Origin of the sequence: Bacillus sp. ISL-47, assembly GCF_018613175.1 — a bacterium.
In the GTDB taxonomy this organism is placed as follows: domain Bacteria; phylum Bacillota; class Bacilli; order Bacillales; family Cytobacillaceae; genus Cytobacillus.
On record NZ_JAGGQS010000047.1, the window covers coordinates 20,015 to 75,348 of the forward strand.

The following is a 55,334-nucleotide window of genomic DNA, read 5'->3' on the forward strand; positions in this document are numbered from 1 at the left end:
ATAATCAAAGCCCAAGCATAATTATGGTCGTTATAAAGCCGGCATGAAGACGATAATTAAAGCCCAAGCATAAATATGGTCGTTATAAAGCCGGCATGAAGACGATAACCGAAGTCCCAGCATAAATATCGTCTTCATAAAGCTGTCATGAAGACGATAAATAATGGGCAACAAAGAAATCAGTCGACATAGCACTCTCATGGCGACCATAAATGATGAACAGCTCATAAGACGATCGTCATAGATATTTCCCCATCCGGGTTTGGCTTATGCAAGTCCATCACTCAGTCCCGGTCCAACTAACCAACATTATCTTCATAAACAAACCTTCCAATTTCCCTCCTGTAGATGTACATCGACCTATATCTTCCTTCGTAAAAAGCGAAACCAGTGTTTATATTAATAACGATGGGGTAGAGATTAATACCCTAATGGGTTAACTGACTAAATCTAATAATAAAGGTGGCTGCTATGAACTTTGCTTATACGGTAGAAACGAACAAATCGATTGAGGAAGCAATTTCGGATCTGGAAAAACAGCTGAAGGAAGAAAAGTTTGGCGTTTTATGGACGTTTGATATTAAAGAAAAGCTTGAAGAAAAAGGCTTCCAGCTGGATGAAGAGTATAAGGTTCTTGAGGTCTGTAATCCTAAGGAAGCTGAGCGCGTTCTGAAAGAAGAAAAGATGGTTGGGTATTTCCTTCCTTGTAAAATTGTTGTTTATAAAGAAGCGGGCCAGACGAAAATTGGCTTGCCAAAGCCGACTGCGCTTATCAGCATGATTGATAATCAAAATTTAAAAGAGATGGCAGCAGACATTGAGAATCGCCTGATTGGCTGTTTGGATAAATCAATCTAAGCACAGGTCCATCTGGAGTTATTCTCCTGTATTCTTTATTGTGTTTTTAAAAATACTAAAAAATAGGAAGGAGGGTTTTTTATGTCAATAACTGCTAATAAAGTGCTGGACGCGAAAGGTCTTGCGTGTCCTATGCCTATTGTAAAAACGAAGAAGATGATGAACGAGATTGAACCTGGACAAGTAATGGAAATTCAAGCGACTGATAAAGGATCCACTGCTGACTTAAAGGCATGGAGCGAGAGTACAGGAAACCAATACTTAGGAACAATTGAAGATGGGGATGTATTAAAACATTATGTAAGAAAAGCAAGCGCCTCTGAAGAATCTAATGAAACGTCGCATCCTAATATTGCCTCTTTGGACGATCTGTTAAAAAAGATCGAGGGCGACGAACAGATAAAAATTCTGGATGTGCGGGAGTCTGCAGAATATGCTTTCGGCCATATTCCAAATGCTGTCTCTATTCCACTTGGTGAACTGGAGGAGCGTTTCAGTGAATTGAATCCGGAGGAAGAATTGCATGTAATCTGCCGATCCGGATCCCGCAGCGACCTTGCAGCTAAAAAGCTTACTGAAAAAGGATTTAAGAATGTTGTTAACGTTGTCCCTGGTATGAAGGATTGGACCGGGCCGACTCAAAAATTATAAAATTGGAGGTTTTTACTAATGAAAGTAGCTATCATTGCTGCCAATGGCGGTATGTTTGATGCCTATAAAGTATTCAACATTGCTTCGGCAGCCGCTGCTACAGATGCAGAGGTTGGAATCTTCTTTACATTTGAAGGATTAAACTTAATCCATAAAGAAGGCCATAAGCAGCTGCCTATGCCTGCAGGAACGGAGCATTTTCAGGAGGGCTTTAAGCGTGCGAATGTTCCTTCCATCGAAGAGCTTGTCAGCATGGCTTCTGAAATGGGTGTAAAAATGATCGCCTGTCAAATGACCATGGACGTCATGTCTCTTGAAAAAGAACATTTTGTTGAGGGTGTGGACGTTGGCGGGGCTGCATCATTCCTTCATTTTGCAAGCGATGCAAATATCACACTAACCTTTTAAAAAAGGAGGATGAAAATGGGCGCAAAAACAATTTCGGTTAAAGAGCTTGTCAGAAAGATTCTTGACCATGAAAACGTTTTTATCATAGATGCCAGGAACACCGATGACTTTGATGACTGGAAAATTGAAGGAAAAAACGTTGAAGTGATCAATGCTCCATATTTTGAGCTTCTCGAAGGCGTGGATCCAATTAAAGACCAGCTGCCAAAGGATCAGGATCTTTTTGTTGTCTGTGCAAAAGGCGGTTCTTCCGAATTTGTCGCAGATCAGCTTGTAGAAGCCGGTTTTCCAAATGCCTTTTCTGTTGAAGGCGGAATGAAAGCTTGGAGCGAGCATTTGGAGCCTGTAAGAATAGGCGACTTGAAAAGCGGCGGCACACTTTATCAATTTGTACGCATCGGAAAAGGCTGCCTGTCTTATCTTATTGAATCAAATGGAGAAGCAGCCATTGTTGATACAAATAGGATGCTCGAACCGTATGAAGAATTTATCCAAAAGCATAATCTAAAACTGAAAGCGCTTCTGGATACCCACCTTCATGCAGACCATATTTCAGGCGGCAGAAAAATGGCTGAAAAAGAGGGGGCTGAATATTACCTACCTCCTAAAGATGCTGAGGAGGTAACCTTCTCCTATAACCCTCTGAATGACGGCGATGAAATAAAGGTAGGTAACGCTGTTATTTCTGCGCTGTATTCACCAGGTCACACAATTGGAAGTACGTCCTTTATTGTCGATGACCAATATCTTTTAACAGGTGATATCTTATTTATCGATTCGATTGGCCGTCCTGACCTTGCCGGCAAAGCCGAAGATTGGGTAGGTGATTTACGGACAACTCTTTACAAGCGCTATAAGGAACTTGCGGACGAGCTTGTCGTGCTGCCTGCCCACTATATGACCATTAAAGAAATGAATGATGATGGCAGCATTTCAGAAAAGCTTGGTGTCCTTTACGCTCAGAACCATGGTCTTAATATCGACAGTGAAGAATCCTTCCGTAAAACAGTTACAGAGAATTTGCCTCCCCAGCCGAATGCCTATCAGGAAATCAGAGAAACCAATATGGGTAAAATTGACCCGGATCTTGAAAAACAGCGGGAAATGGAAATTGGTCCAAACCGCTGTGCAGTAAGATAATAACCAGACTATTAACCAGACAAACAGCCTATCATGGCTGTTTGTTTTTTTCATTATGTATTACAATATAGGGAGTATTTGGAACATTTCGAAGGTAATTTATTGGGATGAAAAATTAACTTTAAATGAAGGTTTCAATGAAAGAAGTATGACATCAATGACCTCTAACATTAAGCTGAATACCGAACAGCCATTTTATTTAGAAAGGAAATAGTTAGATGACCTATCATGAAAACTGCCCATTTTGCCACCCTCATAGGGATCCCCATCAGCATATCATTTTTGAAAACAACACATGCTACTATCTTCAGCATGACAAGGAGCAGGATGTATTGGAGGGAAGCGGAGTCATTGTCCCGAAAGCCCACCATAAAGATGCCTTTCACTTAACGGCTGAAGAGTGGAACCATACATATGAATTATTGCAAAAAGCAAAGGAATACGTTGATAAAAGGTTCTCACCGGATGGATACACTCTCGGCTGGAATGTTGGAGAGGCGTCAAACCAAACGATCCCTCACTGCCATCTGCACATAATCCCAAGATATAATGATGAGCCACATGCTGGTAAAGGAATAAGGCATTGGCTTAAGCAGCCTGATAATAAAAGAGAAACACTGAAATAAGAACAGTAAAAACACACAGCTGCTTGAACTGTGTGTTTTTACTAAATCATGCCGCTTTAGCAGGTGTTTCCGGGGAAGTATTTTTAACTCCAAGCACATCCAGCAGAAAGACGAACACTGGAATCCCGACAATCAACCCCCAAACGCCGAAGAAATGCTCCGAAAAAATCAGGACAATAAACGTATAAAATACAGGCAAATCCGTTTTGGACGACATAAGCTTTGGATTTAAAATATACGCTTCTATCGCGTGAATGACCATAATGACCAGGAGGATATAAAAAACCTGGATAAATCCACCCAGTGAATAGGCGATCGTACTAAGCGGAATAAGAGAAATGATCACACCCGCAACAGGAATAAGACCTAGCAGAAATATAAGAATCGACAGTCCCATAAGGTGAGGGAAACCCATAACCCATAGTGACAGGGTTGTTAACGCACAATTGACAAGCGCAATGACAAACTGCGCCTCTATAACCTTTCCAAACGTTTGCACGAATTTTTTGCCGAAGTATTCGATTTCATTATAAAAGTCTGCAATTTTACTGTGTTTAAATTTCATAGTAAAATCAACAAGCTTTGGTTTTTCAAGCAGAAAGAATAAACTTAGGATCAAGGAGAGCAAAATCTGGACGGCAATATGGCTAACATCTGAAAAGTATTGCAGCAAAAATGCAAACCCTTGCTCAAGATATTTCGAAATCTCATTTGTTTCAAGCATTTGAACAATATAGGTGATTATAATATTGTCATGCTTTTGTGTATAAAAGCTTTCAACCTGGGTGAAGAGCTGGGATATTTCTGATACTATAAGGGGCAGGTATTTAGTAATCCCTATCGATAACATGCCAATAATCGCTAGATACAGGCTTACTACCGTTAACTTCCTATTAAGTTTAAATCTTGATAAAACCAGCTTCACAAGCCTGTCCATCAAGAATGAAAAAATAAAGGTAATCAGGATCAAGTTAATCATGCTTTTCTGCAAATACAGAACCAGTACAATAACCCCGAAGATGATAAAACGTTTCAATCCATTATGGTTAAAAAATGATTTCAAGTTTTCCATTCTCATTCCTCCACATTTTCTTTTTTATATAGAATATCCCTTAAACGGTGTGGAGGCAGTTGCTCTGAAACTTATGAGGAGTCATATACTTATGGATCTTAGGAACAGGAACCATACCAGCAAATTCAAGTTTGCTGTGAGCCATATCATTAAAGGTAAAAACTTTTGCGGCAAGTTTCTTAAAAGCGGCCACGGAAGCACTTTTCGATGCTGCATTTTTTAAAACTGCTGCCTCAATTACGATGGAATCGCCATTGATTTGTTCCTCAAACTCAATCCAATCGCTCAAATCCATTGTTTGCTGCATCGTTGAAGACAAACCAGATATGAGTAAAACCATGCTGATAAATATGTGCGCCAACTTGTTCATCCTCTTAAAAATTCACTTTATTTATTATTTTATAATACTTTCAATTTTAATTATATAACTAATTGCACGGTTAAAATAAAAATTTTAGCACATTGATAAAGGATGATGATTTTGGGTAAAAAATATGCTGTTATTACTGGCTGTTCTGGTGGTTTTGGTACCTTAATGGCCATAGAATTGGCTAAAAATAATTTTCATGTCATAGCCACAATGAGGAATATGGAAAAAAGCCATTTATTAATGGAAAAAGCAACTGCAGAAAGAGTGCAGGAGTTAATCTCTGTTCAAGAAATGGATGTGACTTCAGCAGAATCAATAGAGGATTTAAAAACATTCCTAAACAATCTCTCTTCAGTTGATGTCCTGATTAATAACGCGGGCTATGCTGGGGCTGGCTTTGTAGAAGAGATTCCGCTTGATGAATACAGAAGCCAATTCGAAACGAATGTTTTTGGAACCATAGCTGTTACACAAGCGGTTCTCCCGTTTATGCGTAAGCAAAGAAAAGGAACGATCATTAATATAAGTTCAATTAGCGGAAGAGCAGGATTTCCGGGCTTATCTCCATATGCTGCTTCCAAGTTTGCAATCGAAGGCTGGAGCGAATCTTTAAGACTAGAAATGAAGCCTTTTGGCGTCAATATCGCATTAATAGAACCAGGGTCGTTTAGAACAGGCATTTGGACAACAGGAAAAAAAGTAACGGAGCAATCCATGAAAAAAGACTCTCCCTATTATGCTTATATGAGAAAAATTCAAGATTACCTGGATAATGGCGAGCCTTTCTTTGAAGATCCGATCATAGTAGCAAAAAAAGCGGCCAGCATCGCCTTGGAGAAAAACCCAGGGTTAAGATACCCAGTTGGAAAAGGTGTACGAGGAAGAATTAATTTAAAAAAAATGCTGAGCTGGAAGACCTGGGAAAAAGTAATTATGAAAACCTTATATAAAAATTAAATAATAAACAGATACGAAGTAATCAGCTTTAAATAATCCTATCGACGATTAGTAACTTATTTTGCTTGGCCTCCTGTACCTCCTTTCCAAGCTTTTCCTCTATCTAACGATTAAGCTCTAAAAAGTTTCAAAATTTTCCTTTTTTTATTCTTTTTTCTGAAGTTCCCAATCCCTGATTAATTTTCTAATATCAAGAGAAAATAAAAAAACTAGTCCATAATCATCTGGGGGGAGATGGAATGAAAAAGGGAATGAAAAAAACTTTAATCATCGTACTGTCATTCATGACCCTGCTGATTGTCTGGAATCAAACACAAGCACAAGTATCCGGGCCTCCAACCATTCACTTGCGCCTAATGGAAACGACTGACCTGCATGGGAACATGATTGGATATAATTACGAAAATAAAAAAAAGACGGTAGAGTTTGGACTTTCCAGAACGGCGAACCTGATCAAACAAGCCAGGAAGGAGGTACCAAATTCGCTTCTTTTTGATAATGGAGACATATTGGAGGGCAACGCACTTGATGAATATGCCTACAGGAGCCATCCGTTGGACCTGGCCAATGTCCATCCGGTTTTTAAAGCCATGAACACTTTGCTATATGATGCGGCTACAGTCGGGAACCATGAATTTAACTATGGAATTGACTTTATGGAAGAAAGTTTAAGGGGTGCAAATTTTCCGTATCTAAATGCCAATATATATGTAGAAGATCGTAACTATTTTGAAAATGATGATCTTAATTATTTCAATCCTTATACGATTCTTGAAAAAGAGGTGACAGATACAGCAGGGGAGAAGCATAAGCTTAACATTGGCGTAATTGGCTTTATCACTCCTATTGTCGCTGAATGGAATAAGGAATATTTTCGAGGAAACCTAAAAGTGAAAAATATTAAAGAAACGGCCGAACATTTTATCCCAATCATGAAGAACAAGGGTGCAGATATCATTGTGGCTCTTGCCCACACTGGACTGCAATCAGATAAAGGATTGGATGAGAAAAAAGGCAACTCTGTCTATGCTCTAAGCAAGGTAAAAGGCATTGATGCCATTCTATTTGGTCATAGCCATTCTGTCTTTCCTGTAAGGGATGAACTGCAGAAACTGCCGGGAATTGATTTGAAAATGGGGACCATAAATGGAACGGCTGCCGTCCAGGCAGGGTATTGGGGCAATCACCTGGGACTCATTGATTTGAAAATTGTCGAAAAAGAAGGCAGCTGGAAGGTTAAGAGCAGCTTATCCTCGATTAGGCCAGTCTATCGTACATTTAATAAAAAAAGCAGACCAGCTATCCCGGCAGATCCGCTAATTGAACAAATTATGAGTAAAGACCATAAAGAGACTTTGGATTTCTTGAAGGATAAAAAATAGAACCCCGCCCATTGGAGGGAGGGGTTCTTACCTTTAAAAATCCTTCTCGGTATCGCTGGTAGATGGATCTGTAATTCTGTTTGTCGATTCCTGTATAGCGTCATACACAGCGGGATCTACATCATGGATGGATCCATCTGCAAGTGCATTAAATAAATCGTAAAGCGGCGCCTTAACTGTTTCTTTCAGCATACCAGCTTGTTTTTGACCTAAAGTCTGGCTTTGCCCTTTAAGCTCCATTAGCATAATCGCTGCATCATTTAAAGCAAAGGCACCAAGTGCTGTACCAGGCAGGTTTACATCAGGATATTTCTGGATGGCACCAAAGTGGGAGTAGCCTCTCTGCAGTGTCTGAGCAGCAAGGGCATTGACCTGCTTTCCTAATGTAAGAACATCCTCATCCACCTCATATTCGTCACCTGTGAAAGGATCGGTATAGGGGTCTGCCACAACTGCTGCAAGCTGAATTATCTTCATCAGATACGGTATTAAAGCCGCGGTGATGAACATCTACATAGACATCAGAGCGCAGATCCTGGAACACACTCGTAACAGTTACTGTTATTGGTCGCTCTATCATTTAGGAAAGCTTCGACTTCACCTTTATCCTGGTCTACCACTCTGAAATTCAGGTTCGGGTTATAGTCACGATTCTGGTCGTATCTAGGAATTCCATATACGACCTTTCCATTATTATTCTGGGCTCTTTCGCTTCCGTCACTGTTAAAATACCATGGAGCTTCTATACCTTTAGGAAGGTCAATGTTCTCCGGAGAAAAAGGAACCAACTGGAATAGGATATTTTTACCATAAAAATAAGAAAAAGGCGCCCATGAATCAGGACGCCTTCTTCTTATAAAACTGCTAAATCTTCATTTTTCAAATCTGTGATAAACATATGTCCGGGTGCATGTGTAATCATGATTTCCGGTTTTACATGCATGGCAACTGCCTGGGGGGTGACACCGCAAGCCCAAAAGACCGGAACTTCGCCATCTTTAATCGTGACAGAGTCGCCAAAATCTGGCTGATTGATATTTTTTACGCCAATGGCTTCCGGATTCCCAATATGGACTGGAGCGCCATGTACAGAAGGGAAGCGGCTTGTTACTTGCACCGCTCTGATTGCATCTTTTTCCTTCATTGGCCGCATGCTGACAACCATTGGGCCTTCAAACCGGCCTGCTTTTACACAGGCAATATCCGTTTTATACATTGGCACATTTCGGTTTTCCTGGATGTGCCTAATAGGGATATTGTTTTTAATCAATGCCTCTTCAAACGTAAAGCTGCAGCCCAGCAGAAATCCTACCATCTCTTCATTCCAATAAGAGCTTATATCTGTCAGCTCTTCAGCCAGCTCGCCGTTCCGGTAAATCCTGTATTTAGGAATATCTGTTCGAATGTCAGCATCAGGAGCAGAGAGCTGCGGAACAGGAGAACCAGGTTCGGTGACGTCAATGATGGGACAAGATTTCGGGTTTCTTTGGCAAAAGAGCAAAAACTCGAATGCCATTTCCTTTGGCAGAATGGCCAAATTCGCCTGAATATACCCATTTGCCATTCCGGATGTCGGCTTGTCCCAGCCTTGGCCGCGGATTAACTTACGTGCTTCAGCAGGACTCCAAATAGAAGGGTCGCTCATGAAGAATTCTCCTTTCAACCTTATTTAAATAACTGAGGGATACCATTTATTAATGAATAAACACCCATATAAGACATGGCTGCAACAATGATCACGCCAAAAATCGTCATCCAAAGTGGATGCTTATAGTCACCGACAATTTTGGTTTTATAGGCAGCAACCAGCATGACACCTAATGCAATCGGCAAAATTAAACCATTTAATGAACCAACTAAAACTAAAATCTTAACAGGTTTTCCAATGATGACAAAAACAAGTGTGGATATGGCAATAAAACCTACAATCAGCCATTTATGATATTTTTCCAGGACCGGGCTGAAGGTACGAATAAAGGAAACAGACGTATAAGCTGCACCAACTACAGATGTTACAGCGGCAGCCCACATCACAACCCCGAAAATTTTATAGCCGATATTGCCTGCTGCCAATTGGAATACAGAAGCAGGAGGGTTGGATGGATCGAGCGCCAGTCCTTGGGACACAACCCCCAATGCAGCTAGGAAGAGGAATATACGCATGACAGACGCAATCCCAATCGCGCTGATGGAGCTTTTTGTAACTTCAGGAAGAGCTTCTTTTCCTTTAACCCCGGCATCAATCAAGCGATGCCCGCCAGCGAAGGTGATATATCCGCCAACTGTTCCCCCAACTAAAGTTATAATGGCAAGAATATCAATTTTATCCGGTGCGAATGTTTTAACAACAGCTTCTCCAACTGGAGGCTGTGCCGTGAACATGACATAAATGGTGAGGCCAATCATTACAAAACCCAAAATCTGAGTAAAGCGGTCCATCAGCCTTCCAGCTTCTTTTACAATAAAGATCCCTATTGCCAGGATGCCGCTTAGCAAAGCACCCATTTCAGGGGAGATGCCAAAAATAACATTGGTACCCAGGCCGGCTCCCGCGATGTTCCCAATATTAAAAGCAAGGCCGCCCATAACAATAAGGGCAGCGAGAAAATAACCAAGCCCGGGGAGGAGATCGTTCGCAATATCCTGGGCTCTTTTTTCGGAAACAGCAATAATTCTCCAAATATTCATTTGCGCACCGATATCAATAATGATGGATATTAAAATAACAAAGCCAAAACTGGCTAAAAGTGTTTCAGTAAATACAGTTGTTTGTGTCAGGAACCCCGGTCCAATGGCCGATGTAGCCATTAGGAACGCGGCACCCAGCAATAAGCTCGCATTTGATTGCTTTTTCATTCATTTTCCCCCTGTTTTTTTTGTTTCTGTTTACTTTTTCCCATTTTTCGTTTACGAAATCCCATTTTGCAGCGATAGCATTTATTTCAAAAAATCACCAATTTTAGCTACCTTAATCCCAGCATCCTTCAAAGCAGTCGGAATATATTTGGCAAATTCTAGTGCGCTTTCACCATCGCCGTGAATGCATATCGTGTTTGCTTCTATAGTAACTTCCGTGCCTTGAATAGAAGTGACTTTCCCTTCCTTTACCATCCGGATTACCTGATTAACTGCAGCTGTATGGTCTGTAATGAGGGCATTGCTTTCTCTTCTGGAGGTAAGCGAGCCATCTTCCTGGTAAGTACGGTCTGAGAACACTTCATGGGCAGAGCGGAGACCGATTTTTTTCCCGGCCTTCACAAGCTCACTGCCAGCAAGACCAAATAAAATTAATTCAGGATCCACTTTATAAACTGCCTCGGCAATTGCCTCGGAAAGAGGAGCACTTTTAGAAGCCATATTGAATAGGGCTCCATGTGGCTTAACATGCTGAAGCTTGCCGCCTTCGGATTTGACAAAACCATATAATGCCCCGATTTGGTAGACTGCCAGGTCATAGGCTTCCTGGGGTGTAATGCTGATGTCGCGCCGTCCGAATCCAGGAAGATCCTGCAAGCCAGGGTGTACGCCGATTCCGACGTTTCTATCCAATGCCATCCTTACCGTTTTGCGCATAGTGGCAGGGTCGCCTGCATGAAAGCCGCACGCAATATTGGCAGAAGTAATATAGTCCAGGATTTCCTCATCCCGTCCCATTTTATACGCTCCAAAACTTTCACCCATATCACAATTAATATCAACCATATGCATCTCATTTTCCTCCTATCTGGTTTTTAAATAGATTCCTTGCTTCAATTCTTTTAATTTCCTTTCCCTCTCGAGGTATAAGTGCTGAGCCTTTTCATGTGATATTTCCACAAATCTCAGCTTATCACCGGGCTTGGCCTGTGCAAGCAAAGGGAGGTCGGTAAAAGCGACTTGGCCGATTTTTGGATAGCCACCGGTTGTTTGTCTGTCCGCAAGTAATACAATCGGATTTCCATCAGGCGGAACTTGTATTGAACCGAAATTGACAGCCTCGGAAATCATTTCCGCTGGTTCAGATAATGAAAGGGCAGGGCCCTTCAGTCTGTAACCCATTCGATCTGACTGTGCTGTTACTTCAAATTCAGCACCGATCAGTTTTTTCTGGCTCTCCTTTGAAAAAAGCTCAAATTGGCGTCCCTTTGTGAAGCGGATGCACGGATTGGATTCAGAATTCGGAATGAGCTCCGCTGTGATGGACCAATCACTTTCTAAAAAGGGTTGGTTTTGTAAATGTCGTGCTAAATATTCCGTCATTTTATCTGATTGGTCTGATGGCGTCCCCCAAACAAGCTCGTCACCAGCTTTTAAAGATCTTCCTTCATAACCGCCAATGCCAGCACGCAAATAAGTGGCCTTGCTTTTCATTACTTCAGGTACAGAGAAGCCGCCGGCAACAGCCAAATAGGCACGGCAGCCGCTCTGTGTGTAGCCGAATTTAAGTTCGCTGCCTTTTTTCACAAAAATAGATCTCCAGGATCGAACAGGCACGTTATTTATAACTGGAGATAGATCCCCGCCGCAAATAGAGATAAGGGCATCTTCTCCAAAAATGATTGTGGGCCCCAGCATGGTTATCTCCAGAGTAGGTTCATTTTCAGCATTACCTGTCAGCAAATTAGCCATTCGGTGTGCAAATGGGTCCATCGCTCCGCTTGCAATTACGCCAAATTTTTGGAACCCGGTTCTCCCCAAATCCTGTATGCTTGAAAGGAGACCCGGTTTTTTTATTTTAAGCATTACTCTGTCTCCTTCCAATTCTCGTATTCTTTCAGGCTAATCGGGAAAAATTTGATTTTATCCCCTGCTTTTAACAAGGTAGGGGAATCATCATGCGGGCGGAACAATTTGACAGGAGTTCGCCCAATCAGCTGCCAGCCGCCAGGTGTTTCGATCGGGTAGATCCCAGTCTGCATGCCTGCAATCCCAACCGTCCTTTCCGGAATTTTTAAACGGGGAGATTCCCTGCGGGGAGCAGCGATTTTCTCGGACATGCCTCCAATAAAAGGAAAGCCTGGAGCAAACCCAATCATATAAACCAGATAGTCGCCAGAAGAATGAATAGTAATGACTTCCTCCGGTGTAATTCCATTATGGTCTGCAACATACTCCAGATCCGGACCGAATTCACCGCCATAGCAAACAGGAATTTCAACAACCCTTGCTTCTTCAGCTTTGCTTGCTTCTAAACCCTCCATCAGCGGTTGAATCAGTGAACAAACGTGGTCATATGGAAGCTTGTCATTTGAAAGCTGATAAATCTCTAGCGGATCATAAAAAATGCTAACAGTCGTAAAAGCAGGGATGTACTCAGTCATCCAATCCGGCGGCTGATTTTCAAGGACTGCTGTTAAGGCCTGAACCTTTTCGTGCGCTTCCTGGCTAATTTCGTTCGCAAGTTCAATGAGGACGGCATTCTCTCCAAGAGGGTGTATAGTGTATTCCATTTTTTCACCTACTTCCTTTAAAATACTATTCAGTAATAGTAATTAGCTTTCGATGTTTGGTTAAAATAGAAACTTATTGATTCTCTAATATAAATGTTTACCGGTACTAATACCGGGATTATAAAGGTAGTTTATAACCAATGGTTTCCATCTACTCAACAACTTACGCTAACTAAATATATTATTCAATAATAGACTGAAAATTCTTTTTGTGCAAATTGTTCGGTTATATGTCCTTCTAAACTAGGAAACTAGAAACTTTGTAGCGATGCTTAATGAAATCCTCTTAGAAGAGAAGCAGAATAACGAAAAATGAACCTCCATTTTCTTCATAGTTTACGAAACCTGCAAATATGGGAATACAGAAGAGACATTATGATTTAGGGAGAGATATTTGTGGGTGCAAAAACAGAAATTAAACTGTCGGAAAGATTTGAGGCAGCTTTTAACCGAATTCATAAAGCCTTAAAACAATCTGCCAAAAAAGCTAGGACAGATAAATTTTATAAATTGATTGAGATCCAAAAAAATCACTCGCTGATTCGTTTATATGAAGATGATTTATATCAATTTGCAAAACTTCGAAATGCGATCGTGCATGAAAAAATTGATCTCGATTATTATATTGCCGAGCCTCATTTGGAGACAGTTGAGAGGATCGAGAGGATTGCTGAAGATTTTGAGAAACCGAAGACAGCACTGTCGATCGCCGCGACACCTGTTTTTTACTTTTACGAAGATGGCAAGCTTTCAGATGTCTTGGCCATTATCAATAAGTTTTCACATTCCCAGTTTCCCATTTATAGTAGAAAGGAAGAATACTCGTGGCTGCTGACTTCAGCAGATATTGTAAAATGGATGGCCGAGCATTTTACAGAAGATTCGATTCAGTTGAAAAAAGTGCAAATAAAAGAGCTATTTAATAAAAAATCAAAGCATCAAATAACGTTTGTCAGCAAAGATACGTCCATTTTTGATTTAGAGGACTTATTTGAAGAGTATAGATGTAAAAATGAAAAACTGGAAGGCATTATTGTTACTGAAAAGGGTAAGCCGACAGAAAAGCCAAAAGGAATCATAACTGCCTGGGACCTTCTTGAAGCGGATAGCGAGAATTAATTATGAAAAAAGGTGCAAACCGATTGGTTGGCACCTTTTTTCAGTCCCCTTATGGACGTTTACAGGAATCCTATTGCATCAGGCCAAAGCGGATTAATGTGGGCCTATCCTGCACTTGCATCCCCGCTGACCTCCGAGCAAAGATTCCTTTCTTTGCAATGCCAAACGAATACCGTGAAGTCGCTGTAAACCTGATCATGGCTTCAGTCCCTCCTTTTGGTTATGGCCTTGCATTAATACTATTTCCACGATTTTGAAAAATAAAACATCTTTAAATACCTCTGTAAAAATGCCATAAATATGCTAAGATAAGGTGATAGCTAAATAGAAATCCGTATGATTACGGTAGAGGTTCTAGCTACCCTCTTTAAAAAACTAAGGAAAACAGGTCTGCTTTCTTTAGTAGTCCTGTTTTTCTATTAAAAGGAGAATTTTCTTATGAAAAATGATAAAGCGCTCGTAGTGTTCAGCGGCGGGCAGGATAGCACCACATGCTTATTTTGGGCAAAAGAATATTTCGCAGAAGTGGAAGCAGTCACTTTTAATTATAATCAGCGGCATAAGCTAGAAATTGAATGCGCACAGCAAATCGCAAAAGAATTGGGCGTTACCCATCATATACTAGATATGTCATTACTAAACCAATTGGCGCCAAACGCATTAACACGTAATGATATCGAAGTGAAGGATGGGGAAGAGGGGGAACTTCCATCCACGTTCGTACCAGGCAGGAACTTGTTATTCCTATCTTTTGCTGGCGTGCTTGCCAGTCAAATCAATGCCAAGCATATCATAACTGGTGTATGCGAAACAGATTTCAGCGGATACCCGGATTGCAGGGATGTTTTTATAAAATCACTGAATGTAACACTTAATCTTTCAATGGACCAGCAGTTTGTCATTCACACGCCATTAATGTGGCTGAATAAAGCGGAAACATGGAAGCTGGCAGATAAACTGAATGCGCTTGACTATGTACGTGAAAAAACGCTCACCTGCTACAACGGAATTCCTTCTGATGGCTGCGGGGAGTGTCCGGCATGTCATTTAAGGCAAAAAGGGCTTGAAGAATACCTCAAAGAGAAGGGGGAGCTATAAGCCATGTACGGATTCAGGATTGTTGATAAGCTTCAGAAGATTGACAAGGATATTAAGCGCGATCAGCTAAAATATCATCAAAAACGTGTTCTTGTCAGCAAGGAATTCACCTTTGATTCCGCCCATCATTTGCATTGCTATGAAGGCAAATGCAAAAATTTGCATGGCCACACATACAAAGTCATTTTTGGCATCAGCGGATTTGTTGATGACAGAGGGCTGATGATTGACTTTGGTGATATTAAAGAAATCTGGAAAAATGATATTGAAGTTTTCCTTGACCATAAGTATTTGAATGAAACACTACCGCCTATGAATACGACAGCAGAGAACATGGTTGTCTGGATTTATGAAAAAATGGCGGAATCCCTTCAAAACCGGAAGGATCAATATATTGGGGCACGCGTGGAATTTGTACGCCTTTACGAAACTCCTACCAGCTATGCAGAAGCGAGAAGGGAGTGGATGGAGGTTGAGTAAAATCCCTGTTCTTGAAATTTTTGGGCCGACCATCCAGGGTGAAGGAATGGTTATCGGCCAGAAAACAATGTTTGTCCGCACAGCAGGCTGTGATTATTCCTGCAGCTGGTGCGATTCTGCATTCACCTGGGATGGAAGCGCTAAAGACAGCATCCGTCAAATGGAACCCGATGAGATTTGGAAGGAACTGAAGGAACTTGGCGGCGACGGTTTTTCCTTCGTGACCATCTCTGGAGGAAATCCGGCTCTTTTGAAAAACCTCGATGAATTTATTTCATTACTGAAAGCAGAAAGGATCAAGATCTGCCTAGAAACCCAGGGAAGCCGCTGGCAGGACTGGTTTTACGAAATTGATGAACTGACCATTTCACCTAAGCCGCCAAGCTCAGGAATGAAAACAGATTTCGAAATGCTTGATTTGATCCTCGAAAAACTGCAAAGAAAAGGCGATAGAGATAAACATGTCTCCTTAAAGATTGTAATCTTTAATGATGCTGACTATGAGTATGCAAAAATGGTCTATCAGCGCTACCCGGGTATTCCGTTTTATTTGCAGGTGGGGAATGATGATACGGCTACTGCTGATGACCGGGATCTGATCCAAAGACTGCTTGGCAAATATAATTGGCTCATCGAGAAAACGATGGCTGACCATGATTTGAAAGATGTAAAAGTCCTGCCGCAGCTCCACACATATATTTGGGGCAATAAGCGGGGAGTATAGCCTTTTTCATATACCCGTTACATGCATTATGGGCGGGTTTCTTTTTTTTGAGAGCTTTTATGAAAAAAATACTTCCCATTTGTGCTTTTTCTTGAAGTTACAATGCATGATAATAATTAGCCTGCCAGGCCTTGTGTCCGGCAGTTTTTTTAGTTAGAAAGATTTTTTCAATCCCAGGGAATGCTAGCAAAAAGGAGTGTGGAAAATGAAAATATTCATTAGCTTTCTGTTACTGATTTTTTCATTAAGTAGTACGGAAGGTTACGCCGCTGCAGCTTCGCCAAAACCCGAGCTGGCCATTGTCATTGATGACCTGGGGAACAATATGAAGGGTACAGCTGAAATGATGGAACTTCCGGTCACTTTGACGGTTGCCATCATGCCTTTCATGCCAACGACAAAAGAGGATGCCGAATTGGCTAATAAAAACGGTCATGAGGTAATTGTTCATATGCCAATGGAGCCTAAAAAGGGAAAGAGGAGCTGGCTTGGACCGGGAGCCATTACAACTGACCTGAGCAATGAGGAAATCCGTAAAAGGGTTGAGGATGCCATCAAGGAAGTGCCACATGCAGTTGGGATGAATCATCATATGGGGTCAAAGGCGACTGAAAATGAGAGGGTCATGAGAATTGTTATGGAAGTTTGTAAGAAACATGGCCTTTTTTACTTGGACAGCAAAACAACCGGCAAAAGCGTGGCAGGCAAGCTGGCAAATGAAATTGGTGTTCCTTATGTAGAGAACCATATTTTTTTCGACGATATTTACACCACCGCACACATCACTAAACAAGCGGATCGGCTGGCAGAAAAACTTGTAAAAAGCGAACGAATTATCGCAATAGGGCATGTTGGCGTCACAGGACCTAAAATGGTATCCGTTTTGAAGGAATACATCCCTGTCTATAGGCAAAAAGCCAATATTGTCCCGCTGTCAGAGCTAATCCCCGGCTACGAACTAATTGACGATGGACCATAAAAATAAAGCTGCAAACCCGAAGAGGTTTGCAGCCTTTATGGTGTGTAATGAAACTGGTCTAGTGGTGGTATAGGTACCTGGTACTGAAAGGGGCCGCCCACATTCCGGTCTGGTTAGTCCCGCAACGAAGCGAAGTTAGAAGAGGTGGGCGGCCGTGAATATAGTATATGCAATCAGCGTAAAAGGATGCAAGAAACCTTCCAGCATTTTGGCAGGAAGGTTTCTGCATCTTACTGGTCTAGTGTGGTATAGGTACCTGGTACCTTTTTGAATGCCAGATACATCATCGGCACGATGATCAGGGTTAGGATTACCGAGAACAGGATGCCAGAGATGATCGTGATGGCGAGGGGCGTAAATAAGGCATCGCCGCTTACTGCTACTGGGATCAGCGCTACAATGGAAGTGAGTGCTGTTAGCAGGATGGGGCGGATTCTTGTACGGCCTGCTTCTACAACTGCTTCTTTTTTAGGCATTCCATTTCTTAGTCCCTGTTCCATAAATTCAATCAGCACGACAGAGTTTCTAACTACAATTCCGGTCAATGAAACCATACCCATAACGGCAAGGAAGCTGATTGGCGTTTGTGTGACAAACAGCCCAAGGATTGCACCTGCAATCGCCAGATAAACAGCAATCAGGACCAGGAATGGAAGTCCCAATGAGTTAAACTGAAAGGCAATCAACAAGTATACCAGAAAGATGACAATGATAAATAAAACGGTAATCTCAGCAAAGAAATCATTTTGCGCCTGATTTTCTCCGCCTACTGAAATACTATAATTATTATCATTCAGATTTTCTCGTTCATCTTCAACGACATTTTGCACATTTTCCTTGAAATTCTCCTCGTCCTTTGGGAAAGCTCTAATCGTAATAGCACGATCTCCATTTAGATGAGGAATTCGCTGAATTTCTTCCGTTTTTTCTTCATCTACAAGAGTGTCAATGGCCACGAGGGCTGGAGGACCACCCTGGGCACTGCCAGCCGCAATTTCAAGTTCGGAAAGATCAAGCGCTTCATCTTTTTCACCCAGAAGGATATTCATATCCATTTTGGTAATTCCATTGTCAAAAGGCTTAAGAGGAATCCCTTCCGTTGCAAGACGAATTTGCTCGCTTATCTGGTTAACCGTGATTCCATACTCCTCTAAAAGCTCCCGATTTGGAACATACTTTAAGGTAGGCTCAGGATTGCCAATATTATCGACTACAAAGTCGGCTCCTGCTTTATTCATATCTTCAGTCAGGCTATCCCTCAGTTCCAAAAGCTTCCCGATTTCCGGTCCTTTAATCGTTACCGTTACAGGAGCGCCAGCAGGAGGCCCCTGCTGGATGGTTTCCATAAAAATCTCAGCACCCGGATATTTATCCCGAAGCACTGAAGACCAGTCATCGATCAATCCCTGCGCTGTCTGGCTTTCCCGATCTACCCGGGCTACTATTTGACCGGTATTAGGACCCGTTACCTGAAGTGAGCTATTAAACAAATTTGGCAGCCCGGTTCCAGCAAATATGCTCGTTTCCGTTACACCCTTATCACTTAATAGCATGGCTTCAATATTTTCAAGCTCATTTGCTGTTTCCTCAAGAGTTGTTCCGATCGGCAGGGAAACATCAATCGTTACTTCTTCGCGGTCAGCTGCAGGGAAAAATTCAAACGGTGTTAATACAACCAATCCCAAAATAACTGTAGTAAAGATTAATCCAAGGATAGAAACCAGTTTTGGTTTTTTTGAAAAAGGCTTTAAAATTTTATCAGCATAGAAATCAGCTGTTTTATTCAATGGTTTGCCCAATAAACCTGGTGCATCTGAAACCTTTTTGCTCGTTTTTCGATAGAGCATAAAACGCAGCATCGGCACAAAAATCAGCGCCACAAGTGTCGATGCCAGAATTGTCGTAATCAGGACCGTTGGCAGTGCACGGATAAATGCTCCATTGCCCCCGGATAAAAAGACGAGCGGAAGAAATGTAAAAACGATCGCCAGTGAAGAGGTGACAATAGAGATCCATATTTCTTTTGTCCCATTTACAGCGCCAGCCAGGGCGTTATCACCCAGCTTGTAGCGCCGTTGTATATTATCATTGACTACAATCGAGTCATCAACCAGTATACCTAATGCGATGATGGCACCAATGACTGATATTTGGTTTAAATCCACCTCCGCAAACGGAAGGGGAATCAGCCCCATTAAGATAGAGATTGGAATGGCCAGCGCCACGACAAAAGCGCCAGATACCGTTAAACCAAGCGCAGTTGTTAAAATAACCGCAATGACTGAAATGGCGAGAGAAAGGAACAATCCATCAAATATATCTGTCACCAAATTAGCCTGAGAGTAATAATTCTCTAGTGTTACATTCTCAGGCAGCCCTGTGCTGAGCTCCTTCACTTTTTCACTTACTCTTTCATCAACAGACGGGATATCCTGGCCTTCTTCCACAAAAGCGGTAAACGAAATAGAAGGCTTTCCGTCTAGACTAACAATATCTTCTTTCTCCTGTTGAACAATTTCAGCCTTTCCCACATCTCCCAACAGGACTGTTTCGCCTTGAGGAGTCTTTCCGACAAATATATCCTCAATTTTCTCTACAGAAGTAAAGTGATCAACAGTCAATTGCACAACTTCTTGATTTATTTCCTGTTTCCCAATAGGAGTAGGGTAATATTCCTCATTAATTGCCTCGATCACATCCGGAAGGATAACACCCTTTCCTTTTAATAGCTCAGGATCGAGCCGGATCGCTATTTCTTCTTCAGGGAGACCCTTCATTGTTACTCCAGCTACACCTCTTAAGGATTCAACTTCCTCTTTCCAGCGAGTTAATTCTTTTTTTAATGGAAGAAGATTTTCCATATCATTACTTGTGAGATGATAAGAAACGATGGGCATTTTAATCGTTGACTCATTAATTTCAGGTTCAAATGCTTCCTCAGGAAATCCGGCAGCTGTATTTGATACTGCCTGACGGATATTGCTGAAAACTTCTTTTTTGTCTTCTCCGTCAGATACGGTTACGATTATAGCTGAGAAGCCAGCGGCCGAAGAAGAACTGATTTCTTCAATTCCTTCAATAGGCAGCAATTTTGTTTCCAAGGGGTTTGTTATATTTCGTTCCACACTATCTACTGTAGCACCGGGATAGACAGTATTTACTGTGCCGATATTGACAGTGGTTTCAGGAATTTCCCTTTGCGGAAGCTGAAAGAACGTAAACACGCCAATAATAACAAATAATAAAAACAAAATGAGAAAAATTTTGGACCGCTTTAGTATCCATCCTAGCATTTATGTTCCTCCTCCTGGTATTGACTCACGGGTCAATTGATGAATAAAATAGTTTTAAACCTTTACATAACAAGGAAATGTAATTGACTCAATAGTCATTTTGCATGTTTTTGCAGATGGAGTCAAGAATGAGTGTGCTGGGTTTAGATACAAAACCAATTTATGTCCGAGGTGCTGATATGAATAAAAGAGAAGTCATTTTAGAAACGGCAGTTGAGCTTTTTGCCGAGAAAGGATACAGCCATACATCCATGCAGGAAATTGCCGAAGGAGTGGGAATTTCCAAGGGCTCATTGTATTCCTTTTTTACGTCAAAAGAAGATCTAATCATTTCGATCTATGAACATTATCAGCAGCTTGTGTTCGAGCGAGTTTTCATTATTGGTCTTGACGCGGATCTTCCGCCGAGGGAAAAGCTTGAGAAGCAATTTGAGGTTCAGTTTGAGGGAATTCTGCATTATAAAGCTTATATGAAAATGCATATGCGCGGTGAAACAGGGACGAGTAACAAAAAAATTTCCGCCATGGAACACAGGATGAGAGGCCGCTTATTTTCATGGCTGCAGAATAGCTTACTAGAGCTTTACGGAGATAAAATAACTGCTTATAAATGGGATCTGCTGTTCATGACGCAATCCATCTATCGCACCTATATGATGCTCTTGGTGACAGGGCAGGCAGAAGCAGAACCTGCTGCTATTGGCAAACACATCGTAAGGCAGCAGGATGTAATGGCAAATGACTTTCTAAATGGGAATAGCCAACCCATCCTTAATGAAGAAATGATGCAGAACTTTGTCGTCGAAATGGATAGGGAGGGAGCATTCGTTTCTTTTGAAAAAAGGGAGCAGGCCTGGAAAACACTTTACAACAAACTAAACAAACTGGATTCTTCTCAATCTTTCGACTTAAAAGAAATTGCCAACCGCATCTCTGATGAAACAAAGAAATCCCGTCCTGAAAAAGTAGTACTAAAAGGGCTTTTCGCTTTACTAAAAGAAAACGAGGAAGTTGCAGACGAAGCAAAAGCCCTGGAAGACGTGATTCTCTCTGTATAAATTAGATCTTTATATGTGAAAAATAACATTGTCATCCATTCTTTTTCGGATTGCGGCAATGTTTATTTTTTATCCTGTTTTCAAAAAGTGATGCGGAAGTTTGTCAGGCTTTTATACAGGGTATGTAAAGCAATATAAACAATAATGAAAGGAGAGATTAGGATGCTTTGGACGATTGCAGGTATTTTGCTTGTATTATGGATCCTCGGATTAATATTTGAAGTAGCAGGTGGCATTATCCATCTTCTGCTAGTGATTGCAGCCATCATTATTGTCGTAAACTTTATTAAAGGCCGGGCATCAGGCAGGGGATAGGAAAGAAGTTCAAACAAAAAAGCCTTCATTGAAGGCTTTTTTCTATGCCCTTTTCCTTTTTACAGCATCATCGGGGAGCACTTGCATTTCCCGGTTCATTGTATTCCATTGATTCCATCCATAAAGCCCTTACTCAAATCGCGGAAGCAAAATTTTGACACCAGAGCAGAAATTTCATTTAATTTTCCTCAAAGAGTGACGCCTAATTCGGTTGGTGCCGGCCGGCAGAGTTTACTTTAGCGAGTGAAGTCTTTACCTGTTCATCAGATAATTTAAACAATGGCAGCTTGATTGTAAAAGTCGTCCCATTATTCTCTTCGCTATCAATATTATACTCGCCCTTCATGCGTTTAATAATGTCAAAAGAGATCATCAGGCCAAGCCCGGTACCTTTTGTTTTCGTTGAATAGTATGGCTGGCCCACCATTGACAATTGCTTTTGTGAAAGGCCAATTCCCTCATCGATTATTTGAATATATGCAGTGCTTCCTTTTTCAAATGCGGAAACCTCCAAAATTCCTCCATCAGGCATTGCTTCAATACTATTTTTTATAAGATTAATAAAAAGCTGCTTGAGTTCATTCCTATTGCCATTAATAAAAATACCTTCAGAAATTTTAGTTTTAATTTCGACCTTAGCCATTAAAGCATACGACCTCATAAAATCCGCCACTTCAAATAGTGTAGCCGAAAGAAGGACCTTTCCGGAAACTGAGCTATCCGGACGAGCCAGTGAAAGAAAATCATTGATAATGTGGTTTGTCCGGTCAAGCTCTTCCAATGACACTGAGATGAAGGTACTCTGATCCGAAGTGAGATTCTGGTCATCCTTTAGCATTTGCAGAAATCCTCTTACCGTGGTCATTGGATTTCTGATTTCGTGGGCAACAGATGCTGCCAGCTGGCTAATGGCATTTAATTTATCTGCACTCTTTAGTTTTTCCATCATGGCAGCTTGCAATCGATTGATTTCAATTAAATAAATAATCATGGAAATCGTGACAATTGAAACGATTGAGAACAAGACAAGGTATAGAGCTTCCCCGTAAAGCCCCTCTTGGATAAAAATTAGATAACGGGTAATGGTAATTGGTACATAAAATACCGCTGCTAAACTAAGCTTTTGCCTGAAAGAGCATTTCTGATAATATTTCGACGCAAAATAAAAGAGAACAGCGATAATGGAATAATTCAAAATCATGAAGAGGAGGGATCCTGCTGAAAAAATGGCTTTAAAACCGATTAATACACTGATCGTAATAATCCCCGCAACAGGATGGATATAGAAATAAGCCACAAATACGGGTATAAATTTTAAATCGAAAGACTGATCCCCAGCAATTGTGACAGGAAAAGCCATAGTCAAGAAAAGGGAGAAAATAAGCGCAACTATAAGAAATGACCGTGACTTCATACCTGCTCTTTGATGAGAAAGCAGGTTATTGGTAAAAGGTATTATCATCATGATCAAAAAATGCAAGATCAAGTCAGCTGCAAAATCATTCAAAAGAACCATGCCTCCATACCTGTTTATCTATTAACTAATTAAACAAAAAGGAGAGAGACTCCTTTATAAATCGACAATCTTTTGATAAAAATTTACTTTTTAACGACTATAGATTACATAATATATAATTATAAAAAACTTACCTCCTAAAACGTTCCTTCCTTTTTCCAGCGCCTTCGACAAACTTCCCTATTAAACAAGTACGAATACCGCTTTTTAAATTGAGTATCAAGGCCTGTTTCAACCTCATTCAACAGCATGTTGCAGCCTTATTAAGTATTTTGATGCAGGATCATAAATCTATAATTCTATATGAAATTCAATTTATTTTTTCAGGGTTAGGGATATTAGCTTATTTTCTGGTTATCTGTCTAAATATGACAATTTATTCTATTGATAAATCTTATAATGGGCTTGTTTAAGAGAAAGGCTTTTTTCGTATAGATTGTTGTTTTTGGACTATAAAGCTTGCCCGTTGATTTCCACTCCAATCAACTCAGTAATTAAAACTAGTTTGTAAGCAATAAAATTTTCGATAACTGCCAGTAAAAAGCAGACCCTATAAAAGAGTCTGCTAATCGATTTCTTTTTTATTTTTCCCTTTAATAAACCTATAGGCCAAATACGCAATATATAGCGGAATCGCTATGTAGATCAGGTTGGGAAATGGCCCGTAAGATCCCTTATAGATGACATACAACACGCTTCCCAAAAAGATTGTGACGATTGTCCCGTACTTTGGAAGTGGAACTTCCTTAAAGCTGGGAATTCGTATTCGGCTAACCATTAAAAAGCATAATGCCGTAAACACAACCGTTGTAATGATATTTGGAATCCTGTCACCAAAAAGTGTCAGAATCGCCATAATCCCCCCGGCTGCCGTGATGGGCACACCGATAAAATAGTTCAGGGAGGATTTCGGAGGGCTTATGTTAAATCTGGCTAAACGATAGGCTCCGAATAATGGAAAAAGACCTGAAACAATTAATCCAAGTATTCCAAATTGAAAAAAGTATGTATAGAATACCAAAAATGATGGCGCCACTCCGAACGTAACGATGTCTGCCAGTGAATCTAGCTCTTTTCCAAGCGTACTATCCGCTTTCAGCATTCTGGCAAGCCTGCCGTCCATGCTATCAAGCATCATGCCAATTAAGATGAGAATAGCTGCATTTTTGAATTGTCCATTGGCAGCAAAACCGATTGATAGAAAACCGCAATATAAGTTACCCAACGTAACGATGTTTGGGATTGTTTTAATAAAACGCACGCGTGACCATCACACTCCAAATTTAATAAAAGTTTATTTTAGTATGTATTCCCCTCCATTATATCATTTAATCTATATGCACAGTTGCCTTCTTTCAAATGGCACCAAATATACATGATATAGTTACTTGTCCTGTACAACAATCGTTTAGCTCTCATTGTATATTGTATAGACAGGGAGGTGAAAACCGATGCTTACTAATCGTTCAGGCTGCAAAGAAAATAACGGCTTTACACAATCCGCAAAGATTTATACAACAAATGATTTCCTTGCCCAATTTATTGACCAAAATACCGCCATTCCAGCAGTGATCAACTTAAACAGCGCAAAAGGCAAATCCAATTTTGATTTTGATCCATCGAGCAATACGATTACTGTAAAAAAAGATGCCCAATATTTCCTGCAGTTCAGTGTTCAAGTATTCAGCGCTGCCCCTCCATCAAACCAGCCGTTAAGATTTGAACTGCAAATAAACGGCGGAACAATCATCAACTCCCAGACCACTTTTAATAACAACACATTTGATACAGCCTATGTTACATCCACCTTACTTGTAAAAGAATTAGAAAAAGGCGATAAGATTCGCCTGGTACTTGCAGCCCCTTCACCGATTCCATCCGGGGCAGTGATCCGGATGGATTTTGCGAGTATTACTATTTTCGAAGCTTAACCCATGAAAAGGCCCTTAATTAATAAATTAAGGGTCCACTTATTTTATATATCTATTTCCGCCTGGATCAGCAGCTTTTGTATCTTAGCGATCCGTCCTTAAATCTTTCTTCCTTTTAAAGTACCTTCTCTTTTCTCATCATCTTGATTTTCTCAGCTGTTATTCCTGCAATCTCTGTTAAAAGTTTTTCAGTGTGCTCGCCTTTTTTGGGAGGAAAAGACGCTTCTGTCCTTAGATCGCCATGCATTTTAATAGCAGGATAACTAAGTTTTTTTTCAAAAGTTCTTTTGAAAAGAGGAAAGCCTTTCAGTTCCTCCGTTTCCAATATAGGAGTCAGGCAGCAATCAACTGTTTGCCCAAATTCAGACCATTCACTCATTGTCCTGCTTTTGAATAGTTCCGTTACTTCCATAAAAATAGGATTATCACTATTAGTCTTGGAAAACTGGGCCTCAATCCAATCTTCCCTTCCTGCTGCCTTGCAGAAGTTCACCCAAAACTTAGACTCCAGAGCAGCAAGAGCCATGAAACGTTTATCACCTGTTTCATAGATTGAATAAGCAATGATGTCCCCGTTTAAGATAGAAACGCCATTGGAATAACCTGTCTCATTCTCTATCAGCAGATGGTTACCCATGATTGAAGCCATAACCTCTGCTATGGAAATACAATGATAACTGCCCTTGCCGGAATGCTTACAGGAAAGCAAAGCAGCCAGTATTCTTTCGCTCGCTGCCATGCCTCCCATATAGTCTGCCATTGTAATGGCAGGATGGACTGGCCTTCTGTTTCGATCCTTTAGCTGGGCAAGAACTCCGCTTACCGCCATATAGTTCAAATCATGGCTTCCCAGATTGCGGTTTCCACCAATCTCACCGTAGCCTGTAAGGGAGCAATAGACAAGCTCTGGCTTCAGCTTTTTAGCAGATTCATAGTCAAGCCCAAACTTTTTCATCACTCCGGGGCGGAAACTTTCTAAGACAGCATCACTTTCTGCAATCAACTTCAGGGCAGCATCCCGCCCATCTTCCCTTTTTAAATCCAGCGTTATACTTTTTTTACCGCGGTTATTCGCCACAAATACAGCACCAGTTCCCTCAATTTTAACATCCAGATGCCTGCCCGGATCTCCATTAACCGGTTCTACTTTAATAACTTCAGCTCCCATTTCCGCAAGCCTCATTGAGGCATACGGACCTGGAAGATAATTTGAAAAGTCAATTATTCTTATGCCTTTTAACATCATGTAATCCTTTCTGCGTCTTATATTTTTCCATCCGCAAATAAATCTTCGAGCTGTTTGCGAAGCATGAATTTTTGGATTTTGCCGCTTGCATTTCTTGGCAGCACATCACAAAATACATACTTTTTTGGCCGTTTATAATTCGCGAGCTCGGTGCTGTTTTTACATAGTTCGTCCAGCTCTTGTTCTGTCAGGCAAGGATCTTTTTTTACAACAAATGCCGTAACCGTTTCTCCCCATCGGTCGTCAGGCTGGCCGATTACTGCAACATCAAGAACTCCGTCATGTGTATATAAAACATCCTCTACTTCACGCGGATAGATATTTTCTCCTCCGCTTATAATCATGTCATCGACACGGTCTTTTACAAATAGATACCCCTCTTCATCCAGGTATCCAATATCGCCCGAATGGTACCAGCCGCCATGCATTGCATTTTGGGTAGCTTGTTCCCGATTAAAATAGCCACTCATCATACATGGGCCTTTCACGATTATTTCGCCTGTCTCGCAAGCTGGAACGGTATCTTCCGGATCCGATGGTCCGTTTTCGTTTGGCCTGACAATTCGTATTTCATGATTTAGGCATGCCTGCCCTGCGGAGCCGGCTTTTCTGATCTGGTCGTGTTCAGACAGGAACGTGATAGCAGGGCCCATTTCCGTCATTCCATATGCCTGAACAAGGGAAATGCCTAATTTATCGCGGCAAGCATATACGAGTGCAGGAGCCATTGGGGCCGCTCCATAAAGCCCCAGCTTTAAGCTTTCAAGATTATATTCGGTGATTTTTTCCTGAAGAAGCATATTCCACATTGTAGGTGCTGCGAAAAATTTTGTGATTTTTTCTTCGCTAATTAACCTTAATACTTCTTTCGGTTCAAAATGATGGAGGATTATATTTCTGGCACCCGCATGCACTCGAGGCAAAAAGGCACAATGAAGCTCTGCACAATGAAACATAGGTGCGGTTACGAGGCCATTATCACTGCTTTCGAGCTTTGTCGCCCCGATGACGATAAGGCTTTGTTCAACCATATCACGGTGGCGATGAACCACACCTTTTGGCCTTCCGGTTGTACCGCTGGTGTACATAATGGCATACAAGTCATGCTCTTCTATTTCCGCCTCTATTTCGGTGTGTGGTGCGGAATCTACTTTTTCACGATAAGATGCTGCATATTCTGGCAGGTTTTCATCGATATACCAGAAGGATGTATGGGGGAATCGCTGAGCAATGGGAGTTATGCCGGATTCCAGCATTTGCTCAAATAACACTACTTTTGGTTCTGCATCCTGAAGAATATAAGCTACTTCCTCGGACATCAGCCTGAAGTTGATCGGATTGAACACCGCACCAATTTTCGCACAGGCAAAGAACGCCGTTGCCAGTTCTTCAGTGTTAAATAAATAGGTTGAAACCCTGTCGCCTTTCCTTACACCGGCATTTAATAGGGCATTCGCGAGCTTATTTATCTCCAGGCTCCATTCTTTATAAGTAAAACGCAGATTTTTTCTGACATCAAACAAAGCCTCTTTGTTCGGAAACTTCCCGGCAGTTAAGTCAAAAATCCTCCCGATTGTAGTCGTCAATTTCATTCCTCCCCTTTAATGTTAATTTAATCGTTCAAGAATTGTGGCATTTGCCATTCCATGGCCTTCGCACATTGTTTGCAGGCCGTAACGTCTTCCGGTCCTCTCCAGCTCATGCATCATGGTAACCATTAAGCGGGCACCACTTCCTCCTAGCGGATGGCCAAGGGCAATCGCGCCGCCATTTGGATTGAGCTTGGCCGGATCGGCCCCTGTTTCCTGCAGCCATGCAAGGGGAACCGGGGCAAAAGCTTCGTTCACTTCAAAAATATCAATCTCATTAATGGATAATCCAGCTTTTTTTAAGACCTTTTCTGTCGCCGGAATCGGTCCTGTCAGCATTAAGGTAGGATCAGAACCTACTACTGAGCGAGCTAGTATCCTAAACCTCGGTTTAAGCCCCATTACCTCGGCCTTTTCACGGGACATAATCAAAATGGCAGCTGCTCCATCACTTATTTGGCTTGAGTTGCCTGCGTGAATAACTCCATCTTTCTTGAAAACAGTTTTTAAGCAGCTCAGGGCATCTACAGATGTTTCTTTCCGGGGTCCGGAATCTTCGGTTACCATAACGGTTTGTCCGTCTGGCAGAGTCACTTTCACTGGTGCGATCTCCCTGGCAAAATAGCCTTTGGCTTTGGCATTCAGTGCTTTTTGATGGCTTTCATATGAATAATGATCCAATTGCTCTCTTGTAAATCCATACTTTTCTGCAATTCGTTCTGCCGACAATCCCTGGTGAATAATTTCATGCCTGCTTGTCAGCTTTTCGCTGAATCCTACACCTTGATAGCTGGAGCCTATAGGCACACGGGTCATGCTTTCAACCCCTCCTGCAATGACAGCATCCATATCTCCTGCTAAAATAGCCTGTGCAGCAAAATGGACAGCCTGCTGGCTTGATCCACACTGGCGGTCAATAGTTGTTCCAGGAACCTCAATAGGAAAACCGGCAATCAATGAGGCTACCCTCGCAATATCCCCCGTTTGCTCCCCGATTTGCGATACGCATCCAAGGATGACATCATCAATGATGGCCGGGTCAATGCCTGCGCGATTTACCAGCGCTTTTAAAGCCTCTGCAGCCAGATCATCTGCCCGGATATCTTTTAAAAGTCTATTTTTTCTGCCGACAGGGGTGCGCACTCCTTCTACAATGACAGCTTCACGCATATTTACTCCTCCTATAACCCCATATTTTTAGCAATAATACTTTTCATAATTTCATTTGTACCCGCATATATGCTGGCGACAGGAATATCCCTGAACCTTCTGGCAATCTCGTATTCCTCCATATAGCCATAGCCTCCATGAAGCTGTATGCATTCAGCAGCAATTTTCCGGGCATTTTCTGTCAATTTCCATTTCGCCATGGATACTTTTGTAACCACATCCTTGCCTTCCATGTGCTCGGCAATTAAATTGTCAAGAAAAGCCCTCCCCATTTCAATATCCGTAGCCATTTCAGCTATTTTGAATTGAGTGTTTTGGAATTGGCTGATTTGTTTTCCAAAAGCATGGCGGTTCTTGACATAGTCAAGTGTCAACTTCAGCATTTCTTCTGCAGCCACTTGTGCAGCGATTGCAACTACAAGCCGTTCCTGCTGCAGTTTTTCCATTAAATATAAAAAGCCTTTTCCTTCTTCCCCAATTAAGTTATCTTTTGGAACCTTACAGTCCTCAAAAATCAGCTCAGCCGTGTCCTGACAATGAAGCCCTACTTTTTTTAGCTTCCTTCCCCGGCTAAATCCGGGAGTATCTCTCTCTATAGCAAGCAAACTTACGCCTTTATGCCTTGGCTCCGCATTCGGATTTGTTTTGCAGGCTACGATGATCAAGTCTGAATGGATTCCATTTGTTATGAAGGTCTTTTCACCATTCACTAAATAATGGTCCCCTTCAAGCTTTGCTGTCGTTTTAATCCCTGCCAAATCCGAACCAGCCCCAGGTTCAGTCATGGCAATCGCTGTGATGGTCTCCCCAATTGTGCATTTTGGCAGCCATCTTTTTTTCTGTTCCTCTGTTCCGTATGCCGTTATATATGGAACTACAATATCGTTGTGCAGCCCGATTCCGACAAGACCTGAACCAACCCGTTCCAGCTCTTCATTAATGACAACTGCAAAACCCCAATCCACTCCGCTGCCGCCATACTTCTCATCAACATCCGGACATAAAAAGCCCTGCTTACCCATTTTGCGCCAAAACTCCCGAGGAATAATTCCGTCCTTTTCCCATTGCTCATAATTCGGATAGGCTTCCTTCTCTAGAAATTTGCGTAAAGACTCTCGAAAAATTTCATGCTCTTCCTGTATGTATGGTGCAGTCATGGTTTCCCTCCGAATCTATAAATTTTCTTGCCATAATACATATTAAGGTATCTCCGCCTTTGCAAAGGCTTTCATATCTATTGTACAATAATTGTCATTATTTTTAGAACATTTAGAATTATAAATTCAAAAAAACTAACCTTTTTGCTATAAAGGTTAGTTTTCTTTGTTCTCTATTTTGGCTGCATGCGAATGGCACCGTCCAGACGGATCGTTTCTCCATTCAGCATCGGATTTTCTACAATACTTTGAGCCAGCTTTGCATATTCTTCCGGATACCCCAGCCTTGATGGAAATGGCACCATTTTCCCCAAAGAATCTCTCGCCTCTTCCGGGAGTGATTCAAACATAGGGGTATGGAATAACCCGGGTGCAATGGTCATTACGCGAATCCCATAGGAGGCAAGCTCTCTTGCAATCGGCAAGGTCATGCTGACCACACCGCCCTTTGAAGCACTGTAGGCGGCCTGCCCTATTTGCCCTTCAAAGGCTGCGACAGAAGCCGTGTTAATAATGACCCCTCTTTCTCCGTCTTCATTTGGTGCATTCTTTGTCATCTGGTCCGATGCTAATCTGATCACATTGAAAGTCCCTATCAGATTAATAGAGATAACTTTGGAGAATGTTTCAAGCTCATGAATCCCCTTGCGGCCCAATAATTTAGCAGCAATCCCTATTCCTGCACAATTGACAACCGCATTAATATACCCAAATTGATCTGCTGCATATGCAACTGCTCTACGAATGTCGTCTTCCTTGGTTACATCCGCTTTTATATAGAGGATATTTTCACCATATTCCTCCATAAGCTTATTCCCGCGCTCTTCCGCCAGATCAACGATAAGTACTTTGCCGCCGCTTCCCGCTAGTTTCCTGGCAGTCGCCTCGCCTCGCCTAGCCCTGATGCACCGCCGGTGATTATTGCCCTGGAATCCTGAAGTTTCATAATGAGCCTCCCTTTAAAAGCATTCTCAAGAGTTCTTTCCATTTGCATGCTGATTTTTCCTGCTAATTTAAATGTCTTGTTTTAATTCTTTATTTCAGTAATTGTTATATTCATCCCTTATAAGTTGCATGCCATTTTTAGGATCAAGAATGAAGGTTCTTGTCCTATCCGTTATTTTTTTCATTTTGTATTGAAGCTGTTCAGCGGTATCAATTCTCGATTGAAGCTGTTTTAAGCTAATCCCCAAAACAATGCTGCTGCCATTACTCAAGATTACCCTTGTATGGTTTTTAGAATAAGAGAATATATCTGAAATATGATGCAGAGCAATCCAAACACAGTCTGCTTCATTTGGAGATTTATGAGGTAGCCAGTACATATCAGGATTCCCATTAATCCGTACAGGGGGTTTATTAATGCTTCCGAGAATGGTTTTTGTCCCCCTCATCGCTCCCTTTAAATCAGAACAATAATGCAATAGACTTTCATTCATTAATACGTAAGGTGATTTGTCCACACCAAAGGTTTGGTCGCCTTCCATTACTTTTGAGTATTCTCCACTCGAAGTGAATTCCGGTAAGATGGCCATTGTATCCCGTCTTATTACAAACTCTTCCCTAATACTCCCAATCATTTTTACTTCTCCCTTTTTTAAATTTTTGTGACGTATTTCACATTTTTATAAAAAGCAGTATACTTACATGGAAAGGTATACTCCTTTCACCGCTCTCTCTTGTGTGAGTCCGCCAGGCTTAGGCAAGAGAGATTTTCTTTATACCCACACCTCCTTTTTAAGAAAGCGCTTTAGTTTCCGTTTAAGAGGAAATTATTTTGTCCATAAACTATATGAATTTTTCATGATGAGGCAAATTCTAAGGAGAGCAGGTATGAGGAGACTAACTAAGAAGTATCCTGCTATAACCACATTAAATTACGACAAATTTCGCAGCTTTCGGGACTATTATACCTATAATTTCTATTAAATGTAAAAATATTTTTCTATAGTTTTATGCTATTTTTGGAAAGGAGAAATAGGCTTACCACCCGATTGATTTGTTTCATTGACACCTCTACTGGTATATGTATATAATAATTGGTGCTTCTTAGTTAAATGTAGATAGAATTGTCAGTATTCTATTGATTTCTTAGGTAAATGTTTATTTTTTAAATGAGTTAAGTGCCCTATGAAAACTTTCGAAAAATGTTCACATTTTAAGATGCCTCAGATGCGGAAAACATGGACGATATTCTTTTAACTCCCTTTAGCTACCATATCATGGGAAATCTCTGAGATATCGTCGTTATTCCATTCGATTAATTACCATCCTACCTGCATCCTTGAAATTTTTGTCGTTATTCCTCACGATTAACTACCATATCACGGGAATCCCTGAGATATCGCCGTTATTCCATTCGATTAACTACCATCCTACCTGCATCCTTGTGATTTTCGTCGTTATTCCTCACGATTAACTACCATATCACGGGAATCTCTGAGATATCATCGTTATTCCATTCGAATTAACTACCATCCTACCTGCATCCTTGTGATTTTTGTCGTTATTCCTCCCGATTAACTACCATATCACGTGAAATCCTTGAGATATCGTCGTTATTTCATTCCATTAACTACCATCTTACCTGCATCCCTGGGATTTTCGTCATTATTCCTCCCGATTAACTCCCATACTTTAAGCATCAAGGAATTATTGTCGTTATTCCTTTAAATTAACAACTAAATTTGACAAACCAGAAAAGGGTGCCATCAATATTCAGCCCCCTTTTTCCTATTGGTTCGATTTCATTTCAAGATAATCCACCAGCTCATGATAGTCAGCTGCCAAAAATATAGCCATGTTTTGATCGAAAATCATAAATATGGGGCTTGGCATGTCAAAGCTACCCTTCATTTTCGTCGGCTTACGGATGTTAACTTTACCGACGCCAGGTAATTCTTTCAGGTTCAACTTTCTCATTTCTTCTTCATTTCCAACCGCCAATATAGCGTATTTCTCGGGCTCTTCAGCTCTCCACTGAGCTTCATGAAATAGCGGATCTGCCTCCTTGGAAATCCTAAAAGATGTCATCCTGGTTTGCATAGGATCCTTTTGGTCAAAAAAGGTTACAGAAGCGTGGACTTCCTGGCCTACTTTCGGAATGGAGAAAGTGTGAACAGCATATGGATCCCAATAAAAAGTACCGTCCCCTACTGTTACCAAACTTTTTTTATAGTCAATGGCGGTTATCGTACCGCTAAGGCCTCTATGCTCGCCAAAGTTATCTGGCAATAGGTAATCAATTACTTCTCCCCAGCTCTGGGATTGATACTCCAAGTCTCGATTATTAAACAAATAGAAGGCAGGAGTTGCCTGAATGTTTAACTCCGGAAATTGTTCCTGTATTCCATACAAATCCGTTGATCCTCTCATTTTTGAAATTTGCCTGCATGCGGGTTCAGGCATTTTCAATATACCCATCATTGGTTCGGGAACAACAGCCAGCAGCGAATAGCTTCCATCCTTGTCAGACAGGAGTTTTTCATAGTTAAAACTCTGGGAAACTCCAATTAGAAATATATACTCCTCTTCCCATTTAACTCTTACAATCATTACATGCTTTCCAGGGCGCTCCGGCAAAGGAATAGGCTCAAACTTTACGGTTTTAAATTGAACTTCCTCCTTACCGTTCCTATACCCTAGTTCTACACTTACTGGCTTTTGTTTAGTAATCATTTCAAGGCCTGCTTCAGGATTTACCTGAAAGGGAGCCATATCCTGAATTAAGTCATACGGATCCCTATCACCTGCTACTACTGTATTTCCTTTTTCCTCCCACCGGTAGTTTCCGATGTTATAAGGGACTTCTTCCCCCATATTATGGAATACCATCATAGGCGGCTCTGGCTTAACCGATTCTCTTTTCACTTTAACCTGGTCCATCACAAAGAGAATAATAAAAAGAATGCCAATTCCAATAAGAGTATTTTTCCAGTTCCTTTTCATTGCATATCTCCTCAGTCATCTAATAGTTTACTTCCTCAAAGGGAAAGCGGCTTGTTTTTTCAGTACATTATTAATAATTTCTTTCTTCAGCGGGATTCCCTGTAAAAATGTAATCTATTCGGACACATCCTTAAACTAAGGCATATAGATATTATCATTCTATGATTAAACGGAGGCATTTCATGAAAAATCGTAAACGTCTGCTGTTGTCATTTGTTGTAATTTGTGTTTTAGCCCTTTTTTATATAAGCTATATGACCTTTAGAAGCGGACATTTTACACAATGGAGCCACACCGAGGTCAGCAGAGAGATGTTTGAGGAACATCAGGCTGTTTATTTGGGATATGACTTTAGCTGGGAAGGAATTGGCACTCCGATTCTTCAAAGTATTTCATTGTACAAAGAAGATGGAACTCTGTTAACTGAGGACGATGGGCAGATTTCGATTGAAGCTTTTATTGAAAGAACGGATAAATATAATAAAACGGGAGCAATCCCCGAGGATCGTGCCATTCAAGAAGGATTCACAGAAGATTACTACCCTGTAGCAGGGTATCCTGTTAAGGAAGACTTGAGAGTTATTTTCCGAGTGGAGCTGCTGGATATAAAATTCGAGGGTGATATAGGAGAATTAATAATAAAATATAAGGTTTTTGGGTTAAGTCAGCAGCAATCTGTTGATTTTCCAAACATTATTTTTTGATTTTCTTGCTTTAAAATGATTTATCATCGCTCTATCCAATTTTCAATTCAGGCAATCTGTCAGAAACTTTTTAATAATATTAGCAACTGTTCCAGTGAAATATAAAAACAGCTCCCTTTCAGAAGCTGTTTTTAAATCAGGCAGAATATCGATCTTTGAGCATTTCTCTCAGCTGCTTCCTGACACGGTACAATTTTGTTTTAACTGTATTGGGGTTAAGATGAAGGATGTCCGCTATTTCTCTTTCCTTTAACCCATATCTTATTTTGAGCAGGAACACTCTTTTCTGTTCAGGTGAGAGGGAATCGACATATGTGTATATCTGTTCCTGCAGTATGTTTACCTCTGCTTCCTGACCGGCATCCAGATGAGTTCTTTCCAGACATTTTTCCAAATCGGTGCAGACTGCTATTCTCTCATTTGTCCTTCTTTCTTTTCGGACAAAATCAATCGCTGTTCTGGTAGCAATCGCCGATAGCCATGCACCTAATTTTTCCTGATCCTCAACGGTATCTATTTTTTTATATGCTTTAATGAGTGTTTCCTGGACAACATCCTGTGCAAGATAGTGATCACGTGTAATGCAGTAAGCAACGTGAAAAAGCCGATTATTATACAGATTACAAATTTCTCTCATATCAACTGAATGTTTACTCACTCTCATCCCCCTCTCTTTCCAGCTATATAGCTTCTATTCAAAATGTTTTTTTATGAAGCCTGGCACGTTTTTTCCATTGAAGTTTTTAATATCAATGGCTCTTTGCTCTTCAAAATAGAATGCAATTAAATATTCTCCATCAACAAAACCTCTTGCGCTCTTAAGGCTGCTCTCAATTTGTTCTTCATTAGTGATTTTCATTGCCTGGTTGCTTTGTTTCATATCTTCAAATATATCCTCGTATGAAAAACCTCTTGCATGATTAATATTAAGATCCTCTGCTTTCATAACAAGGGCATATGAAACATCGTTACTAGTTACCCTGGCTTCATCAAGGAGTGACTTTTCCTTCAGCCATTTTTCAAACTTATTATAGGAAGGATTCCATTGCATGTAGGCTTTCTTGCTGTTGCTATAATAAATTTCGATATAGGCATACGGCTCGACATCATTCATGCTCTCTTCATAGGCTGCTGAATCCACTTCTTCTGTCAAAATCTCAACTGCTTCTTTTAGATCATCAGGATTTGTAATTATAGCCCGCTTATTTACAGGACCTGAAGGAGTGATGGTAATTTTGGTAGTTTCATCAGCTGCAACTTTGTAGATCTCGTTTGTTGCTTTTTTATATTCATCCGATTCAAAGATAAGCTTATAGAAGGGCCTGTATTTCGTTTTATCTATTTTGTAGTTTCGAACAAGTTTTTCGCCATTTTTCAGCTCATATACAATAAAGGCAGTATCCCGGTGATTGGCCTGCATGTGATCAATGCTTTTATTTTCAACAATCTCTTGATGAAGCCTTCTGACCAGATCAATATTTTCAAATTCTTCTAGATATAAAGGCTCATCCCGATCAATGTCACTATAAAGATAATAACTTTCGCTAATATGGACCCGATTTATCTCGCGGGCTGAAGGTATGTTTTTCTCATATTGGGTAAAGTCAAATTGAAATAGCATGAACAATACTGCGATTACGGCTGTATAAATGATTAGTCCTCTAACATGGATAGTCACACGCCAGGATTTTTGCAAAACCATTTCTGCTATTGCATATCCGATTAGTGCTCCGAACACATAGCCTGCAATTAGCCATCCCACGCCGTTCCTCATCTCGCCAAAGTACATCCCGCCAAGAAGCATGGTACAAAATGTTGTTCCGTATTTAAAAATTGGTTTAGTAATTGGAAATACAAGAGCTTGAGAAACAGCCTCCAGCTTTCTCTTTTTGTAAATCCATTGGCTCAGCCAATACAACGAAAGTATAAGTATGAGATAAACCACAATCTCGCTTGTCCCGGGAGCACGGTAATTGATTTGAACCAATGAAGTCAAAGGAGAAAACTTTTCAACCTTACTTTCCATATAGTATTGATTAGGATATCCATATAAATAAAATGGCAAATTAAAAGCCAGAAGAATGATTAGCCCAGCTGGCAGCAGCAGGACAATATAGGATAATGCCCCCTGTACCGCAGATAAACCTGTAACCATTCCTACAAAAACACCGGCCAAGTAGATTAAGATATTGTACATAAGGGTGATGCCCAGCCATTTAAAAATTTCGCCAATTTCATAAAATTCATTCAAGAAGAGCGGCTGATAAAGAATCAAAACGATAATGGCGATAAGCAGAACCGGCAAGATTAAAAGAAGAAGTCCAGTAATGGCATATTGATGAAAGATGGCTTCTCTTCTAATCGGCAGGCTATGGATTAAATCACTATACGGTTTCATCTGCAGAAACCGAAATAAAAAGACTACCATTAGCACTGGTATGCTAATGGTTAAAATGATCTGAATCTGAAAATTATATTGAAACAGATTATCAATATCTACGAATTTACGCTGTTCCTCTGAGGTGGTCATCAAAATCTCAAGTGGAATGCTAAAAAACAGCCCTAAAAAATAAATAATCGAAACCCAGCCAACACTCCTTATGATGGTTTTCCAAATTTCTTTATTAACCAAGGATATTTTGGACAGCATATCCAACATCCCCCATTTCATAAATAAAAATTTCTTCAAGCGTAAGGGGAAGCAGATCAAAAATGACAGGTTTGAATTGTTCAACATAGGCTGAGATTTCCTCAGCATCTCCCTTGACAATACAAATCATGATACTGCCTCTTTTTTCTTTATGCAGCAGTTTCATAGAATCAAAGATGGCAGGTACCGGTCCTTTAAAAGCTACCTGAATTTTATGGGTCTCTGATTTGATATCATCCAAGTCTTTTTCAAGAATGATCCGCCCCTTATGCATAATGCCTATATAATCACATAAGTCTTCCACTTCCCGTAAATTATGAGATGAAATCAAAATAGTCATTTCCCTATCTGCAACCTCATTAATTAGAAGGCTTTTAACTTTTTTTCGCATAACAGGATCCAGGCCATCCATTGGTTCATCAAGAATCAGGACTTCCGGTCTCGCTGACAAAGCAAGGATGAATGCAGCCTGCCTCTGGATTCCTTTTGAAAATCTATGAATCTTTTTATGTACATCCATTTCAAATATGGCAGCCAGCTCGCCGAATCGAACTTCATCCCATCCGCTATAAATGCTCTTATAAAACTGTGCCATGTGCTTGACCGTATATTGTGGAAGAAAAAAGGGATTATCCTGAATAAAGAAGATCTTATCCTTAATGGCCTTGTTTTCAAAAACTGGCTCGCCATCTATCGTCACTGATCCTTCGTCCTGTACATAAATGCCTGACAATAGTTTCAAGAGTGTTGTTTTCCCGGCTCCATTAGAACCTAGCAATCCATATATAGAGCCTTTGTTCACATGAATGCTAACCTTTTCAACAGCTTCCAGTTCCTCAAAAGATTTCCCGACGTTACTGATTTTGATCACTTTCAATCCCTCCCCCTACTGTTGCTTCTATCTCTTTAATCATCTTGAATATTTCATCGGCTGAGATACCGAGGTATAATGCCTCAGAAAGGAGCTTCGAAAGCTCACTTTTTACCTTAACGATTTTTTCACTGTTTTGCTTGGGAGTTGCGGGACTGACAAAGCTTCCTTTTCCTTTAATTGAATAGATATAGCTTTGGGATTCCAGCTCCCTGTATGCCTTTTGAATGGTATTAGGATTGATCGTCAACTGCTGGGCCAGCGTTCTTACGGAAGGCAGCTGTTCATCAGCCTTTAAAACCTCTGTTATGATCAGCTCTTTTAACCGTTCAACCAATTGTTCATATATGGGCTTACGGCTCCTTACGTCCAATTCAAACATGCTAACCCTCCCACCTGTATATAGTGTACTATGACTCGTAATACAGTTAATACAGTTAGATTATATTACAAGTATCTGGAAAAGGGAATAGGGTTTTAGAATTTTTTTTAATAGCCTGGCTCTTTTAAATTTGCCTGATGATTGCCACTGCAGGCAATCCCTTTCCGTGGGCGGCCCGATGCTCCTGGTCGCTTAGCTCCTACGGGGTCTTCCTTAGATCCGCACTCCCGCAGGACATTGATTAGGCTTTCAATAAACACTGAACGAAGAAAACTGCAAATGCATTTTCGAGGATCTCTCGCCTCCCGCTCCAATCAATAGGGGCTAAGATACAACCATAAGCATTAACAGTGCCAATAACTTATAAATCCACAATAAAAAAACTGGCTTAGCATAACAGCTAAGCCAGTGGAAAACATCATTATTTAGCAGACTTCACATTCACTGGAGGAGGAGGCAAAATCATGTTGGAGCGTCTGTTGTTTGTTGCGATAATGTATACGGCAGCGACAGCAATGCCGACTGCAATGAATGATCCAAGGTTGAAAATGCCTTTTTGCGAATACCAGACAATCGAGTATCCGACTGATCCTGCTAATAAGGCGTAATAGAAAAACGGGAATAATGTTTTCCGAATAACAGCTCCTTCTTTTCCTACTAATCCTACAACAGCTGATGCTGCTACAACGTTATGCACACAAATCATGTTGCCAGCTGCTCCGCCTACTGCCTGAAGGGCAACAATCCACGTAGCATCCACACCGATTTGTGATCCTACATCATATTGAAACAAGGAGAACATCATATTACTAACTGTATTACTTCCGGCAATAAAGGCACCAAGACCACCAATAAATGTTGCAAAGAACGGCCAGAATTCTCCTGCGAGGGCTGCAGCTCCATTTGCTAATTCAATCGGCATTTGGTTATAGCCTGCAGCACCTCCTCCTGTATTAATGAATACCTGAACCATTGGCACTGTAAAAATTAAAGCCGTAGAAGCAGCTACTGTTGTTTTACCTGAATCAGCCCAAGCTTTCTTATATGAATTTGCATTCATTCCATGAATGAAATAGGTGATAACTGATACCAAAATAAAGATGGTACCAGGCAAGTAAAGCGGCTGAAAACTCGAAGTGATTCCTGAATCAAAGATGTTCTCGAATTTCACAGTCCAGGACTGCATCCAGCCAAGGAATGGAAGCGATTTCAATCTGGTTAATACTAAAAACAGGCCGACTAAAACATAAGGAGCCCATGCACGCATCATGCTCATGCTTCCGCTTTTGTGTGCAACCTCTTTAATTTCAAGTTTTCCAGTCCATTCAGGATCCCATTTAGACTTTTCTTCAAAATCCCAAACCTGATCCTTTGGCGGCATAAGAAAGCCTTTTTTTGCTGCAGAAACTACAATTGCCAAACCGACTAATCCCCCAACCATTGAGGGGAACTCAGGTCCAAGGACATTCGCTACAATTACATATGGAATTGTCATGGCAAAAGCAGCAAATAAGGCAAATTTCCAGACTTTAATTCCTTCAGAAAAGGATTTGTTTTTTCCAAAAAATCTTGTCATTAGAGCCACTACAAATAAAGGAATTAATGTGCCTGCTATCATATGGAGAATTGCAACCTGTCCTGCAATTTGTGTAACTAGTGCCAACAGATTGTCCGTAAGGCTGGCGTTACCCGATAAACCAGTCTGTACTCCCACCAGCATAGGAGTTCCTACGGCGCCAAAGGAAACAGGCGTACTTTGAATAACCATACCGGCAACAACTGCTGCCATCGCTGGGAACCCTAATCCAACTAAAAGCGGAACCGCTACTGCTGCAGGAGTTCCAAAGCCTGAAGCACCTTCAATAAACGACCCAAACAGCCACGCGATGATAATGACCTGAATACGGCGGTCTGCAGAGATATCCGTGAATCCCTGGCGGATTGTTTTAATTCCGCCGCTTTCCTGCAGGGTGTTAAGGAGCAGAATTGCACCAAAAATAATGTACAGGAGTGTTCCAGCGACTACAAGACCGTTAATTGAGGCAGCAGCAACATTAGCGCCGGGCACTTTCCAGATAAATAGCGCTAAAACGACTGCAACAAGGTATGAAATGGGCATCGCTTTACTTGCCGGCCATCTCATTCCAACAAGGAACACTGCAACAGCAATAATCGGCAAAAGAGATAGAAAAGCTAAAGTTCCAGTACTCATAAAAACATTTCCTCCTTCTGTTTCGTAATGACAAACAATAATTGCATTTTGTTGCGGACGAAGAAACATTGTTATATAACTATAATAGTTTTGTTATACAACAACTACTTGGCCTATATTTTATTATACAGTCCTTTTTTGTAATTTCAACAATATTAAGAAAATTAAATATATATTTTTTAATAAAAAAATTAGCCCGATATATCTTTAATATAAGATATATTGGGCTAATAAATTTAACTGATACGGCTGACATGACCTAAACGGGCGGAAATATCTTTTCCTGTTTTAACCATTATCGATTTCAGCGTCTTCATCCTGTCGTCCGTCATTCTCATGGTAGGTCCTGATATACTCACCGCTGCAATCACCTTTCCCAAATGGTCAAAAATAGGAACAGCTACACATGTAATGCCATATTCGTTTTCCTCCAGATCAAGCGCATATCCCTTTTGCCTAACTTGGCTGAGTTCTTTAAGAAATTCTTCTTTATCAGTTATCGTTTTATCCGTATGGACCGGCATCCCTTTCCGTTCCAGGATATCAACTACCACACTGGAGGGCAGGTGTGCAAGAATGGCTTTCCCTACAGATGTGCAATGCATAGGAGCCCTTTTCCCAACCTTTGAGTGCATCCTCAATGTTTCATTGCCCTCAAGCTTTTCGATATATACAACTTCTCCCTGATCGTATACCACTAAATGAATAACTTCGTTCGTCTCATTCTCAAGTTCTTGTAAAAAAGGCCTTGCTTCCGCCCTCAAATCGATTGATTCAAGGAGCTTTGAGCTGATCTCAAGGAACTTGTAGCCCAGCTTATATTTGCCTGTTTCGCCATCCTGTTCAATATATCCATATTGTACAAGTGTTGAAAGGATTCGGTAAACCGAGCTTTTATTTATGTCTATTTGCTTGGCTATCTCTGTAACCCCAAGGCCGCCTTTTTTCATGCTAACCAGCGTGATGATATCAAGTGCCCTGCTAACAGATTTAACCATATTTTCTCTTTCCAAAACGTTCACCTCTGGTGCAAAACCTTTATCTTTAAAACATTATAGCATACAAGAAATTGTGAAAATGATTAAACTGTTTTTACACCTTCTCGGGCTGCAGCAAATGTGTTGCGAAGTGTTCCTACTTCTTTAATTTCACACTCAATAACATCGCCGGAACCAACCATTTCAGCTCCAACAGGGCTTCCTGTCAAAATGACATCCCCTGGCTTCAGTGTCATCACATTCGTCAGGTAAGAAATCATTTTGCGGATCGGTATAATCATTAATTCCGTACTGCTGTTCTGCTTTTCTTGCCCGTTTAATTTCGCTTCAACCTTTACTTGGAATGGGTCCAATTCTGTTTCAATAACAGGTCCCAGCGGAGTGAAAGTATCGAAAGATTTTCCTACCGTCCAATGTCCGTCACTATGGAAGAATTGCGGCGCTGTTACATCATTCCCTACTGTATAGCCAAAGACATAATCAAGCACATCCGATTCTGCTACATTCTTAGCCTCTTTCCCGATAACTACAGCAAGTTCCGATTCAAATTTAATCTGTTCAATGCCCTCCGGAATTACGATGTTTTCCTCTGGTCCAATTACGGACGAAACAGGCTTGAAAAAGAATACTGGAATCTCAGGAAGCGTTTCCGGTAAATCAGTTTTTGCGGATACGTAGTTAGCTCCTATACCGATAATCTGATTTGGCACAAGCGGGGCCAGCTGCTTTACTTCGCTTTTTGAGAAAGAATTCCCTGTAAACTCCCATTCTCCAAAAATATCACCTTTAATTTCTTTAACTGTTTCATTTTCTATTACTCCTGTATGTACAGCTGAATTAACTTCGAACCTTGTAAACTTCATTTTCTGTATCTCCCTTCAGTTATCTGTAAAGAACAGGGCATTTTCATGCCCCATTCCTATAATCATTTATTGTTTTACAGCATACTTAGCTTTAGCTTCAAGGCGGCGGCGGTGCAGAATTGGCTCAGTGTAGCCGTTTGGCTGATCATATCCTTCAAATACAAGGTCGCATGCTGCCTGGAAAGCAACCGAGTTCTCAAAATCAGCTGCCATTGGGCGATAAGCCGGATCTCCAGCATTTTGTTCGTCTACCACTTTTGCCATTTTCCTAAGGGTCTCAAACACCTGTTCTTTTGTACAAATGCCGTGGTGCAGCCAGTTCGCAACATGCTGGCTGGATATCCTTAATGTGGCACGGTCTTCCATTAAACCAATATCGTTAATATCTGGCACTTTTGAACAGCCAATGCCCTGTTCAACCCAGCGTACAACATATCCCAGAATGCCTTGTGAGTTATTCTCAAGCTCTTCTTGAATTTCTTCAGGTGTCCATTGCGGCTTTTCAGCAACCGGAATTTGCAGGATATCATCGCGCAGATCAGAAATATCCTCCATTAACTTGTTTTGTACTTCCTTAACATCTACCTTATGGTAATGCAAAGCATGCAGAGCTGCAGCTGTCGGAGATGGAACCCATGCAGTATTGGCTCCTGCATTCAGATGGCCGATTTTCTGCTCCATCATATCAGCCATCATATCCGGCATAGCCCACATTCCTTTTCCAATTTGGGCACGCCCCTGGAAGCCTGTTTCAAGACCGGTGTTAACATTGGACTTTTCATAGCCCTTAAGCCATGCAGTTGATTTCATGTCGTTCTTGCGGATCATCGGGCCAGCTTCCATCGATGTATGCATTTCATCGCCAGTACGGTCAAGGAATCCTGTGTTAATAAATACAATGCGCTCCTTTACTTCACGGATACACGCTTTTAGGTTTAAGGAAGTACGGCGTTCCTCATCCATAACACCAATTTTTAATGTATTCCGCTCAAGTCCCAGCAAATCTTCAGTACGGTCAAACAAATCATTCGCGAAAGCAACCTCTTTAGTACCGTGCATTTTCGGTTTAACAATGTAGATGGAGCCTTTTGATGAATTTTGGTAAGGGCCATTTCCAAGAATGGTATGCTTGGCGATAAGGCTTGTCACCACTGTATCAAGAATTCCTTCCTGAATTTCATCCCCATTAGCATCTAAAATAGCGTTGTTAGACATTAAATGACCAACATTGCGGACGAACATGAGTGAACGACCTGACAGAGATAAATCTTCTCCTGTCGGGGATACATACGTACGATCAGGGTTTAATGTACGTGTCAATGTTTTATTGCCTTTACTAAACGTTGCAGAAAGATCGCCTTTCATTAATCCAAGCCAATTTCGGTAAACAAGAACCTTGTCTTCTGCATCAACTGCTGTTACGGAGTCTTCACAATCCATGATCGTTGTAACAGCTGCCTCGAGAAGTACGTCTTTAACGCCAGCATCATCTGTTTTTCCGATAGGATGGCTTCTGTCAATTTGAATTTCAAAGTGCAGGCCGTTATTTTTCAAAAGAATTGCGGTTGGATGATCTTGCTCTCCCTGATAGCCGGCAAACTTCGCTTCATCTGCCAATCCTGCAATTTCCCCATTGCTAAGGACAACAGCAAACTTTCCATCCTCTACCTTGTACTGTACTGCTTCCTTATGCGACCCGCTAGTTAATGGAACTGTTTGATCAAGGAATTCTCTGGCGAATGAAATAACTTTTTCACCTCTGACAGGGTTATAGCCACCGTCCCGCTGAGCACCATCGTCTTCACTGATGGCATCGGTTCCGTATAGTGCATCATATAAGCTGCCCCAGCGAGCATTTGCTGCATTGATTGCATAACGTCCATTGTTAACAGGCACAACTAATTGAGGGCCAGCCTGGATAGCCACTTCATCATCAACATTTTCTGTGGTGATCTTGTAATCTTCTGCTTTAGGTTCAAGATAACCTATTTCCTCTAAAAATGTTTTATAGCTATTAAAATCGAAGTCTTTATTTTCACGATGCCAAGTATTAATTTGATTTTGAATTTCATCACGCTTTGCAAGAAGTGCTTTATTTTTAGGCGTCAAATCGTTTACAAGCGCTTCCAAACCTGACCAAAATTGCTCCTGATCAACTCCGCTTCCCGGAAGAGCTTCAGAATTAATAAATTCATAGAGTTCACTTGCAACTTGCATGTTTCCAGATTTCACATAGTTTCCCATTGGTCATTTCCTCCTTAGAATTGCCCTGTACTTTAAGACTGGGCAAAATGCAGAGATAGGATGTTTGTTATTACAAAACACCGTTTCTCATATTGCTCTTAAAAAAATAATAGCATGATTTTCTTCACAGTTTCAATAATTTTCAAGCAATTTATGATTCTTTCCATTTTTGTTAGCCAGTCTATCGGCGGCTGCCTGTTAGTTATGAAATCGCCTGGGTTTTCAACTCTTTCTTGATTTCCACACAGCGGCCCGGTGACGGGAAGAGTTTCCCTGCATTTAGCAGGTTATGAGGATTAAAGACTTCACGAATTTCTGTCTGGGCAGCAATTTCTTCTTCAGTGAAAACAAATCGCATCTCTTCCCGCTTTTCAATACCGACACCATGTTCCCCGGTTATTGTTCCCCCAACATCCGCACATACCTTCAAGCATTGGCTTCCAGCTTCAAGCGCTTTCTCTGATTCCCCAGGTATTCTGGCATCAAATAATACAAGCGGATGCAAATTTCCATCACCAGCATGAAAAATATTCGCAATTCTTAATCCCGATTCATCGCTAATCTGGTTGATTCTTTGCAGTACTTCAGGCAGCTTGCTGCGAGGGATCACTCCATCCTGTACCAGGTAATCTGGAGAGATCGCTCCCATGGCGCCAAAGCCAGTCTTTCGATTGGCCCACCATCTTGCTCTTTCTTCTTCATTCCTAGCTGCTCGGACTTCACGGACATTCCGCTTTCTGCATACCTCAAGAATCTGATCAATTTGTTCATCAATCCCTGCAGCAATACCATCCACTTCAATAAGCAGAACAGCTTCAATATCTTTCGGATGCCCAACCGGGAAGGCTGCTGCTTCTACACCTTCGATCGCTGTCTTATCCATCATTTCCAACGCAGCTGGTACGATGCCCGCGGATATAATATCTGAAACTGCCTGACTGCCATCCTCGACATTATCAAAATATGCGAGTACAGTTTGCTTTCCTTCCGGATTCTTAAGAATACGGACAGTTATTTTAGTAACAATTCCCAATGTGCCCTCCGAGCCTGTGATCAGTCCAAGCAGATCATACCCGGGCGCATCCGGGATGCCGTCATTTCCGATTTCGATTATCTCGCCATTCGGCATAACCACTTCAAGTCCAAGAATATGATTTGTGGTTACCCCGTACTTCAAACAATGGGCACCACCAGCATTTTCAGCAACATTTCCTCCGATTGTACAGCAATATTGGCTGGAGGGATCGGGAGCATAGTAATAGCCTTTGTCTGATATTGAATTTGTGAGTTTGAGGTTAACAAATCCCGGTTCCACAACAGCGCGGCGGTTTTCAAGATCCACACTAATAAGCTTTTTCATCCGTACCATGCTGATTATGATTTCCCCATTGAGCGGTATGGCACCTCCGCTCAATCCTGTTCCTGCCCCTCTTGCAAGGAAGGGCAGCTCATTTTCTGAACAGTACTTTACCACTTCAGCTACTTCCTGGGTGTTCTTCGGAAAAACGACTGCTTTTGGCAAATGCTTGTGAATCGTAAAACCATCACAGTCATAGGCAAGCAAATCCTCCTTTTGATAGAGGATGGAACGGGCGCCGCCAACAATATTAGCCAAATTCAAGATATGTTTATCCTTCGATTTAATATTCTTTACCTTCATTATTCACCCTCCTTCATGCCGTCTTCCTTTTTATACGCCCAGTCAAGCAGCTGTACAGTATGGACGATTTTCTGGTTACGGCCGTATTTCTGAACCCCCATCGCCATTTGAAGCATACAACCCGGATTTCCCATTGAAATCATTTCTACATCATCCGGCACATTCTCCATTTTGCTTTCAAGGACAGCATTGGCCATCTCTGGATTGGTTATATTATAAATTCCAGCACTTCCGCAGCAACGATCTGAATTTGGCATATGGACCATGTCTACTCCAGGTATATCCAATAAAATGTCCCTCGGCTGCTGGCGGATTCCCTGGCCATGTGCAAGGTGGCAGGCATCATGGTACGTGATACGTTTATTTAATTCAGCTTTTGGCTTTTCATATCCTGTATCATGAAGGTGTTTAGAAATATCTTCTACCTTTTCTGAAAACTCCTCTGCCTTCGCATGCAGTTCTGGATCTTCCTTGAATAGTTCTGCATATTCCTTCATCATGCATCCGCAGCCTGCTGCATTCACGATCACCTTATCAAAATCCTTAAAGGCCTCCATATTCTGTTTTGCGAGCTTTCTTCCCATTTCGCGGTCACCAGCATGGACATGAAGTGCTCCACAGCAGGTCTGATTTTGAGGAATGACAACATCATTTCCATTTCTGGTGAGTACATTTATGGTAGATTCATTAATATCGCTGAACATAACATCCATTACACAGCCGGTTAGCATGGCAACTTCCTGCTTGGTTTCACCTTTGGCTTTAATCACCTTAACATCTTTATATTTCTTTTTAACGGGCTCTTTCACCTCTGGCATGATTGATTCCATATCAACAAGATGCTGAGGCATGATATTAATCAGCTTCGTCTTCCGTACCACTTTTTGCATGCCGCTTTTTTGATAAAACCTTAATAGGCCCCCAAGAGTGTTCAAGCGATTTTGATGAGGGAATAAATCATGAAGGAAAAACTTGCTGACAGCTCCCTTTACCCCTGTTAACGGCATTGCCTGGCGGATTTGCCCGCGGGCTTCTTCAATCAAACCTCCTACATCAACATCAGCAGGACAGGCAGTTGTACAGGCACGGCAATCCAGGCACTGAAATACCGGATCCATGAATTGCTCATTCACTAAAAGCTTCCCTTCAGCCACTGATTTAATCAGATGAACGCGCCCCCTTGGCGAATGCTGTTCCTGTCCTGTCTGCTCATAAGTAGGGCAGGATTCCAGACACATTCCGCAATGGACACAGTCTGCCCATTTCTTTTCATCCGGCGGATCGCTCCATAGATAGTTGCCCAAGCCTGACGTACATGGCGGATCTTGTTTTAAATCGAGTTCCCGGACACTCATTTAAATTCCTCCTACAAACCTGTTTGGGTTCAATGTTTTATGCGGATCCACTTTTGTTTTAATTCCTTGCAGAAGAAAGAAGTACGATGGATTCTTTCCCCAGACATTTACTTCTTTTCGCAATTCAAATGGCAAATGCTTCACAATAGCATATCCACCAGCCTTCTCAGCGATCTCTTTTGCTTTTTTAACCGCAGAAGCTACATCCTCGGCAGCTCCTCTGATGGATACCTGACTCAATCCATGGCCCAAGCCTCCGTGTGACTCTACCGATACGTTGAACAAGTCTATTAGAAGCTCAGTTTCCTTTATAACATTCAGCACATTCAGATTAACCGTACCAACCTTCAAGCAAGCCTCTGTTTCAGCTGCCAATACTTCAGATGTCCCATTCGGAATATGCTGGTAAAAGCGCTTCCAGAAGAAATCTGCTTCTTCTTTTGAATTTACACTTAATTTTGCATTTGCTGGCAAAATGTTTTTTATAAAATCTTCCTGATATCGGACAGAGCTTTCTACATCTTCAAAGCTCATCGCAAGAGTATAGAAGTTTATTCCGGTAAGCTTCTCTGAAAGTGCTGGGTTTAATAGCTCCATAGTTACTGGTTCAATCATGGAATCAAGAACCTTAACCGTGAATGATCTTATTTCCTGAAGATTTCCTTGCGGGAACGATACAAGAACCAGGCTTTCACTTTTAGGCAGCGGTCTTAGTTTTAACGTAATTTCGGAGACAACCCCAAGCGTTCCCATTGACCCGATAAATAGCTTATTCATATCGTATCCGGCAACATTCTTAACAACTCTGCCGCCAGAGCGGATAACCTTCCCATCTGGATAAACAATCCTTAACCCAATAACCGCATCACGGGCGGATCCGTATCCCAATCTTTTGGGTCCGCTTTCATTTGCAGCAATCACTCCGCCAATTGTTGACTTTTCCGGCCAGAATGGGTCAAGTGAAATCTTTTGATTATGCTTTGCCAGGTAATCCTGGAGTTCTTTGAAAGGAGTTCCTGCTTTTACTGTTAATGTCATATCTCCAGGAGTGTGTTCTACAATTCCTGTATACCTTTCAAGAGAAAGCAGGATATCTGCCTTTTCATCAAGGCCCCCAAACCCTCGTTTTGTTCCTCCACCCATTATGTTAATGGTTAAACCATTTGAATTGGCATATTTTAATACTCCTGATATATCTTCTTCTGATTCTGGATAAGCTTTCACATGTCCCGAGTTTCCAAAGGGATGGACTTCTTTTTCACCTTCTATTAATTGATCTTCTCTAAGGATTGTTTTTAACTCGCTCATTGATTCTGCCGCAATCAAAACAAACACCACCTATCGTTTCGTAATAGCAAACAACGTTTCTCATAGATTTAAAAAAAATACTTTATTGTTCCTGAAGAATACTCATTTGCAAAAGCTGCTCCACCAGTTCTAAATGCTCAATCATGTGTTTATGTGCCTGTTCAGGTTGCTGGTTTTTAATAGAAAAATAGATTTCAAGATGCTGCTGCTCAATTTTTTTGGCAGTTTCAGGCTGTGTTTGGATATGCTTATGGAAATCCATCATCGACTTTTTCATAGTTTCCGAAATAAACTGAACAAACTGGATGAGGATATCATTTCCTGCTGCATGGGCAATCGCCATATGAAACTGGTAATCCTCCTCCCATCCATGAATGGCTGTATCTGAAATCAGCACAGTCATTTTTCTGAGATCCTCTTCCGTGCGATTTCTCGCCGCTATTTCGGCAAGACCGGTTTCGACCATTTTTCTCGCTTGGAACAGCTCCTGGATGTCTTTAATGTCAGGAAGCAAGTGGTGGCTGTTAAATAATTTCGAGGAGTCAAACTTGCAAATATAAGTTCCTTCTCCCTGCTTAACATGAACAATTCCTTTCCCCTGCAGTGATGTTAAAGCATCCCTGACGGCGGAGCGCCCGACACCAAATAATTCGCATAATTCTCTAACGGATGGCAGCTTCTCCCCCGACTGAAAGGAACCCTTCGCAATCATCTCTTCGACTTGCTCTGCAACCAAATCTGAAATTTTCCGATTTGAAATCTTTTTTACATTCACGCTAATGCCTCCTCCCATTTCAGACATCACATATCTGATATGTTGCTTGTTATTTATTATTAAAGCACGATGAATTGTATTAATCAATAAAATATTTAGAATTTATTTAAGATTTCAAGTATTTTATATCTTCTTTCTTATACTTAAGTGTTTTGCTAGGAAGAAGGGCTTACTTATTATCTTGCTGCCTTTCCAGCAGGAATTGATATTGGAGAACAAAAAAAACCTGACCAGTCATGCTTTCGCATGGTGATCAGGTTTGAACTATTATTTATTCTATTACGCGGACTACACGGCCATTAAATACATTCTTCCAGTAGCCGCTTGACATATTGGCAATCGCGACCCCTGTTGAGCTTTGGGAACCGATGAATTTTCCGCCGCCAAGGTAAATGCCCACATGTCCATCCTTTTTATACGTATCAAAGAAAACAAGGTCTCCAGGCTTCATTTCGCTGGCAGAAACCTGGCTTCCAGCATATTTAAGAGAATCTGTGCTGGCTCCTACCTTAATTCCTGCTTGAGCAAATGACCAATGAACAAATCCGGAACAATCAAATCTTCCATTGGCAATATCATAAGAATTTCTGCCGCCGCCAAACACATAAACCGAATTGCCGATATACTTGTTCCCAGCAGTTGTGACAATATTAACTGCACTGCTTCCATTAACTGATTGCTTAGGTGCAGTATTGCTGGAGCTGCCAGGCTTGTCCTTGCTTACTGTTGTTTGTGTTTTAGGCCTATCTGCCCCTGGAGATGATGGTGAAATAGCCGCAGTTTGTGCAGCTAAGCTTTGTTCGATTTCAGCAATCATAGAAGCATATTTGCTATCCTCAGTTAGAAGCTTCGCCTTCTTTTCAGCAATACTGCCCTCTTGTACTTTCAGCTGCTGAATCAGCGAGTTATTCTGCTGTTTTTGTTCCACCATATTAGCCTGCATGCCTTCCAGCTCGGTCATCATACCGTTCAATTTGGACAACTCTGCTTCAACTGCAGCCTTTTTCTCTTCAAGTTCTTTTTTATCCTTTTCCTGTTCCGACATTAATTGTTTGTCTGCCTGAACGAAAGTCGTAACTGCATCAACACGGTCAACAAAATCACTGAAGCTTGAAGCACCAAGCAGAACATCTAAATAAGCTACTGTTCCGCCGCTTTCCTGGAACGACTGCGCTCTCTGTTTCAAAACAGAGCTCCTCTTTTCGATTCTTTTTTCGATGATCTCCATTTCCGATTGCAATTCATCTAACTCGGATTGAGTGCTCGTAATTTTGCTTTGTGTGTTTTCTATTAATTTATTATTATCTTCAATCGCTTTCTCTACTCTTTGAATCTTTATTTTTAGTTCGGATATTTCCTTTAATACTGAAACTAGTTCCTGATCAGCCTTGGCAAGACTGGTTTGTATGTCTAATCGCTGCTGCTGGACTTCACTTTTTTGATTATGTAATTTATTAATAGATTCAGCATTTACGCCCGGAATAGAAAAAGCACTTCCAAGCCCTAGCATAATTGTAGTATTTAAAACGAGCAGCTTTTTTTTCAAAATTACTCCCTGCTTTCTGATATGCACTCGGCCAATCCTAGCCAGCATATGAAATATATAAAACTTTTGCACTATGTATTTTAAAATTAAGCGATTACAATAAACTCTTAGTAAATTTGTCTTTCTATGGAGGATTATACCACCGTTATTTGACAGGCTTGTAATATTACTATTACAAAAATATTTCATTCATGACATTAAACCCCTTTTTTCGCGAATTTGGCATGACATTTTTCCTGTTTTTTCTTCATTTAATAAAAAGGCTGTTTTCACAAACTTTGTTGCTATTTAAACAAGAAGTGAGTAGAGGTTGATTTCCGCTCCAGGATGCTCAAGCTTCCGCGGGGTAGGCGGTGAGTATCCTCGCCCCCCAGCGCCTGTCGGGTTTCACCTGTCCCACTCAACCCGCTGGACTTTGAATAAGCATCCTTGAATCATCAACGAACGAAGGAATGCGAATGCATTTTCGCGGGATTAGCACATTATGCTCCAATCAACCAAACTAATTTATTAATGTTTTTAATTGCATAATCTATTTAAAAACAACATTCTTTAGAAAAGAGCCAATAAAAAAAGACCGATATCCGAGTTGACATCCTCGAGATTTCAGCCTTTAGTTATATTGCTTAATTATGATGCACTTAATATAGAAGGAACCGGGCAAATAGTTTAATCTGCTAACTCCTAAATTTGCTTTGGATGTCCTGATCAAAAACAAAAACGGACATCCCAAAATCACGTTCTATATCAATGTCAACAAATAGGTCGATAAGTTTCGCCTGCAGGAAGTCTTCCATTTCTGATGGACGATTTTTCTTATACATTTCTTTTACCATTTCAGTTCGGGCTGCACGAAGCATTTGTTTTCCTTCATCTGCACTGGCAATAAACTTTTCTACAGGAGACAGATTCCCTTCCATCTCACAAATAGCCCAATTTTTACAGAAAGTTGTCCTGACCTGGCTTGGCCCTTTACCCATATGCTTTTTCCTGAAGGAGCGCACTAAGTTACTAAATTCAGCTTCATACTTATTCATCTATCCAACCCTCTAATATCCAATTATTTGCCCTAAAAAGCTTAAACAGCTATTCACTTTAATAAGTTAAGCAATTATCGCCCTTATTGTCAAACAAATAAGCCGGGTACCAGGTACCTATACCAATTGCAAAGTGGTATAGGTACCTGGTACCGCATCTATATTAACACTATGCCAATATTAATTTCTTGCCTAATTGTGATTTTGTGCTAATATTTTTGTTAGTTGAACAGAAATTAGGAGGCGGCTTACATGGACAGCCAAATCAGCAACAGCAGTAAAATTGTTAAATTTCAGGATGGGGTTTTGAAGGAAACACATGATGAAATTGTATCAGAACATCCATTAACCATTCATCTGAATGGTGAGGAGTTCGCCACTATGGTCTGCAGCCCAGATAACATCAAAGAGCTGACAATTGGCTTTCTGGCTTCAGAAGGTTTTATCCGGAGAATAGACGAAATTAAAAATATTCAAATAGACGAAAGCAAAGGCTATTCATATGTAGATTTACACGCTAAAACTATCACAGCAAGCCATGAGTTCCATTCCAAAAGATTCATCGGTTCGTGCTGTGGAAAAAGCAGGCAATTTTATTTCCATAATGATGCCCGTACTGCTAAAACCTCCACTTCAAAAATGACTTTGACTCCACAGCAATGTATCTCATTTATGGAGCAGCTTCAGGAAGGCAGCATTACGTTCCAGGAAACCGGAGGGGTACATAATGCCGCATTATTTTCAGCTGATGAATTGATAGTAAGCAGAACTGATATTGGCCGCCATAATGCATTAGATAAAATCCTTGGCTACTGTATTGAAAACCGTATTCCTGTCAGGGATAAAATTATCGCATTTAGCGGGAGAATATCTTCGGAAGTTTTGCTTAAAGCTGCAAAAATTGGAGTGGGCATTATCCTTTCAAAATCTGCCCCTACTAATCTCGCTATTAAGCTTGCAGATGATTTGAATATTACTGCGGTGGGTTTTATTCGCGGAGACACCTTCAATGTTTATTCACACCCGGAAAGAATTATTTCTGAGAAGCGAAGTTAATTTATCTTGAACACCAAAAATATATGAGAATAACAAATAAAAGAATCCGGGTTGGGTTCTTTTTTTGTTATAGGGTTCAAAATCTTAAATTTATCAATTACTGGTTATTTTTTATAATACGTTTCGCACCTGCTACCACGGGGAAATCCATTAATATCAGGATAACAAATTCTTAGAAGGAGGCAATACCTATGAAAATCACTGAAATGATGACAACAGAGGTAGAAAGCTGTTCACCAAATGCTACCCTTATGGAAGTGGCGGCAAAGATGAAGGAATTGGATGTCGGTGTAATGCCTATTACACAAGATAATGAATTAGTGGGTTTAGCAACTGACCGGGACCTGGTATTAAAAGGCCTTGCTGAAGAATTGCCGCTCGATGCACCGGTGTCCCAGGTAATGACCGGCGATCCGGTGAGGGGTACTGTAACAATGACACCTGAAGAAGCGGCTGATATTATGGCAGATGTACAAATTCGCCGCCTTCCTATCGTAGATGACGGCAAACTTGTGGGAATCGTATCATTAGGTGATTTAGCCGTCCATACCCGAACTGAAACTGATGCTGGAGAGGCTCTGGAAGAGATCTCCTATCCTTCTGAACCAAATAAATAAAAACAAAGAATGGATCTCTTTTTGGAGATCCATTTCTTTTATATTTTGCATGGTAAAAACTTCTTATACAACTCACTTTTTTGCATATAGGTGAATACCCTGATTATGCAAAGGAGGAATGCTTATGTATTATTTTAATGCACATGGAAACCTGCCTGTTTCATGGAACCGTGAAGATCAGGACTTCAGGGATGCCAAGAGCCAATGCCAAAAATATATGAATTACCATGTGATTGCCCAGATGAAGGACGGTTCTCAAGTTGAAGGCATCATCGAGGATATGGATGATGAAGGCGTAACAATGATGGTGCCTGAGGATGTTGAAGAAAATGAGTCAAGAATATATGGAGGGTATGGCGGATATGGAAGAAGAAGATACCGCAGATACCGGAGACGCCGTTTTCCATTCTATGCTTTTGCTTTTCCATTTATTTTCCCATTTCCTTTTTATTATTAGACTCTTATAGTATAGATTGTTTTTTTTGAACTATAAAGCTTGCCCGTTGATTACCGCCCCATTCACTCAAGCTGCCGCGGGGA

51 protein-coding genes, 1 pseudogene and 1 riboswitch are annotated in these 55,334 nt (G+C 41.0%); of the genes and pseudogenes, 19 read left to right on the top strand and 33 right to left on the bottom strand.

Features of this window, described 5'->3' with window-relative positions; translation table 11 throughout:
• Positions 1–471: 471 nt before the first annotated feature.
• From J7I93_RS16155 to J7I93_RS16175, 5 genes are all read left to right on the top strand, one after another.
• A complete protein-coding gene (locus J7I93_RS16155) occupies positions 472–858 on the top strand; it encodes a DUF302 domain-containing protein (protein ID WP_214726890.1) in 387 nt (128 codons plus the stop codon).
• An 81-nt stretch (positions 859–939) separates the two neighbouring features.
• Positions 940–1,509, top strand: coding sequence for a sulfurtransferase TusA family protein (locus tag J7I93_RS16160; RefSeq protein ID WP_214726892.1), 570 nt, complete (start codon positions 940–942; stop codon positions 1,507–1,509).
• A gap of 18 nt (positions 1,510–1,527) precedes the next feature.
• Entirely contained in the window at positions 1,528–1,917 is a 390-nt protein-coding gene (locus J7I93_RS16165; protein WP_214726893.1) for a DsrE/DsrF/DrsH-like family protein, read from the top strand.
• Positions 1,918–1,932: 15 nt separating this feature from the next.
• Complete coding sequence (locus J7I93_RS16170; protein ID WP_214726894.1) at positions 1,933–3,057, top strand: MBL fold metallo-hydrolase; 1,125 nt, start codon at positions 1,933–1,935, stop codon at positions 3,055–3,057.
• A 218-nt stretch (positions 3,058–3,275) separates the two neighbouring features.
• The gene (locus J7I93_RS16175) at positions 3,276–3,683 is read left to right on the top strand and encodes an HIT family protein (protein ID WP_214726895.1); all 408 of its coding nucleotides are present in this window, start codon (positions 3,276–3,278) and stop codon (positions 3,681–3,683) included.
• 46 nt (positions 3,684–3,729) lie between these two features.
• Here J7I93_RS16175 and J7I93_RS16180 read toward each other — a convergent pair whose 3' ends face one another.
• Entirely contained in the window at positions 3,730–4,755 is a 1,026-nt protein-coding gene (locus J7I93_RS16180) for an AI-2E family transporter (RefSeq protein ID WP_214726896.1), read from the bottom strand.
• A 40-nt stretch (positions 4,756–4,795) separates the two neighbouring features.
• Positions 4,796–5,116 (bottom strand): hypothetical protein, encoded by a 321-nt coding sequence (locus tag J7I93_RS16185; RefSeq protein WP_214726897.1) that lies wholly within the window; start codon positions 5,114–5,116, stop codon positions 4,796–4,798.
• A 120-nt stretch (positions 5,117–5,236) separates the two neighbouring features.
• On the opposite strand from J7I93_RS16185, the gene J7I93_RS16190 reads away from it, so the two are divergent.
• Together J7I93_RS16190 and J7I93_RS16195 are read left to right on the top strand one after the other, a co-directional pair.
• Entirely contained in the window at positions 5,237–6,082 is an 846-nt protein-coding gene (locus J7I93_RS16190; RefSeq protein ID WP_214726898.1) for an SDR family oxidoreductase, read from the top strand.
• A gap of 239 nt (positions 6,083–6,321) precedes the next feature.
• Positions 6,322–7,464, top strand: a complete 1,143-nt coding sequence (locus tag J7I93_RS16195) for a metallophosphoesterase (RefSeq protein ID WP_214726900.1) — start codon at positions 6,322–6,324, stop codon at positions 7,462–7,464.
• Positions 7,465–7,497: 33 nt separating this feature from the next.
• On the opposite strand, the gene J7I93_RS16200 is transcribed toward J7I93_RS16195, so the two are convergent.
• The 6 genes from J7I93_RS16200 to pxpB form a co-directional block, all read right to left on the bottom strand.
• Positions 7,498–7,974, bottom strand: coding sequence for a hypothetical protein (locus J7I93_RS16200; RefSeq protein ID WP_214726901.1), 477 nt, complete (start codon positions 7,972–7,974; stop codon positions 7,498–7,500).
• 343 nt (positions 7,975–8,317) lie between these two features.
• Positions 8,318–9,109, bottom strand: a complete 792-nt coding sequence (locus J7I93_RS16205; RefSeq protein WP_214726902.1) for a putative hydro-lyase — start codon at positions 9,107–9,109, stop codon at positions 8,318–8,320.
• Between the two features lie 20 nt (positions 9,110–9,129).
• Positions 9,130–10,320: an NRAMP family divalent metal transporter gene (locus tag J7I93_RS16210; RefSeq protein ID WP_214726903.1), complete on the bottom strand. Its 1,191-nt coding sequence runs from the start codon at positions 10,318–10,320 to the stop codon at positions 9,130–9,132.
• Between the two features lie 81 nt (positions 10,321–10,401).
• The gene (locus J7I93_RS16215) at positions 10,402–11,172 is read right to left on the bottom strand and encodes a LamB/YcsF family protein (RefSeq protein WP_214726904.1); all 771 of its coding nucleotides are present in this window, start codon (positions 11,170–11,172) and stop codon (positions 10,402–10,404) included.
• A gap of 12 nt (positions 11,173–11,184) precedes the next feature.
• Positions 11,185–12,186 carry a 5-oxoprolinase subunit C family protein gene (locus tag J7I93_RS16220; protein WP_214726905.1) on the bottom strand — a complete coding sequence of 334 codons (1,002 nt, stop codon included), beginning with the start codon at positions 12,184–12,186 and terminating at the stop codon, positions 11,185–11,187.
• Positions 12,186–12,893 (bottom strand): 5-oxoprolinase subunit PxpB, encoded by a 708-nt coding sequence (pxpB, locus tag J7I93_RS16225; RefSeq protein ID WP_214726906.1) that lies wholly within the window; start codon positions 12,891–12,893, stop codon positions 12,186–12,188. Before pxpB ends, J7I93_RS16220 begins: the two co-directional genes overlap by 1 nt.
• 396 nt (positions 12,894–13,289) lie before the next feature.
• On the opposite strand from pxpB, the gene J7I93_RS16230 reads away from it, so the two are divergent.
• A complete protein-coding gene (locus J7I93_RS16230; protein ID WP_214726908.1) occupies positions 13,290–14,012 on the top strand; it encodes a CBS domain-containing protein in 723 nt (240 codons plus the stop codon).
• 70 nt (positions 14,013–14,082) lie between these two features.
• Here the strand turns inward: J7I93_RS16230 and J7I93_RS25435 are convergent, their stop codons facing one another.
• Complete coding sequence (locus J7I93_RS25435) at positions 14,083–14,211, bottom strand: hypothetical protein (protein ID WP_258309124.1); 129 nt, start codon at positions 14,209–14,211, stop codon at positions 14,083–14,085.
• Positions 14,212–14,354: 143 nt separating this feature from the next.
• Positions 14,355–14,397: riboswitch (PreQ1 riboswitch) on the top strand.
• 53 nt (positions 14,398–14,450) lie between these two features.
• Between J7I93_RS25435 and queC the strand changes: the two genes are divergently transcribed.
• From queC to J7I93_RS16250, 4 genes are all read left to right on the top strand, one after another.
• Positions 14,451–15,110 carry a 7-cyano-7-deazaguanine synthase QueC gene (queC, locus tag J7I93_RS16235; RefSeq protein WP_214726910.1) on the top strand — a complete coding sequence of 220 codons (660 nt, stop codon included), beginning with the start codon at positions 14,451–14,453 and terminating at the stop codon, positions 15,108–15,110.
• Between the two features lie 3 nt (positions 15,111–15,113).
• On the top strand, positions 15,114–15,590 hold the full coding sequence (queD, locus tag J7I93_RS16240) for a 6-carboxytetrahydropterin synthase QueD (RefSeq protein ID WP_214726911.1): 477 nt from the start codon (positions 15,114–15,116) through the stop codon (positions 15,588–15,590).
• Positions 15,583–16,314, top strand: a complete 732-nt coding sequence (gene queE, locus J7I93_RS16245; RefSeq protein WP_214726912.1) for a 7-carboxy-7-deazaguanine synthase QueE — start codon at positions 15,583–15,585, stop codon at positions 16,312–16,314. Before queD ends, queE begins: the two co-directional genes overlap by 8 nt.
• Before the next feature lie 205 nt (positions 16,315–16,519).
• A complete protein-coding gene (locus J7I93_RS16250) occupies positions 16,520–17,293 on the top strand; it encodes a divergent polysaccharide deacetylase family protein (RefSeq protein WP_214726913.1) in 774 nt (257 codons plus the stop codon).
• A 230-nt stretch (positions 17,294–17,523) separates the two neighbouring features.
• Here J7I93_RS16250 and J7I93_RS16255 read toward each other — a convergent pair whose 3' ends face one another.
• Positions 17,524–20,586, bottom strand: a complete 3,063-nt coding sequence (locus tag J7I93_RS16255) for an efflux RND transporter permease subunit (RefSeq protein ID WP_214726914.1) — start codon at positions 20,584–20,586, stop codon at positions 17,524–17,526.
• A gap of 128 nt (positions 20,587–20,714) precedes the next feature.
• Between J7I93_RS16255 and J7I93_RS16260 the strand changes: the two genes are divergently transcribed.
• Entirely contained in the window at positions 20,715–21,644 is a 930-nt protein-coding gene (locus tag J7I93_RS16260; protein WP_214988495.1) for a TetR/AcrR family transcriptional regulator, read from the top strand.
• A 162-nt stretch (positions 21,645–21,806) separates the two neighbouring features.
• Entirely contained in the window at positions 21,807–21,959 is a 153-nt protein-coding gene (locus tag J7I93_RS16265; RefSeq protein WP_110062821.1) for a lmo0937 family membrane protein, read from the top strand.
• A gap of 202 nt (positions 21,960–22,161) precedes the next feature.
• On the opposite strand, the gene J7I93_RS16270 is transcribed toward J7I93_RS16265, so the two are convergent.
• Positions 22,162–23,466 carry a sensor histidine kinase gene (locus J7I93_RS16270; RefSeq protein ID WP_214726915.1) on the bottom strand — a complete coding sequence of 435 codons (1,305 nt, stop codon included), beginning with the start codon at positions 23,464–23,466 and terminating at the stop codon, positions 22,162–22,164.
• Positions 23,467–24,040: 574 nt separating this feature from the next.
• Positions 24,041–24,736, bottom strand: coding sequence for a CDP-diacylglycerol--serine O-phosphatidyltransferase (pssA, locus tag J7I93_RS16275; protein WP_214726917.1), 696 nt, complete (start codon positions 24,734–24,736; stop codon positions 24,041–24,043).
• A 190-nt stretch (positions 24,737–24,926) separates the two neighbouring features.
• On the opposite strand from pssA, the gene J7I93_RS16280 reads away from it, so the two are divergent.
• The gene (locus J7I93_RS16280; RefSeq protein ID WP_214726918.1) at positions 24,927–25,406 is read left to right on the top strand and encodes a hypothetical protein; all 480 of its coding nucleotides are present in this window, start codon (positions 24,927–24,929) and stop codon (positions 25,404–25,406) included.
• 115 nt (positions 25,407–25,521) lie between these two features.
• On the opposite strand, the gene J7I93_RS16285 is transcribed toward J7I93_RS16280, so the two are convergent.
• From J7I93_RS16285 to J7I93_RS16315, 7 genes and pseudogenes are all read right to left on the bottom strand, one after another.
• Positions 25,522–26,649, bottom strand: a complete 1,128-nt coding sequence (locus J7I93_RS16285; RefSeq protein ID WP_214726962.1) for a CaiB/BaiF CoA transferase family protein — start codon at positions 26,647–26,649, stop codon at positions 25,522–25,524.
• A gap of 20 nt (positions 26,650–26,669) precedes the next feature.
• On the bottom strand, positions 26,670–28,238 hold the full coding sequence (locus tag J7I93_RS16290; RefSeq protein ID WP_214726919.1) for a fatty acid--CoA ligase: 1,569 nt from the start codon (positions 28,236–28,238) through the stop codon (positions 26,670–26,672).
• 21 nt (positions 28,239–28,259) lie between these two features.
• Entirely contained in the window at positions 28,260–29,411 is a 1,152-nt protein-coding gene (locus J7I93_RS16295) for a thiolase family protein (protein ID WP_214726920.1), read from the bottom strand.
• A gap of 11 nt (positions 29,412–29,422) precedes the next feature.
• Positions 29,423–30,568, bottom strand: a complete 1,146-nt coding sequence (locus J7I93_RS16300; RefSeq protein WP_214726921.1) for an acyl-CoA dehydrogenase family protein — start codon at positions 30,566–30,568, stop codon at positions 29,423–29,425.
• Between the two features lie 173 nt (positions 30,569–30,741).
• Positions 30,742–31,514: pseudogene (locus J7I93_RS16305) on the bottom strand (3-hydroxyacyl-CoA dehydrogenase).
• Positions 31,515–31,608: 94 nt separating this feature from the next.
• A complete protein-coding gene (locus J7I93_RS16310; protein ID WP_214726922.1) occupies positions 31,609–32,148 on the bottom strand; it encodes a competence protein ComK in 540 nt (179 codons plus the stop codon).
• A gap of 1,153 nt (positions 32,149–33,301) precedes the next feature.
• Positions 33,302–34,516: a nascent polypeptide-associated complex subunit family protein gene (locus J7I93_RS16315; RefSeq protein WP_214726924.1), complete on the bottom strand. Its 1,215-nt coding sequence runs from the start codon at positions 34,514–34,516 to the stop codon at positions 33,302–33,304.
• A 182-nt stretch (positions 34,517–34,698) separates the two neighbouring features.
• Between J7I93_RS16315 and J7I93_RS16320 the strand changes: the two genes are divergently transcribed.
• A complete protein-coding gene (locus tag J7I93_RS16320; RefSeq protein WP_214726926.1) occupies positions 34,699–35,220 on the top strand; it encodes a hypothetical protein in 522 nt (173 codons plus the stop codon).
• 136 nt (positions 35,221–35,356) lie between these two features.
• Here J7I93_RS16320 and J7I93_RS16325 read toward each other — a convergent pair whose 3' ends face one another.
• The 14 genes from J7I93_RS16325 to J7I93_RS16390 form a co-directional block, all read right to left on the bottom strand.
• Positions 35,357–35,878: an RNA polymerase sigma factor gene (locus tag J7I93_RS16325; RefSeq protein WP_214988539.1), complete on the bottom strand. Its 522-nt coding sequence runs from the start codon at positions 35,876–35,878 to the stop codon at positions 35,357–35,359.
• Between the two features lie 33 nt (positions 35,879–35,911).
• Positions 35,912–37,870 carry a DUF6449 domain-containing protein gene (locus tag J7I93_RS16330; protein WP_214988541.1) on the bottom strand — a complete coding sequence of 653 codons (1,959 nt, stop codon included), beginning with the start codon at positions 37,868–37,870 and terminating at the stop codon, positions 35,912–35,914.
• Positions 37,845–38,741, bottom strand: a complete 897-nt coding sequence (locus J7I93_RS16335) for an ABC transporter ATP-binding protein (protein ID WP_214726931.1) — start codon at positions 38,739–38,741, stop codon at positions 37,845–37,847. The genes J7I93_RS16330 and J7I93_RS16335 overlap by 26 nt, the downstream gene beginning before the upstream one ends.
• Entirely contained in the window at positions 38,725–39,123 is a 399-nt protein-coding gene (locus J7I93_RS16340) for a GntR family transcriptional regulator (RefSeq protein WP_214726933.1), read from the bottom strand. Before J7I93_RS16340 ends, J7I93_RS16335 begins: the two co-directional genes overlap by 17 nt.
• A 421-nt stretch (positions 39,124–39,544) precedes the next feature.
• Positions 39,545–41,335, bottom strand: a complete 1,791-nt coding sequence (locus J7I93_RS16345) for an L-lactate permease (RefSeq protein WP_214726935.1) — start codon at positions 41,333–41,335, stop codon at positions 39,545–39,547.
• 236 nt (positions 41,336–41,571) lie between these two features.
• A complete protein-coding gene (locus J7I93_RS16350) occupies positions 41,572–42,348 on the bottom strand; it encodes an IclR family transcriptional regulator (protein WP_214726937.1) in 777 nt (258 codons plus the stop codon).
• A 68-nt stretch (positions 42,349–42,416) separates the two neighbouring features.
• Complete coding sequence (locus J7I93_RS16355; protein ID WP_214726939.1) at positions 42,417–43,196, bottom strand: fumarylacetoacetate hydrolase family protein; 780 nt, start codon at positions 43,194–43,196, stop codon at positions 42,417–42,419.
• A gap of 66 nt (positions 43,197–43,262) precedes the next feature.
• Complete coding sequence (locus tag J7I93_RS16360) at positions 43,263–45,440, bottom strand: malate synthase G (RefSeq protein ID WP_214726941.1); 2,178 nt, start codon at positions 45,438–45,440, stop codon at positions 43,263–43,265.
• 202 nt (positions 45,441–45,642) lie between these two features.
• Complete coding sequence (locus J7I93_RS16365; protein WP_214726943.1) at positions 45,643–47,100, bottom strand: FAD-binding oxidoreductase; 1,458 nt, start codon at positions 47,098–47,100, stop codon at positions 45,643–45,645.
• Positions 47,100–48,455, bottom strand: a complete 1,356-nt coding sequence (locus tag J7I93_RS16370; protein WP_214726944.1) for a (Fe-S)-binding protein — start codon at positions 48,453–48,455, stop codon at positions 47,100–47,102. The genes J7I93_RS16365 and J7I93_RS16370 overlap by 1 nt, the downstream gene beginning before the upstream one ends.
• Entirely contained in the window at positions 48,456–49,781 is a 1,326-nt protein-coding gene (locus J7I93_RS16375; protein ID WP_214988543.1) for an FAD-binding oxidoreductase, read from the bottom strand.
• A 64-nt stretch (positions 49,782–49,845) separates the two neighbouring features.
• A complete protein-coding gene (locus J7I93_RS16380; RefSeq protein ID WP_214726945.1) occupies positions 49,846–50,538 on the bottom strand; it encodes a FadR/GntR family transcriptional regulator in 693 nt (230 codons plus the stop codon).
• A gap of 271 nt (positions 50,539–50,809) precedes the next feature.
• Positions 50,810–52,084 (bottom strand): C40 family peptidase, encoded by a 1,275-nt coding sequence (locus J7I93_RS16385; RefSeq protein WP_214988545.1) that lies wholly within the window; start codon positions 52,082–52,084, stop codon positions 50,810–50,812.
• A 677-nt stretch (positions 52,085–52,761) separates the two neighbouring features.
• Entirely contained in the window at positions 52,762–53,121 is a 360-nt protein-coding gene (locus J7I93_RS16390) for a Na-translocating system protein MpsC family protein (RefSeq protein ID WP_214726946.1), read from the bottom strand.
• A gap of 252 nt (positions 53,122–53,373) precedes the next feature.
• Here J7I93_RS16390 and fdhD point away from each other — a divergent pair, with 252 nt between their 5' ends.
• The 3 genes from fdhD (at position 53,374) to J7I93_RS16405 (ending at position 55,251) form a co-directional block, all read left to right on the top strand.
• Positions 53,374–54,177, top strand: coding sequence for a formate dehydrogenase accessory sulfurtransferase FdhD (gene fdhD, locus J7I93_RS16395; protein ID WP_214726947.1), 804 nt, complete (start codon positions 53,374–53,376; stop codon positions 54,175–54,177).
• A gap of 191 nt (positions 54,178–54,368) precedes the next feature.
• Complete coding sequence (locus tag J7I93_RS16400) at positions 54,369–54,794, top strand: CBS domain-containing protein (RefSeq protein ID WP_214726948.1); 426 nt, start codon at positions 54,369–54,371, stop codon at positions 54,792–54,794.
• 124 nt (positions 54,795–54,918) lie between these two features.
• Positions 54,919–55,251 (top strand): hypothetical protein, encoded by a 333-nt coding sequence (locus J7I93_RS16405; protein ID WP_214988547.1) that lies wholly within the window; start codon positions 54,919–54,921, stop codon positions 55,249–55,251.
• Positions 55,252–55,334 lie beyond the last annotated feature (83 nt).

Excerpts from the sequence above, each read along its gene's own strand:
- J7I93_RS16300 (WP_214726921.1), bottom strand. The coding sequence starts at position 30,568 with ATGACTGCACCATACATACAGGAAGAGCATGAAATTTTTCGAGAGTCT.
- J7I93_RS16260 (WP_214988495.1), top strand. The coding sequence starts at position 20,715 with ATGAGTGTGCTGGGTTTAGATACAAAACCAATTTATGTCCGAGGTGCT.
- J7I93_RS16200 (WP_214726901.1), bottom strand. The coding sequence starts at position 7,974 with ATGTTCATCACCGCGGCTTTAATACCGTATCTGATGAAGATAATTCAG.
- J7I93_RS16390 (WP_214726946.1), bottom strand. The coding sequence starts at position 53,121 with ATGAATAAGTATGAAGCTGAATTTAGTAACTTAGTGCGCTCCTTCAGG.
- J7I93_RS16255 (WP_214726914.1), bottom strand. The coding sequence starts at position 20,586 with ATGCTAGGATGGATACTAAAGCGGTCCAAAATTTTTCTCATTTTGTTT.
- J7I93_RS16210 (WP_214726903.1), bottom strand. The coding sequence starts at position 10,320 with ATGAAAAAGCAATCAAATGCGAGCTTATTGCTGGGTGCCGCGTTCCTA.
- J7I93_RS16355 (WP_214726939.1), bottom strand. The coding sequence starts at position 43,196 with ATGAAGTTTACAAGGTTCGAAGTTAATTCAGCTGTACATACAGGAGTA.
- J7I93_RS16160 (WP_214726892.1), top strand. The coding sequence starts at position 940 with ATGTCAATAACTGCTAATAAAGTGCTGGACGCGAAAGGTCTTGCGTGT.
- J7I93_RS16280 (WP_214726918.1), top strand. The coding sequence starts at position 24,927 with ATGCTTACTAATCGTTCAGGCTGCAAAGAAAATAACGGCTTTACACAA.
- J7I93_RS16345 (WP_214726935.1), bottom strand. The coding sequence starts at position 41,335 with ATGAGTACTGGAACTTTAGCTTTTCTATCTCTTTTGCCGATTATTGCT.
- queD (WP_214726911.1), top strand. The coding sequence starts at position 15,114 with ATGTACGGATTCAGGATTGTTGATAAGCTTCAGAAGATTGACAAGGAT.
- queC (WP_214726910.1), top strand. The coding sequence starts at position 14,451 with ATGAAAAATGATAAAGCGCTCGTAGTGTTCAGCGGCGGGCAGGATAGC.
- J7I93_RS16360 (WP_214726941.1), bottom strand. The coding sequence starts at position 45,440 with ATGGGAAACTATGTGAAATCTGGAAACATGCAAGTTGCAAGTGAACTC.
- pxpB (WP_214726906.1), bottom strand. The coding sequence starts at position 12,893 with ATGGAATACACTATACACCCTCTTGGAGAGAATGCCGTCCTCATTGAA.
- J7I93_RS16155 (WP_214726890.1), top strand. The coding sequence starts at position 472 with ATGAACTTTGCTTATACGGTAGAAACGAACAAATCGATTGAGGAAGCA.
- J7I93_RS16295 (WP_214726920.1), bottom strand. The coding sequence starts at position 29,411 with ATGCGTGAAGCTGTCATTGTAGAAGGAGTGCGCACCCCTGTCGGCAGA.
- J7I93_RS16285 (WP_214726962.1), bottom strand. The coding sequence starts at position 26,649 with ATGTTAAAAGGCATAAGAATAATTGACTTTTCAAATTATCTTCCAGGT.
- J7I93_RS16315 (WP_214726924.1), bottom strand. The coding sequence starts at position 34,516 with ATGAAAAGGAACTGGAAAAATACTCTTATTGGAATTGGCATTCTTTTT.
- J7I93_RS16205 (WP_214726902.1), bottom strand. The coding sequence starts at position 9,109 with ATGAGCGACCCTTCTATTTGGAGTCCTGCTGAAGCACGTAAGTTAATC.
- J7I93_RS16365 (WP_214726943.1), bottom strand. The coding sequence starts at position 47,100 with ATGAAGGTAAAGAATATTAAATCGAAGGATAAACATATCTTGAATTTG.
- J7I93_RS16220 (WP_214726905.1), bottom strand. The coding sequence starts at position 12,186 with ATGCTTAAAATAAAAAAACCGGGTCTCCTTTCAAGCATACAGGATTTG.
- J7I93_RS16370 (WP_214726944.1), bottom strand. The coding sequence starts at position 48,455 with ATGAGTGTCCGGGAACTCGATTTAAAACAAGATCCGCCATGTACGTCA.
- J7I93_RS16175 (WP_214726895.1), top strand. The coding sequence starts at position 3,276 with ATGACCTATCATGAAAACTGCCCATTTTGCCACCCTCATAGGGATCCC.
- J7I93_RS16405 (WP_214988547.1), top strand. The coding sequence starts at position 54,919 with ATGTATTATTTTAATGCACATGGAAACCTGCCTGTTTCATGGAACCGT.
- fdhD (WP_214726947.1), top strand. The coding sequence starts at position 53,374 with ATGGACAGCCAAATCAGCAACAGCAGTAAAATTGTTAAATTTCAGGAT.
- J7I93_RS16310 (WP_214726922.1), bottom strand. The coding sequence starts at position 32,148 with ATGATTGGGAGTATTAGGGAAGAGTTTGTAATAAGACGGGATACAATG.
- J7I93_RS16340 (WP_214726933.1), bottom strand. The coding sequence starts at position 39,123 with ATGTTTGAATTGGACGTAAGGAGCCGTAAGCCCATATATGAACAATTG.
- J7I93_RS25435 (WP_258309124.1), bottom strand. The coding sequence starts at position 14,211 with ATGATCAGGTTTACAGCGACTTCACGGTATTCGTTTGGCATTGCAAAG.
- J7I93_RS16180 (WP_214726896.1), bottom strand. The coding sequence starts at position 4,755 with ATGGAAAACTTGAAATCATTTTTTAACCATAATGGATTGAAACGTTTT.
- J7I93_RS16195 (WP_214726900.1), top strand. The coding sequence starts at position 6,322 with ATGAAAAAGGGAATGAAAAAAACTTTAATCATCGTACTGTCATTCATG.
- J7I93_RS16215 (WP_214726904.1), bottom strand. The coding sequence starts at position 11,172 with ATGCATATGGTTGATATTAATTGTGATATGGGTGAAAGTTTTGGAGCG.
- J7I93_RS16265 (WP_110062821.1), top strand. The coding sequence starts at position 21,807 with ATGCTTTGGACGATTGCAGGTATTTTGCTTGTATTATGGATCCTCGGA.
- J7I93_RS16250 (WP_214726913.1), top strand. The coding sequence starts at position 16,520 with ATGAAAATATTCATTAGCTTTCTGTTACTGATTTTTTCATTAAGTAGT.
- J7I93_RS16320 (WP_214726926.1), top strand. The coding sequence starts at position 34,699 with ATGAAAAATCGTAAACGTCTGCTGTTGTCATTTGTTGTAATTTGTGTT.
- J7I93_RS16400 (WP_214726948.1), top strand. The coding sequence starts at position 54,369 with ATGAAAATCACTGAAATGATGACAACAGAGGTAGAAAGCTGTTCACCA.
- J7I93_RS16170 (WP_214726894.1), top strand. The coding sequence starts at position 1,933 with ATGGGCGCAAAAACAATTTCGGTTAAAGAGCTTGTCAGAAAGATTCTT.
- J7I93_RS16165 (WP_214726893.1), top strand. The coding sequence starts at position 1,528 with ATGAAAGTAGCTATCATTGCTGCCAATGGCGGTATGTTTGATGCCTAT.
- J7I93_RS16330 (WP_214988541.1), bottom strand. The coding sequence starts at position 37,870 with ATGCTGTCCAAAATATCCTTGGTTAATAAAGAAATTTGGAAAACCATC.